Annotated in this window: 52 protein-coding genes, 4 tRNA genes, 1 other RNA gene and 1 pseudogene (2 of these 58 cut by a window edge); 3 read left to right on the top strand and 55 right to left on the bottom strand. The window is 57.3% G+C overall.

Annotation, left to right across the window (positions count from 1 at the left end; translation table 11 throughout):
• The 12 genes from H1B31_RS08885 to mnmA form a co-directional block, all read right to left on the bottom strand.
• A protein-coding gene (locus H1B31_RS08885) for an HAD family hydrolase (protein WP_185980050.1) crosses the window boundary here: on the bottom strand, nt 1-58 show its 5' portion. Its footprint begins 611 nt before the window's first position; the window shows 58 of its 669 coding nt (coding positions 1-58); its start codon is at nt 56-58; its stop codon lies off the left edge, out of view.
• 59 nt (nt 59-117) lie between these two features.
• Nucleotides 118-1,557 carry an Asp-tRNA(Asn)/Glu-tRNA(Gln) amidotransferase subunit GatB gene (gene gatB, locus H1B31_RS08880; protein ID WP_185980049.1) on the bottom strand — a complete coding sequence of 480 codons (1,440 nt, stop codon included), beginning with the start codon at nt 1,555-1,557 and terminating at the stop codon, nt 118-120.
• Nucleotides 1,554-3,020 (bottom strand): Asp-tRNA(Asn)/Glu-tRNA(Gln) amidotransferase subunit GatA, encoded by a 1,467-nt coding sequence (gene gatA, locus H1B31_RS08875; protein ID WP_185980048.1) that lies wholly within the window; start codon nt 3,018-3,020, stop codon nt 1,554-1,556. Before gatA ends, gatB begins: the two co-directional genes overlap by 4 nt.
• A 12-nt stretch (nt 3,021-3,032) precedes the next feature.
• Entirely contained in the window at nt 3,033-3,323 is a 291-nt protein-coding gene (gatC, locus tag H1B31_RS08870) for an Asp-tRNA(Asn)/Glu-tRNA(Gln) amidotransferase subunit GatC (RefSeq protein ID WP_009440218.1), read from the bottom strand.
• Nucleotides 3,324-3,396: 73 nt separating this feature from the next.
• Nucleotides 3,397-4,278: an agmatinase gene (gene speB, locus H1B31_RS08865; protein ID WP_185980047.1), complete on the bottom strand. Its 882-nt coding sequence runs from the start codon at nt 4,276-4,278 to the stop codon at nt 3,397-3,399.
• Nucleotides 4,259-5,119, bottom strand: a complete 861-nt coding sequence (gene speE / locus H1B31_RS08860; RefSeq protein WP_185980046.1) for a polyamine aminopropyltransferase — start codon at nt 5,117-5,119, stop codon at nt 4,259-4,261. Before speE ends, speB begins: the two co-directional genes overlap by 20 nt.
• A gap of 3 nt (nt 5,120-5,122) precedes the next feature.
• Nucleotides 5,123-6,577 (bottom strand): aminotransferase class I/II-fold pyridoxal phosphate-dependent enzyme, encoded by a 1,455-nt coding sequence (locus H1B31_RS08855; RefSeq protein WP_185980045.1) that lies wholly within the window; start codon nt 6,575-6,577, stop codon nt 5,123-5,125.
• Nucleotides 6,577-7,518, bottom strand: a complete 942-nt coding sequence (locus H1B31_RS08850; protein WP_185981273.1) for an ABC transporter substrate-binding protein — start codon at nt 7,516-7,518, stop codon at nt 6,577-6,579. Before H1B31_RS08850 ends, H1B31_RS08855 begins: the two co-directional genes overlap by 1 nt.
• Nucleotides 7,518-7,919, bottom strand: coding sequence for a DUF3783 domain-containing protein (locus H1B31_RS08845; protein ID WP_185980044.1), 402 nt, complete (start codon nt 7,917-7,919; stop codon nt 7,518-7,520). Before H1B31_RS08845 ends, H1B31_RS08850 begins: the two co-directional genes overlap by 1 nt.
• Before the next feature lie 11 nt (nt 7,920-7,930).
• Entirely contained in the window at nt 7,931-8,776 is an 846-nt protein-coding gene (locus H1B31_RS08840; protein WP_009440224.1) for an NYN domain-containing protein, read from the bottom strand.
• 11 nt (nt 8,777-8,787) lie between these two features.
• Nucleotides 8,788-9,837 (bottom strand): hypothetical protein, encoded by a 1,050-nt coding sequence (locus H1B31_RS08835; RefSeq protein WP_009440225.1) that lies wholly within the window; start codon nt 9,835-9,837, stop codon nt 8,788-8,790.
• A 35-nt stretch (nt 9,838-9,872) separates the two neighbouring features.
• Nucleotides 9,873-10,958, bottom strand: coding sequence for a tRNA 2-thiouridine(34) synthase MnmA (mnmA, locus tag H1B31_RS08830; protein WP_185980043.1), 1,086 nt, complete (start codon nt 10,956-10,958; stop codon nt 9,873-9,875).
• Between the two features lie 161 nt (nt 10,959-11,119).
• Between mnmA and H1B31_RS08825 the strand changes: the two genes are divergently transcribed.
• Both H1B31_RS08825 and H1B31_RS08820 read left to right on the top strand, forming a co-directional pair.
• On the top strand, nt 11,120-12,361 hold the full coding sequence (locus H1B31_RS08825; protein WP_185980042.1) for a tRNA(Met) cytidine acetate ligase: 1,242 nt from the start codon (nt 11,120-11,122) through the stop codon (nt 12,359-12,361).
• A gap of 15 nt (nt 12,362-12,376) precedes the next feature.
• Nucleotides 12,377-13,600: an ATP-binding protein gene (locus tag H1B31_RS08820; RefSeq protein WP_185980041.1), complete on the top strand. Its 1,224-nt coding sequence runs from the start codon at nt 12,377-12,379 to the stop codon at nt 13,598-13,600.
• 4 nt (nt 13,601-13,604) lie between these two features.
• On the opposite strand, the gene H1B31_RS08815 is transcribed toward H1B31_RS08820, so the two are convergent.
• From H1B31_RS08815 to H1B31_RS08675, 29 genes are all read right to left on the bottom strand, one after another.
• Complete coding sequence (locus H1B31_RS08815) at nt 13,605-14,489, bottom strand: diacylglycerol/lipid kinase family protein (protein WP_009440229.1); 885 nt, start codon at nt 14,487-14,489, stop codon at nt 13,605-13,607.
• Nucleotides 14,486-16,141, bottom strand: a complete 1,656-nt coding sequence (locus H1B31_RS08810) for a putative polysaccharide biosynthesis protein (protein WP_185980040.1) — start codon at nt 16,139-16,141, stop codon at nt 14,486-14,488. The genes H1B31_RS08815 and H1B31_RS08810 overlap by 4 nt, the downstream gene beginning before the upstream one ends.
• A gap of 131 nt (nt 16,142-16,272) precedes the next feature.
• Nucleotides 16,273-17,592, bottom strand: a complete 1,320-nt coding sequence (hemL, locus tag H1B31_RS08805) for a glutamate-1-semialdehyde 2,1-aminomutase (protein WP_185980039.1) — start codon at nt 17,590-17,592, stop codon at nt 16,273-16,275.
• A 10-nt stretch (nt 17,593-17,602) separates the two neighbouring features.
• On the bottom strand, nt 17,603-18,574 hold the full coding sequence (gene hemB / locus H1B31_RS08800; RefSeq protein WP_185980038.1) for a porphobilinogen synthase: 972 nt from the start codon (nt 18,572-18,574) through the stop codon (nt 17,603-17,605).
• Nucleotides 18,571-20,088 (bottom strand): uroporphyrinogen-III C-methyltransferase, encoded by a 1,518-nt coding sequence (gene cobA / locus H1B31_RS08795; RefSeq protein WP_185980037.1) that lies wholly within the window; start codon nt 20,086-20,088, stop codon nt 18,571-18,573. The genes hemB and cobA overlap by 4 nt, the downstream gene beginning before the upstream one ends.
• Entirely contained in the window at nt 20,085-21,020 is a 936-nt protein-coding gene (gene hemC / locus H1B31_RS08790) for a hydroxymethylbilane synthase (protein ID WP_185980036.1), read from the bottom strand. Before hemC ends, cobA begins: the two co-directional genes overlap by 4 nt.
• Nucleotides 20,980-22,299 carry a glutamyl-tRNA reductase gene (hemA, locus tag H1B31_RS08785; RefSeq protein ID WP_037345826.1) on the bottom strand — a complete coding sequence of 440 codons (1,320 nt, stop codon included), beginning with the start codon at nt 22,297-22,299 and terminating at the stop codon, nt 20,980-20,982. The genes hemC and hemA overlap by 41 nt, the downstream gene beginning before the upstream one ends.
• Nucleotides 22,244-22,915: a precorrin-2 dehydrogenase/sirohydrochlorin ferrochelatase family protein gene (locus tag H1B31_RS08780; protein WP_185980035.1), complete on the bottom strand. Its 672-nt coding sequence runs from the start codon at nt 22,913-22,915 to the stop codon at nt 22,244-22,246. Before H1B31_RS08780 ends, hemA begins: the two co-directional genes overlap by 56 nt.
• 116 nt (nt 22,916-23,031) lie before the next feature.
• A complete protein-coding gene (gene surE, locus H1B31_RS08775; RefSeq protein WP_009656633.1) occupies nt 23,032-23,793 on the bottom strand; it encodes a 5'/3'-nucleotidase SurE in 762 nt (253 codons plus the stop codon).
• A gap of 80 nt (nt 23,794-23,873) precedes the next feature.
• Nucleotides 23,874-23,949: transfer RNA gene (locus H1B31_RS08770), tRNA-Lys, on the bottom strand.
• Nucleotides 23,950-24,102: 153 nt separating this feature from the next.
• The gene (mdh, locus tag H1B31_RS08765; RefSeq protein WP_009440238.1) at nt 24,103-25,053 is read right to left on the bottom strand and encodes a malate dehydrogenase; all 951 of its coding nucleotides are present in this window, start codon (nt 25,051-25,053) and stop codon (nt 24,103-24,105) included.
• A 262-nt stretch (nt 25,054-25,315) separates the two neighbouring features.
• A tRNA-Met gene (locus H1B31_RS08760) sits at nt 25,316-25,392 on the bottom strand.
• A gap of 2 nt (nt 25,393-25,394) precedes the next feature.
• A tRNA-Tyr gene (locus H1B31_RS08755) sits at nt 25,395-25,480 on the bottom strand.
• Nucleotides 25,481-25,536: 56 nt separating this feature from the next.
• Nucleotides 25,537-27,042 carry a lysine--tRNA ligase gene (lysS, locus tag H1B31_RS08750; RefSeq protein WP_185980034.1) on the bottom strand — a complete coding sequence of 502 codons (1,506 nt, stop codon included), beginning with the start codon at nt 27,040-27,042 and terminating at the stop codon, nt 25,537-25,539.
• A gap of 11 nt (nt 27,043-27,053) precedes the next feature.
• Complete coding sequence (gene greA / locus H1B31_RS08745) at nt 27,054-27,524, bottom strand: transcription elongation factor GreA (protein ID WP_009440240.1); 471 nt, start codon at nt 27,522-27,524, stop codon at nt 27,054-27,056.
• A gap of 16 nt (nt 27,525-27,540) precedes the next feature.
• Nucleotides 27,541-27,837, bottom strand: a complete 297-nt coding sequence (locus tag H1B31_RS08740; protein ID WP_009440241.1) for a GIY-YIG nuclease family protein — start codon at nt 27,835-27,837, stop codon at nt 27,541-27,543.
• On the bottom strand, nt 27,834-28,442 hold the full coding sequence (locus H1B31_RS08735; RefSeq protein ID WP_009440242.1) for a peptidylprolyl isomerase: 609 nt from the start codon (nt 28,440-28,442) through the stop codon (nt 27,834-27,836). Before H1B31_RS08735 ends, H1B31_RS08740 begins: the two co-directional genes overlap by 4 nt.
• A 35-nt stretch (nt 28,443-28,477) precedes the next feature.
• A complete protein-coding gene (locus tag H1B31_RS08730; protein WP_185980033.1) occupies nt 28,478-29,182 on the bottom strand; it encodes an MBL fold metallo-hydrolase in 705 nt (234 codons plus the stop codon).
• A gap of 7 nt (nt 29,183-29,189) precedes the next feature.
• Nucleotides 29,190-30,110, bottom strand: a complete 921-nt coding sequence (locus H1B31_RS08725) for a YitT family protein (protein WP_009440244.1) — start codon at nt 30,108-30,110, stop codon at nt 29,190-29,192.
• Nucleotides 30,107-30,751, bottom strand: coding sequence for a hypothetical protein (locus H1B31_RS08720; RefSeq protein WP_185980032.1), 645 nt, complete (start codon nt 30,749-30,751; stop codon nt 30,107-30,109). The genes H1B31_RS08725 and H1B31_RS08720 overlap by 4 nt, the downstream gene beginning before the upstream one ends.
• A gap of 18 nt (nt 30,752-30,769) precedes the next feature.
• Nucleotides 30,770-32,002, bottom strand: coding sequence for an aminopeptidase (locus H1B31_RS08715; RefSeq protein ID WP_185980031.1), 1,233 nt, complete (start codon nt 32,000-32,002; stop codon nt 30,770-30,772).
• A gap of 1 nt (nt 32,003) precedes the next feature.
• On the bottom strand, nt 32,004-32,447 hold the full coding sequence (gene dtd / locus H1B31_RS08710; protein WP_185980030.1) for a D-aminoacyl-tRNA deacylase: 444 nt from the start codon (nt 32,445-32,447) through the stop codon (nt 32,004-32,006).
• Between the two features lie 63 nt (nt 32,448-32,510).
• Nucleotides 32,511-33,791: a M18 family aminopeptidase gene (locus H1B31_RS08705; RefSeq protein ID WP_185980029.1), complete on the bottom strand. Its 1,281-nt coding sequence runs from the start codon at nt 33,789-33,791 to the stop codon at nt 32,511-32,513.
• Between the two features lie 69 nt (nt 33,792-33,860).
• Nucleotides 33,861-33,937, bottom strand: a tRNA-Pro gene (locus H1B31_RS08700).
• Nucleotides 33,938-33,982: 45 nt separating this feature from the next.
• Complete coding sequence (locus H1B31_RS08695; RefSeq protein WP_185980028.1) at nt 33,983-34,696, bottom strand: HAD family hydrolase; 714 nt, start codon at nt 34,694-34,696, stop codon at nt 33,983-33,985.
• A gap of 63 nt (nt 34,697-34,759) precedes the next feature.
• Nucleotides 34,760-37,195, bottom strand: coding sequence for a DNA internalization-related competence protein ComEC/Rec2 (locus H1B31_RS08690; protein ID WP_185980027.1), 2,436 nt, complete (start codon nt 37,193-37,195; stop codon nt 34,760-34,762).
• Nucleotides 37,192-37,758 (bottom strand): helix-hairpin-helix domain-containing protein, encoded by a 567-nt coding sequence (locus tag H1B31_RS08685; protein ID WP_009440252.1) that lies wholly within the window; start codon nt 37,756-37,758, stop codon nt 37,192-37,194. The genes H1B31_RS08690 and H1B31_RS08685 overlap by 4 nt, the downstream gene beginning before the upstream one ends.
• 41 nt (nt 37,759-37,799) lie before the next feature.
• Nucleotides 37,800-38,594 (bottom strand): adenosylmethionine decarboxylase, encoded by a 795-nt coding sequence (speD, locus tag H1B31_RS08680; RefSeq protein ID WP_009440253.1) that lies wholly within the window; start codon nt 38,592-38,594, stop codon nt 37,800-37,802.
• Nucleotides 38,595-38,686: 92 nt separating this feature from the next.
• Nucleotides 38,687-40,027 carry a replication-associated recombination protein A gene (locus H1B31_RS08675; RefSeq protein WP_185980026.1) on the bottom strand — a complete coding sequence of 447 codons (1,341 nt, stop codon included), beginning with the start codon at nt 40,025-40,027 and terminating at the stop codon, nt 38,687-38,689.
• 166 nt (nt 40,028-40,193) lie between these two features.
• Here H1B31_RS08675 and H1B31_RS11485 point away from each other — a divergent pair.
• Nucleotides 40,194-40,298, top strand: a pseudogene (locus tag H1B31_RS11485) (secretion protein HlyD); the annotation flags it as partial.
• A 17-nt stretch (nt 40,299-40,315) separates the two neighbouring features.
• Here the strand turns inward: H1B31_RS11485 and hslU are convergent.
• The 14 genes from hslU to H1B31_RS08605 form a co-directional block, all read right to left on the bottom strand.
• Nucleotides 40,316-41,710 carry an ATP-dependent protease ATPase subunit HslU gene (gene hslU / locus H1B31_RS08670; RefSeq protein WP_185980025.1) on the bottom strand — a complete coding sequence of 465 codons (1,395 nt, stop codon included), beginning with the start codon at nt 41,708-41,710 and terminating at the stop codon, nt 40,316-40,318.
• Nucleotides 41,707-42,246, bottom strand: coding sequence for an ATP-dependent protease subunit HslV (hslV, locus tag H1B31_RS08665; RefSeq protein ID WP_185980024.1), 540 nt, complete (start codon nt 42,244-42,246; stop codon nt 41,707-41,709). The genes hslU and hslV overlap by 4 nt, the downstream gene beginning before the upstream one ends.
• Nucleotides 42,243-43,580 carry a methylenetetrahydrofolate--tRNA-(uracil(54)-C(5))-methyltransferase (FADH(2)-oxidizing) TrmFO gene (gene trmFO, locus H1B31_RS08660; RefSeq protein ID WP_185980023.1) on the bottom strand — a complete coding sequence of 446 codons (1,338 nt, stop codon included), beginning with the start codon at nt 43,578-43,580 and terminating at the stop codon, nt 42,243-42,245. Before trmFO ends, hslV begins: the two co-directional genes overlap by 4 nt.
• Entirely contained in the window at nt 43,577-45,910 is a 2,334-nt protein-coding gene (gene topA / locus H1B31_RS08655; protein ID WP_185980022.1) for a type I DNA topoisomerase, read from the bottom strand. The genes trmFO and topA overlap by 4 nt, the downstream gene beginning before the upstream one ends.
• Nucleotides 45,873-46,964 (bottom strand): DNA-processing protein DprA, encoded by a 1,092-nt coding sequence (gene dprA / locus H1B31_RS08650; RefSeq protein ID WP_185980021.1) that lies wholly within the window; start codon nt 46,962-46,964, stop codon nt 45,873-45,875. The genes topA and dprA overlap by 38 nt, the downstream gene beginning before the upstream one ends.
• Nucleotides 46,965-47,164: 200 nt before the next feature.
• On the bottom strand, nt 47,165-47,827 hold the full coding sequence (locus H1B31_RS08645; protein WP_037345840.1) for a C40 family peptidase: 663 nt from the start codon (nt 47,825-47,827) through the stop codon (nt 47,165-47,167).
• Between the two features lie 68 nt (nt 47,828-47,895).
• Nucleotides 47,896-48,248, bottom strand: an RNA gene (gene rnpB, locus H1B31_RS08640) — RNase P RNA component class A.
• A 134-nt stretch (nt 48,249-48,382) separates the two neighbouring features.
• Complete coding sequence (locus H1B31_RS08635) at nt 48,383-49,321, bottom strand: dihydroorotate dehydrogenase (protein ID WP_185980020.1); 939 nt, start codon at nt 49,319-49,321, stop codon at nt 48,383-48,385.
• The gene (locus H1B31_RS08630; RefSeq protein ID WP_185980019.1) at nt 49,311-50,093 is read right to left on the bottom strand and encodes a dihydroorotate dehydrogenase electron transfer subunit; all 783 of its coding nucleotides are present in this window, start codon (nt 50,091-50,093) and stop codon (nt 49,311-49,313) included. Before H1B31_RS08630 ends, H1B31_RS08635 begins: the two co-directional genes overlap by 11 nt.
• A complete protein-coding gene (gene carB, locus H1B31_RS08625) occupies nt 50,065-53,292 on the bottom strand; it encodes a carbamoyl-phosphate synthase large subunit (protein WP_009440264.1) in 3,228 nt (1,075 codons plus the stop codon). Before carB ends, H1B31_RS08630 begins: the two co-directional genes overlap by 29 nt.
• 3 nt (nt 53,293-53,295) lie before the next feature.
• Entirely contained in the window at nt 53,296-54,369 is a 1,074-nt protein-coding gene (gene carA, locus H1B31_RS08620) for a glutamine-hydrolyzing carbamoyl-phosphate synthase small subunit (protein WP_185980018.1), read from the bottom strand.
• Nucleotides 54,366-55,658 (bottom strand): dihydroorotase, encoded by a 1,293-nt coding sequence (locus H1B31_RS08615; RefSeq protein ID WP_185980017.1) that lies wholly within the window; start codon nt 55,656-55,658, stop codon nt 54,366-54,368. Before H1B31_RS08615 ends, carA begins: the two co-directional genes overlap by 4 nt.
• Nucleotides 55,658-56,605, bottom strand: a complete 948-nt coding sequence (locus H1B31_RS08610) for an aspartate carbamoyltransferase catalytic subunit (protein WP_185980016.1) — start codon at nt 56,603-56,605, stop codon at nt 55,658-55,660. Before H1B31_RS08610 ends, H1B31_RS08615 begins: the two co-directional genes overlap by 1 nt.
• Nucleotides 56,606-57,020: 415 nt before the next feature.
• Nucleotides 57,021-57,671, bottom strand: partial view of a YDG domain-containing protein gene (locus tag H1B31_RS08605; RefSeq protein ID WP_185980015.1) — the end only. Its footprint extends 3,441 nt past the window's final position; 651 of the gene's 4,092 nt are visible here — the last part of the coding sequence; its start codon lies beyond the right edge, outside the window — the gene reads right to left on this strand; its stop codon occupies nt 57,021-57,023.

The raw sequence follows: 57,671 nt of genomic DNA, 5'->3' as shown, positions 1-57,671 counted from the left end.
CATTAAGTGAATCTACTAATGTGCCGTCCAGATCGAATATAGCTGCTTCATACTGCATGGAAATACCCTCCTTTGAAAAAACAGCCTTTCCCCTGCGGAAAGGCTGTTTTCATGCTGTCAGCCGAGTTTTTTTGCCAAGAGTTCGTTGACCATCTGCGGGTTTGCCTTGCCCTTGGACTGCTTCATGACCTGTCCGACAAGTGCCCCGATTGCCTTCTTATTGCCCCCCTTGTAGTCCTCGACCGCCTTCGCATTTGCGGTGATGACCTGATCGACAATATCCTCGATTTCCTTTGTATCCGTGATCTGGACAAGCCCCTTGTCCTTCACGATTTTTTCGGGCGCATCGGGCGATGTCCACATCTCCTTGAACACGGTCTTGCCTATTTTCGAGGAGATTGTACCCTTTGAAATGAGGAGAATCATTTCGCCGAGGCGCTTTGCATCGACAGGAGATTCCTCGATGGTCTTGCCCTCTGCGTTAAGGTTTTTCGCGAGATCGCCCATCAGCCAATTTGCCGCGAGCTTTGCGTCCGCTCCTGTCGCAGTGATGGCATCGTAGTACTCCGCCATTGCGCGCGAACTCGTAATGATCCCTGCGTCATAGGCAGAGAGCCCCGCCTCGTCCATCAGACGTACACGTCTCGCGTCGGGCAGCTCGGGCAGCTCCTTACGGATTGCCTCGATCTCCTCTGCGCTCGTCACGATCGGCGGCAGGTCAGGCTCTGGCATATAGCGGTAGTCGTGCGCCTCTTCTTTGCTGCGCATGGAGAGGGTAATGCCGCGCTCGGGATCCCATGTGCGGGTTTCCTGTATGATATGACCTCCGTCCTCGAGCACCTCAGTCTGACGCTCGATTTCGTAGTTGATTGCATCTTCGAGCGCCTTGAAGGAGTTGATGTTCTTCATCTCCGTGCGCGTGCCAAGTACATCCGAGCCGACGGGACGCAGGGAGACGTTGATGTCTGCACGGAGGTTGCCCTCCTCCATACGGCAGTTGGAGACGTCGATGTACTCCATGATCGTCTTGATCTTCTCCATGTAGGCGCGCGCCTCTTCTGCCGAGGACATATCCGGCTCGGAGACGATCTCGAGCAGGGGGACACCCGTGCGATTGTAGTCCACATTGGACGAGGCGGAGTCCTTGATCGTCGTGCCGGAGTGCACGAGTTTGCCCGCATCCTCCTCCATGTGGATGCGCGTCAGGCGGATGCGCTTCTTCCCCGCCTCCGTGTCGATGTCCACCCAACCATGCTCGGCAATCGGAAGATCGAACTGTGAGGTCTGAAAGTTCTTCGGCAGGTCGGGATAGTAGTAGTTCTTGCGATCAAACTTGCTGTACCCGTTGATCGTGCAGTTTGTCGCAAGCCCCGCTTTGATGGCATAGTTCACGACCTGGCGATTGACAACGGGCAGAACGCCGGGCAGTCCGAGGCAGACGGGACAGACATGCGTATTCTGATCTGCGCCGAATCCCGTGGCACAGCCGCAGAAAATCTTGGTCTTTGTCTTGAGCTCGCAGTGAATCTCAAGGCCGATGACGGTTTCGTATTTCATGCCCTTCCTCCAATCGGCGCCATTTTCGTATGAAAGTCATGTCCCTGCTCATAGGCGTATGCCGCGCGCAGGATCGTCTCCTCGGCAAGCGGCCGCCCGATGATCTGCAGTCCGATGGGAAGTCCGGCAGCAGTGAAGCCGCAGGGTACGGAGATGCCCGGGAGCCCCGCGAGGTTGACCGGAACGGTCGAAATATCCTGCAAGTACATCTGGAGCGGATTCGACATCTCGCCGATTTTATAGGCGGGGGTCGGTGCGGTCGGCGTCATGATAACATCGACCTCCTCAAAGGCGCGCGTGAAGTCCTGCTGAATGAGCGTCCGCACCTTGAGCGCCTTGAGATAGTAGGCGTCGTAATAGCCTGCAGAAAGTGCATAGTTGCCGATGAGAATGCGGCGCTTGACCTCTGCGCCGAATTTCTCCGTGCGCGTGCGTGTCATCATGTCGACGAGATCTTCACCGTCCACGCGGGCGCCGTAGCTGACGCCGTCGTAGCGTTCGAGATTCGTCGCAGCCTCGGCAGGCGCAATCAGATAGTAGGTCGATACGGCATAGTCCGTATGCGGCAGGGAGATCTCTCTGACCTCCGCACCCATCGCTTCAAAGTCGGAAATCGCCTTGCGGACGGACGCCTCTACCTCGCTGTCCATGCCTGCAACAAAATACTCCTTGGGCAGACCGATCTTCAGCCCCTTCACATCTGCACGAAGTGCTTCTGTATAGTCAGGAACCGCCGCCTTGCTTGCGGTCGAATCCATCACATCATGCCCTGCAATCACATTCATGATATGTGCCGCATCCGTGACATCGCGCGTGAGAGGCCCGATCTGATCGAGCGAGGAGGCATATGCCATGAGCCCATAGCGGGAGACTCGCCCATAGGTCGGCTTGAGGCCGACGATGCCGCAGAACGATGCCGGCTGACGGATCGAGCCGCCCGTATCGCTGCCGAGTGCCCAGATTGCCGTGCCCGCCGCGACCGCCGCCGCACTGCCGCCCGAGGAGCCGCCGGGAACGCGCGACGTATCCCACGGATTGTGCGTCGGCTGGAATGCCGAGTTCTCCGTTGAGCCGCCCATTGCAAACTCATCGAGATTCACCTTGCCGAGAATGACGGCATCCTCCGCATGGAGCTTCGTTATGACCGTTGCATCGTAGGGCGGAATGAAGCTCTCCAATATTTTCGATCCTGCCGTCGTCCGTACAGACTTCGTACAGATATTGTCCTTAATTGCGCCCGGAATTCCTGCGAGGAAAGAGATCTCCTCTCCCGCCGCAATCTTGGTATCCACGCGATTCGCTTCGGCAAGGGCTGCTTCGCGCGTATCCAAGAGATATGCACCGACCTCGCCCTCAACGGCATCCATGCGTGCACATACATCCTCGATCAGTTCACGCGCAGAGATCTCCTTGCGCGTCAGCATATCGTGAAGGATATGCGCCGGTTTTTCATATAGACTCAAAACAGATCCTCCTTAGCCTTCGAGTACCTTCGGCACCTTGAAATAGCCGTCCTCCTGCAGCGGGGCATTCGAGAGCGCCGCCTCATTGGAAAGGGACGGGCGCACCTCGTCCGCACGGAAGACATTCTCGATGGGCAGAGCATACGTCGTCGGCTGCACATCGTCTGTATCTACACTTGAGAGATTATCCACATACGAGAGAAAGTCTCCCAGCGATTTCAGCGCCTCTTCCTTTTCCTCCGCAGGAATCGCAAGGCGAGAGAGATGCGCCGTAGTCGTGAGATCCTGTTCCGTTACATTCATTACCTACACCATCTTTCTTAGCAATATCCGCATTATTATACCAAATCGCCCCGCAGGTATCAAATGGAAATCATCATGCGGTCTGTGGTCGTATAAAATCCTCCTCGAGCGCGAGCAGCATCTCACGCAGGAGTTTGAGCGCCGTTGCCGTCGACGTGCCGCTCGGATCGAGCGGCGGCGAGAGTTCCACCATATCACAGGCGACAATATTGCAGCCGTGGATAATGCGCAGCGTCGCTTTCATGAGATCGACAAAGGTCACGCCGCCCGCCTCCGGTGTCCCCGTTCCCGGGAACGCCGAGGGATCGAGTACGTCCAGATCAATGGTGAGATAGACGGGGCGATCCTTGACCGCTTCGATTGCCCCTGCAAGTCCGTCAAAGGTGAAAGGGCGAAGATTCGTATGTCCCTCGCGCGCCCACTCCCACTCCGCACGCTCTCCGCTGCGGATGCCAAACTGATGAATTCGTCCATCTCCCAGAATATCCCAGACACGGCGAATCACAGTTGCGTGGGAGAGACGGTTGCCGAGGTATTCGTCGCGCAGATCCGTATGCGCGTCAAAGTGGATCACGGCGAGATCGGGATGCTTCTCCGCCGCAGCCCGAATCGCAGGAAGGCTGACGAGATGCTCGCCGCCGATGAGCAGAGGAAGTCTGCCGTCCGCAAGCACATTCGCGGCATAGCTGTGTATCATATCGAGTGCACGCGCGGTGTCGCCGAAGGGCAGCTCCAAATCGCCGCCGTCAAAGACGCGCGCATCCTCGAGATCGAGATCCTGATAGGGGCTGTACGTCTCGAGCCCATACGACTCTGCGCGCATCGTACGCGCGGCGAACCGCGTTCCGGGGCGATAGGATGTCGTCGAATCAAACGGCGCGCCGAAGATCACGATATGGCTCTCCTCGTATGTGCCGTCGCAGCCGAGAAAGGTTTCAATGTTCCGGTTCCACATCTTCGAGTATCTCCTCCACATAGTTCGGCAGGGCAAAAGAAGCCGCATGCAGCTGGGTATTATAGTAACGCGTCTTGATGCCAAGTGCCTTCCAGCGTGCAAAGTCCACACCCTCCACGGGACGGCGGCTCTTGGATGAGAAACCAAAGAGCCAGTGCCCTGATGGATAGGTCGGTATATGCACCTGATACACACGACTAAATGGGAATGAATGGACTATGCGCTGATGCATCCGCTGCATTGCATAGGCATCCTGCTCGTAGAATGGGCTCTCATGCTGATTGATCATAATGCCGTCCGCGCGCAGCGCCTTGAAGCAGTTCCCGTAGAACTCCTTCGTGAAAAGCCCCTCCCCCGGCCCGAACGGATCGGTCGAGTCCACGATGATAAGATCATAGGCGTCGATCGGCTTGCGTACGAAGCGCAGACCATCCTCATAGTGAATGCTGACACGCGGGTCAGAAAGTCCCGAAGCTGTAGACGGCAAATATTCCCGACAGACATCGACGACCATTTCATCAATCTCTACAAGGTCAATACGACGTATGGACGGATAGCGCAGAAGCTCACGCACAGTCCCGCCGTCCCCGCCGCCAATGACGAGGATATCCGCAGCCTCTGGATGTACGCACATGGGCACATGCGTAATCATCTCGTGATAGATGAACTCGTCCTTCTCTGTCAGCATCATATAGCCGTCGAGCGTCAAAAATCGCCCGAACTCGGGTGACTCAAACACATCAATGCGCTGAAACTCGCTCTGGCCGCTGTAAAGCTGGCGGTTCACACGAATCGAAAAGCGCACATCGGGCGTATGTTGTTCCGTATACCAAAATTCCATAGTCTAACGCTCCGTCATCACATTGAGCCTCTGTATGCTCATATCCTCGGGCCCCGTGATCTGGCAGCCCTTTTTCTTCGCGTAGCGAATATAGGTCAGGATTTCTTCCGTAATCTGCTCCCCTGGTGCGAGAATCGGAATGCCGGGTGGATAACACATGACAAATTCACTGCATATACGTCCGCAGGTTTCTGCAATCGGAAGTGACTCTTTTTCCGCATAGAAGGCATCCTGTGGTCCGCAGACAACGGTGGGATCGATATACTCCATCCTGAGGGTCTTGGACGAATCCTTGCGGTAGTTGCGCCGAATCTCAGCGAGCGCCGCCACAAGGCGTTCCACATCCTTCGGACGATCCCCGACGGAGACATATGCAAGCAGATTTGCAATATCGCCGAACTCCGTCTGAATGTCATAGTCATCGCGCAGGATGTCATAGACCTCAATGCCGGCAAGCCCCGTCGAGCGTGTAAAGATGGAGAGCTTTGTCATGTCGAAATCGTATACGGCAGACCCGTTGATCAGCTCACGCCCGTAGGCATAATAGTCGCCAATGGCATTGATCTCATCGCGCGCATAAGCGACGAGATCGATGATCTTGTCGATCACCTCCCGACCGCGCAGGGCAAGATTCCGCCGACTGATGTCAAGACTCGCCAGGAGCAGATAGGACGCACTCGTCGTCTGTGTGATGTTGATGATCTGATGAACATAGCCGAGCGGCATACTGTCGGCACAGAGCAGAATCGAACTCTGCGTGAGAGAGCCACCGGATTTATGCATGCTGATCGCAGCCATGTCTGCACCCGCATCCATGGCTGCTGTTGGAAGTCGATCGCTGAAATAGAGATGCGTTCCATGCGCCTCATCTACGAGCAACTTCATTCCGTGATCGTGTGCAAGCTTTGTAATCGCGCGCAGATCGGAGCAGATGCCGTAATACGTCGGATTGTTGACAAATACCGCCTTGGCATCGGGATGGCATGCAATCGCAGCCGCCACATCCTCGACGCGCATACCGAGTGCGATACCAAGCATATCATCGATCCCGGGGTTGACATAGATCGGAATGGCGCCGCAGAGGATGAGTGCGTTGATTGCGCTGCGATGCACATTGCGCGGCATGATGATCTTATCACCCCGCCCCACCGCCGAGAGCACCATCGCCTGTACCGATCCCGTCGTACCGCTCACCATGAAGAATGCGTGCGCAGCGCGAAATGCCTCTGCAGCAAGAATCTCTGCATCCCGAATCACAGAGACGGGATGACAGAGATTGTCCAGCATTTTCATGGAGTTCACATCGACATCGAGACAAGCTGAGCCAAGGAATGCCGCAAGCTCCGGATTCCCACGCCCGCGCTTATGCCCTGGCACGTCGAACGGGACAAGGCGCGCGCGCTTCATGCGCTCCAATGCTTCCTGAATGGGGGCACTCGTCTGGGAGAGATATGGCATTACTTCTCCTCCGCGAGCAGTTTCGATACAAGGTCATCGTAGCTGTAGTCTCCTGCCAGATCCTTGCTCTTGACCCAGTGAACAGCCTCCTCCACATCCTTCTGTGCAGGCATACCAGCAGAGCGATAGGGCTTGAGTTCAAGTGCATCGCGGGCGGGCGCGGGAAAGCCACTCTTTTCCATCACGAGATCAATATACTCTGTACGCGGCGTATTATTGAGATAGTTGACAGCCTTGTTATAGGCACGGTACATCGCACGTATGGACGCCTCCTTTTCCTGAATGGAGGCATCCGAAAACACAATTATGCCTGGATTGATACCAAGCTCACCCGACCCCGTCACATAACGGCTTCCGGACGCAACAGCAACGCTCGCCATCGGCTCGGGCAGGACTGCAGCTGCGAGATTTCCGCTCTGGAGCATCTCGAGGCGCACGGGAATCTGCGGGATGACAACCTTCGAGACATCCTGCTCCTCAATGCCGTTGACCGCAAGGATCTCATCCGTCACATACTCGATGATGGTATTGCGGGAAATGGCGATCTCCTTGCCGCGCAGATTAGCAGATGCAGCAATCCCGGAGTTCCTGCCGGCAACGAGATTATAATTCCCGTCCGTGTAGGATGTCGCATGAACGGCAAAGCCGCCCGAGCGAGCAAAGATGACGGCCAGCAGATCGGAGATTGCACCGTCAAGATTCCCACTCTGCAGTGCCGCATCGCGCTCCATTGCACTCTTAAACGGCACGAGCTCCACCTCGACGCCCTCTTCCGCAAAATAGCCATGTTCTGCGGCGATGATGAACGGAATGGAGTCTGTATCGGGCATGAGCCCGATGGTCAGCTTTGAGAGTTTTTTCTCCTTCTCCTGCGGCTGACTTCCGCAGCCCGCCATAAGGAGCAGCAAGCAGGAAAGTGCTGCTGCAAGAAATCTCTTCATCATATATCTCCCTCCCGGTCTCCTCCGGTCGCCGCGTGCTCCTTCGCCATATGCTCACACAGATAGCGCAGTGTCCACAGCGTATTGTAGGGCGTGATCGCCGATTTATACGTAATGCGTGGGATGCCGGCCTCCTCAAGTGCCAGGAGAACCTTCGTCAGACGCTTCCCCTGAATATGCTCGAGCAGAAGCAGGCGGTGCGAAAAGTCAAAATACGTGTCCTCCTGAGGCAATGCGGCTTTATAGCCCTTATATCCGAGCAGATAGCCGACCTTCTCACGCCACGCATCTGCGGGAAGAATCTGCACGCGAATACCAAGCTCACGAAGCGCATCGTGCGCTGTCACAATCTGCTCCTCAGGGAACTGATAGAGCAGGACACGCTCTTCTTTTTTCATCATTACAGTTCCTGTTACTTTGACGCAAGCCCACGCATAAGGAGATAGGTCACGAGTTCATCGAGAGAGACTTCCTCCTCCAACATCTTCTGCTCGAGCGAGCTACGCAACGTCTTCGGCAGACGTACCGTCAAAAAGCCGTTCATCGCCGGCGTCGGCACAGCGTCAGAAGGAGGCGCTGTCTTCTGCGCCTGCTTTTTCTTTGCCTTGGATGCGGATTTCGTCGACTCTTCTGCGGGCTTTTCGGCCACTGCTTTCTTCTTTGGAGAATTTCCTGTATTTTTTTTCACTTCTGCTGTTTTTGCCGTCTGCTCAGCCGTCGGCTTCTGCTTTGCGTTCTTATCCTCTGATGATTTCTTCTTTGCCACGTTCTTCACCTCTGCACTCTGCACATCCTTTTTCTTTGTCTTTCCCATCGTTTTCGGTTCTGGCGGATAGACGAAAAATTCATTGTAGGCATTGCGTAGATCCTCGCTTGCCTGCTTCGTTCCAACGCCAACGATATAGGACGGATCCTCCGCATTCAGGGACTGTGCAATGTCCACAAAATCCGAGTCCGTTGTAATGATAAAGTATTTGCGCACACCTTCCTGATAGAGCATCTGTGCCGCATCATAGAGCGCGGAATCCAGAGAGTTCTTTCCATAGAAGGTGCGGCTGATCTGCCGAAAGGTCAGATCCGGGTATTCCATGAGCCGATCCCATCGCTTCTGCTCGGGATGCGCCTCCCAGTCCGAGACAACGATCATGCGGCAGGGCTGATAGCGCTGTGCCTGATCGATTGTATATTGAAGCATTTCAATCGGTGCGTTCTCAATATCGTAGAGAATTGCCACCGTATCATTGCTCGAGTCGAGCATACTCTCTCCCCTTACTCCATTTTATCTCCGAATGATCGCTTCGCGCGTTGTACGAGGAACGACGCCTCCACTTCGAGTACCTCCGCCTGACGCAGACTGTTTTCGGCGGCACGAATGGTCGCTGCATTCTTATCCGTCATCCATGTTGCGTAGCCCTGCGCATATGCAATATGCAGATCGCAGATCTTGAGGCGCAGCTGCTGCAGACTCTGCATGCTGCGCGGCACGGAGACAGCAGAGAGCTCGTCTCTCCGCTCCTGCCAGTCCGCGAGGATGTCCTGCTCCATGATCTGACGCGCCATATCGCGCGTTGCCTGACTGCCGAGCGCACCCGCACCAAGGACGGAGTAGAGGCGGAGCTGAGCGGCGCCCACCGTCTGGTCATGACGTGCGATGATGGCATTACTCTCCTCGAGATAGGATTCAATGCGCAGACGGCGCGCCTGCTGCAATACGACGGCATATTCATGCAGATTCTGAATGGATACAACCTGCCAATCCCCCTCTTCGGAGGGGGCGAGCAGGATTTTGAACGTGAAGTCGCTGTCTGCCTCTCCCTGATGTGCGATGACATCCGCCTCGGCGGTCTGCGCCTCATCATTCTGCGTCAGGTTCGCGATCTCGCGGAATGTCAGGTCACGTACGCCGATGCGCGAGAGAATGTTCTCCGTATCTGCAGCCTCATCCGCAGGATTGACAGAAGGCCATTCCCCCGTTGTCAGACGCGTATGTACTGCATCCTTGAGCATGCTGATAAATGCAGGCTTGAGCATTTTGGAAAAATCCTCAAGCGCTGCCGATGCCTCGTGCGAATGACCGAACTCCGCATCCATCGTACCCGTCATAAAGTCATCGTATCCCGTGTCCAACACAGCATCCAATTGGACATGGCGCAGGAAAAGAGCTTCGTCATGCTGATCCAATGCTGATTCAATGGTTCGGAGCGCATATTCCGGCGTCTTCGTATAGATGCGGAAATACCAAAATAGCCCCGATAGCAGCACTGCAACGGCAAGCAGTACAGCACATGCGACCTTTGCTTTCATGGTTCGGCTCATCATCACAATCCCCTCTCCCTATTTACTTTACCGGAAAGTCAGGCAATCACCTCATCGATGACGCCGCCGCCCAGTACGATATCATCCTCGTAAAATACAACTGACTGCCCTGGCGTCACAGCACGCTGCGGCTCTGCAAAACGAACGCATATACTGTCATCCCCGTACGGTGAAACGACTGCCGTCGCCTCCCTTTTCCCGTAGCGGATCTTTGCGTGCACCGTACGCTCTTCGCGAAGCACATCCCACATCGTCCAGAGAGGATGCGATGCAATGAGCTCCTGTGCATATACCTCATCTGCCGCCCCCACAATTACACGGTTCTCGACAGGATCGAGCGCAGTCACATAGAGCGGCTCAGGCGCAGCGATGCCAAGCCCCTTGCGCTGTCCGATGGTGTAAAACGAAACACCTTCATGCATGCCGAGCACATTCCCCGACTGATCGATAATTTCGCCGTGCTGAACAGATGCGGGACGCTTCTTGCGCAGATATGCCTTGTAATCATCATGAGGGACAAAGCAGATCTCCTGACTCTCAGCCTTGTGGGCAACGGGCAGATGATATTCCTCCGCCATACGTCGTGTCTCATCCTTGCTGAAGCTGCCGAGCGGAAACAGGATATGCGCCAGTGTCTCCTGATTCAGATGATAGAGCACATAGGACTGATCCTTTGCATAGTTCTGCGCCTTCCGCAGGCGATATATGCCATCCGCACCGCGTTCAACGCGCGCATAATGCCCCGTCGCAATATATGAGGCACCGAGTTCTGCTGCCTTTTGGAGGAGTGCTCCGAATTTGATATGACGATTGCAGACAACGCATGGATTCGGCGTACGTCCGCGCTGATATTCATCGAGGAAATAGCCGATTACCGTCTGCTCGAACGATGACATAAAATCGACCACATAATGCGGGATGCCAAGCACATCTGCCACGCGCCGCGCGTCGACAATACTGCTCGGCATCTCTCCGTTATTCTCCTCCGACAGAGCCTCACGGCTGTCCTCTGAGAGACGCATGGTCGCACCAATCACATCATAGCCCTGCTCAAGGAGCAGCGCTGCTGTCATCGAACTGTCCACTCCTCCGCTCATTGCAACCAAGACACGTTCCTGCTTCATCTTACGATCCAATATCCCCCTGCTTTCCCATGACTTAAATTTTCGTTTAGTATAGCATTCGCGCCTTGAAAATACAAGAAATTGTATTTCCATTGCAGACCTACCCAAATCTTGTTTTTTTTGTTAGAATATGAGAGAAAATAAATGCGGGGAGGATGGGCATGCAGATCATAGGCATCATTGCCGAATACAATCCCTTCCATCACGGGCATCGCTTCCAGATCGAAACGATACGGAAGCAATATCCCTCCGCCGCAGTTGTCGCTGTGATGAGCGGCAGCTTCACACAGCGCGGTACGCCTTCTGTCCTCGATAAATGGACGCGCGCGCGTCATGCTGTAGAGGGAGGCGCAGATCTCGTGCTCGAGCTTCCCTTTGTCTTTGCTTGCCGCAGTGCACAGGACTTTGCACGAGGCGGCATCTCACTCCTCTCCCGCCTCGGCATTGTCAGTCACCTTGCCTTTGGCATGGAGGCAGCGGAACTCGCGCCACTCGTCAATGCGGCGGCACGAATTGATGCAGAGCCCGTTCAGAGATGCCTGCGCAAGCATATGGACGAGGGTCACTCGTACGCAGGAGCACTCACGCGCGCACTGACGGCAGATGCGATACTCTCCGAAGAAATGCTGCGTGCGCCGAACAACATCCTCGCCATCGAATATCTGCGTGCCTTGCGGCTTCTGGCACCGCAGATTGTTCCCATCGTCATTCGGCGGAGAACGGCGCAGCATCGCGACACACATCTTCATGCCGGCATTACAAGCGCCTCTTCCATCCGTCGGGTGCTCGCCGCATCATCGCCGCCGTGGACAGAGCTCAGCGAGAGCCTCATGCCCTCGGTACTGGACGATCTCCGTGCGGCACATGCGCGAGGACTGCCGCAGGAAAATACACTCCTTGACCTTCTGCGTTACCTCCTCCTCGTGACAGACAGCTCCGTACTGACCGAGATCTATGGCATTGCTGAAGGCATTGAGAATCGCCTCATACAGAGCAGAACAGCGCAGGATTACAGCGATTTCCTCAGAAATGCTGCAACAAAGCGCTATCCGCAGAGCCGCATTGCACGCCTGATCGTCCATCTGCTCCTGCATCTCACCAAAGCGCAGGCGGAGGATTTTGATACGAGCGGTGCCGCAAACATCCACCCCCTTGCGTTCAATACACGCGGGCGCAAACTGCTACGCATGATGAAACAGCAGGGGCAGCTCCCCATTATCACGCGTACGGCGGAGTTCCTGTCGTCCGCGGAGCGCGGTCAGCCGCAAAGAACGCTCTCACCGCTGCAGCGCATGCTCGCCTTTGATACCCGCGCGACCGAGCTACGTCTGCTGACCTGCCCGACTCCTATGAACGGCAGACGGCGCACAGATTTTATCATGTCACCACAATTTCTTACATAAAGAAAGGAATGTATTATGAGCCAGAATGTGAAACTTTCAACGCTGCTCGTACTAAACACCCTGGATCAGGATCCGATTCTCAGCTTCCTTGAGTGGGATGCCGATGATGTGGAAGTTCAGGCAGAATGTGCCGCCCGTCTCATCCGCGCCGCTGAAACGCGCGGGCTCAGCGGCAATCTGCTGCCGCAGTATCTGCTTCATGTATTCACCCATGAGGCGAATCTTGTCTCAGAGACCATGGAGCGGACAGGACTGCCGCCGGGAAGCAGTCTGCGTCAGGCATTCTATCAGGACATCGAGCGCCTCTATCCCCTGCTCACACAGCCGACGAGCAGCTTCCTCGGTGCGCCGTTGTTGGATCATTATGAGCCGACCCAGAACGTATACGACAAGAGCGAGGACTTCCTCCTCCCGTGGATCGAGGCAGCACAGAGCCCGATCGACTATGCCGAGGCACTGCTCACCTACTATGCACGATACGGATATGGCGAGCTGGCGGGACATGTCGTCTTCCATTGGGATGACAAGGCGAATAAGATCCGCGGCATTGCGCATTTTGAGCGTACACAGATGAAGAATCTCATCGGCTACGAGCATCAGAAAGAGCAGCTGCTCCAAAATACGCGTGCCTTTGTTCAAGGGAAGCCCGCCAATCACGTCCTTCTCGTGGGTGCGCGCGGCACGGGCAAATCCTCTGCGGTCAAGGCACTCGTCAGTGAATACGAGGAGAGCGGCCTTCGCCTCGTGCAGGTCACAAAGGAGCAGCTGCGCAAGCTGCCCGAGATTATGACGGCGCTGCGGAACTATGCGGGACGCAAGTTCATCCTCTTTCTCGACGATATTTCATTTGAGGACTCCGATGCAGAATTCAAGGCGGTCAAGTCGGCCATCGAAGGCGGTGTCTCTTCCTGCCCGCCGAATGTGCGTCTCTATGCGACCTCCAACCGCCGCCATCTCGTGCGTGAGACATGGCGTGACCGCGAGCAGGAAGAACTCTATCGCGATGACAGCATCAACGAGACGATCTCGCTCTCGGATCGCTTCGGTCTCGTCATCCACTACCACACGCCAGATCAGGACGAGTATCTGGCGATCATCGACCATATGCTTTCACAAAAGGGAATTCATCTTTCGCCTGAAGAACTCCGTATTGCAGGTCTGCGCTGGGAGATGACGCACAGCGGACGCAGCGGGCGCACGGCACAGCAGTTCGTCGCCCACTATCTCGGCATTCACTAAGGAATCAGCAATAGACCGACAGTGCAAGCGGCAGCGTCCGCACGCGCAGCGGAAGCAGCGGTCCGTACTCCCCATCGATATCACTGCAGAGCTCTTCCTCTGTATGAATTTCAAAGGATTTTGCCCGAACGTGCAGGATGTTCTCGCGTTCCGTTACCGACTTTCCAGAAAACAGGTCTGCCGCAACAGACATAAACTGCGGCAGACCTGTTTTTTTGACGGCGAGAAGGTCGAGCATCCCGTCATCGATGGCAATGTCGTGCCCAATCTGCTTCATGCCTGCAACCACGGGACTGTTGGCAATGACGAAGAGAAATGCCTCCTCTTCGTATTGGACGCCATCTGCTGCAATGCGCAGACTGAACGAGCGCAGCCGCGGAATCTCGCCGATTCCCTTGAGATAGTATGCCACCTTGCCCAGTGCGTTCTTGTAGGTCGACTTCACCTCGTGGGCGATCCCTGTGAGCATGCCGGCACTCACGACATTGATGAAATACTGCCCGTGCCCTTCGAGCAGCCCCAGATCGACGCGGCGGGATTCGTCCGCAGCAATGCGCTCGACATAGGACTCCCAGTCTCCGTGAATGCCGAGATGTGTGGCAAAATCGTTCGATGTACCGCTGCCGAGAATGCCAAGCGGCACATCCGTATCCGATTCGAGCATCGCGTTCACCACGGCGTGCACCGTACCATCCCCGCCCGCAGCAAGCACACCTTCCGGACGGATATCACGAAGGAAGCGCCCGAGGTCGTCCTTCCCGCCTCCGCGCGTGCGGTAGGGCGTAAGGACGATTCCATGACGTTGGAACAGGTCGATGAGGAAGTCAATCTTCCCTTTGAAAAGCGCATGACCCGAAACGGGGTTGTAAATCAGCCCAAGTTTTTTCATGCCTTAAAAACTCCTATCCGCTGCAGGAAACGAATCCCGACCGTGCCGATCATCGGCAGACGGCGCAGATCATCCTCAATCAGTGCACGCAGGAGCAGCATTGCCGCGATATAAACCGCGCAGCCGAAGAAGACTGCGCCAAACGTAGAGATGGCAGCAATCCCCGACCATTCAAGCGTCCATGTGTAGAACAGATAGACTGCGCCCGCCATGATAGCAGCGGCACAGATGGTCTTGATGAGTTGCAGCAACTCAATTTGATAGCCAATGAAACGATAGATGAAGTAGAGGTTGATGAGCGCTGCAACGCCCATATCCGCCGCCGTCGCCCACGCCGCACCCATGATGCCAAGCCACGGGATCGCCGTGAGATGCCAGTTCAGAAAGACCTTTGCCGCAGCTGCAAGCAGCATATTCACCATTGGAATGGTCGGGTGTCCGAGCCCCTGTAGGATGCCTGTTGACACCTGATGCAGCCCGAGCAGGATGATGCTCACCGCCGAGATCATGACGGCGGGACCTGCACCGGGCGCATTGTAGATCAGGCTGGAAATCGGTGTTGCGAGTACGAAGACGATGACAAATGCCGGGAAACAGACAAAGTTCGAAATGCGCACAGATGCCGCCGTCTGATCGTAGACGCGCGCCCGATCGCCGAGCACGCGTGACTCGGAGATCGCGGGTACAATGCTCATCGCCATGGAGGCGGTCAGGATGGTTGCGAGATTGACGAGCGGCACCGCCATGCCGTTCAGATAGCCGAAGAGCTCCGTTGCCTCGCTGATGCTGTAGCCCGCTGCTTCGAGACGCTGTGGGACGATCATGAGGTCGAGATTCGATACGACGGGCAGCATGATGCTCGCCGCCGAAACGGGCAGGGACAGCTTGAAGATCCGCTTGATGATGGAGATGCGCGACTCGTATGCTGCCCCCGGCAGGGGCTTCAGCTCCGTGCCGTAGTCACGCGCAATATCGCGCTCGAGCTTGATGTGGAAGTAGACGAGTACAATGAGCCCCGTCACGGCTCCTGCAAGTGCACCAAGCGATGCACCCGCCGCTGCGTAGTCAAGACCCCACGGCATGAAAAGGCTCGCAAGGACAATCATCGTTACCACGCGGAAGATCTGCTCCACAATCTGCGACACCGCTGTCGGTGTCATGCGCTGCCAGCCTTGTAGATAGCCGCGTGAGCTCGCGAGCAGAGTCACGAAAAAGACCGTTGGTGCGAGTACCACCACAGCCTTATAGGCGCGCGCGTCACGAATCAGCTGCCAATCGATCAGCCAGTCCGCAGCCAGATAGGTCAGAATCGAAAAAAGAAGACCCGTCATGAGCATGAGCGCCATCGAGATGCGAAATACGCGCTTCGCGCCGTATATATCGTTCAGAGCCACGCGTTCCGCCGTAATGATGGAGATGGCAACAGGCACACCTGCCTGCGAAACTGTCATGGCAAAAAAATAAATGGGAAAAGCCATCTGATATAGACCTATTCCCTCACCGCCGAGGATGCGGGAAACGAAGATCCAGTTGAGTGAGCCGATGACCTTGACGACGAAACCTGCAATCGTCAGGACAAAGGTTCCCTTGAGGAAGGATTCTCCCTTGCTGCTTTTCCCTTCAGCAACATCTATCTCACGAATGAGAAACACCGCCTCAATACGATATTTTGAACAATAAACTACGATTGAATTATACCATATGCAACCCCATGGAGCAATCGGACTTTTCTCAAAACAAAACCTCCTGCACGTGTATAACGCACAGAAGGCTGATCGAAAAATTATCCACGCATTTTCTTTACCGCCACGAAACCTTTCTCAGCAGCAGCGATCGTCTGCGCAATATCCGCGTCCGTATGCGCGCCCGAGAGGAAGAGTGTCTCAAATTGTGAGGGCGCAAGGTAGATCCCCTCGTCCAGCATCGTCTCGAACCAGATGCGGAACGCCTCTTGGTCTGCCGCCTCCGCGTCTGCGTAGTCATAGACCTCGCGGTCGATGAAGAAGATGCCGAACATCGAACCCGCCTGATGCGCACAGATCGGCACGCCCGCATCCTTCGCCGCACGCTGCCATCCGAGCAGCAGCTCCTTCGTCTTGATCGTCAGCTCGCGGCTGTAGTCCGCCTTCCCCTCTTCCGGTTCTGCCGTGAGGATCTTCAGCGTCTCGATGCCCGCCGTCATTGCGAGCGGATTGCCCGAGAGTGTGCCCGCCTGATAGACGGGACCCGCCGGAGAAATGCGCTCCATAATCTCACGCCGCCCGCCGTATGCCGCAACGGGCAGTCCCCCGCCGATGATCTTGCCAAGGCAGGTGAGGTCGGGGCGGATGCCGTAGGCTGCCTGTGCACCGCCGAGGGATGCACGGAAGCCGCACATGACCTCATCGAAGATGAGCAGTGTGCCGTGCTTTTGCGTGAGTTCACGAAGCAGGGCAAGATAGCCCTGACGTGGCAGCACGAGTCCCATGTTGCCCGCAACCGGTTCGACGATGACTGCGGCGATGTGCTCACCTTCACGCTCCATGACGGAACGAATGGCATCTTCGTCATTGTACGGCACGGCAATCGTATCCGCCGCCGTGCCCGCCGTCACCCCAGGCGAACTCGGCACGCCGAACGTCGCCATCCCCGAGCCGGCGCTGACGAGCAGGCTGTCGCTGTGTCCGTGATAACATCCGATAAATTTTACAATCTTGTCGCGCCCCGTATAGCCGCGCGCAAGACGGAGCGCGCTCATCGTCGCCTCCGTCCCCGAGTTCACCATGCGGATGACCTCGATGGTTGGGTAGACTGACTGTACGAGCTTCGCCAGCTCCGTTTCGAGGAGGGTCGGCGCGCCGTAGCTTGTGCCGCGCGTCACAGCCTCCTGCAAGGCGCTCACCACCTGCGGATGTGCGTGACCGACGATCATCGGCCCCCATGACCCAACGTAGTCAATGTATTCGTTCCCGTCGATGTCGTGGATATGAGAACCCTCTGCGCGTGCGATAAAGAGCGGATTTCCGCCCACGTTCGCAAAGGAACGCACGGGGCTGTTCACCCCGCCCGGCATATATTCCTTTGCCTCGGCAAAGGCGGCCTTCGACTGCTTCGTATTCCGCATAAATATCTCCTTACGCACTCAGCCATGCGGCAGCGTCCATCGCATGATAGGTAATGATGATCTTCGCCCCCGCACGCTTCATACTCGTGAGCGTCTCCAGGACAATGCGCTGCTCATCAATCCAGCCGTTTGCTGCTGCGGCCTTCACCATCGCATACTCTCCGCTCACATTGTAGACCGCAATGGGACGATCCGTTACCTCGTAGACCTGACGCACAACATCGAGATAGGCGAGCGCAGGCTTCACCATGATGATGTCCGCCCCCTCCGCCATGTCCAGCGCAGCCTCCTTTAGCGCTTCACGCACATTCGCGGGATCCATCTGATACTGCCGCCGATCGCCAAAGGCGGGCGTGCTGTCCGCTGCATCACGGAAGGGTCCGTAGTAGCCGGAGGCGTACTTCACGGCATAGCTCATAATGCTCGTGTTGACATAGCCCTCTGCATCGAGTCCCGCGCGGATTGCCGCAACGCGCCCGTCCATCATGTCCGAGGGCGCAACGATGTCCGCGCCCGCACGCGCCTGACTGACTGCCGTCTTGACGAGGTGCGGCAGGGTTGCGTCATTATCTACATAGTGATCGTGCAGCTCACCGCAATGTCCGTGACTCGTATACTGGCAAAGACAGACATCCCCGACCACAAGCAGCTCCGGCACCGCCCCTTTGATCGCTGTGATTGCGCGCTGGACAGGGCTCGTCATATCCCATGCACTCGAGCCGATTTCATCCTTATATGCGGGCAGACCGAAGACCTCGACCGCAGGAATGCCGCGCGCCGCAATCTCACGCGCGAGACCTGCGACCTGATCCACGGAATAGTGGAAGCACCCCGGCATACTCGGAATCTCTTCCTTGATCTGCTCCCCCGGCACGACGAAGATCGGATAGACAAAATCGCGCGGCGAGAGCTCGGTTTCACGCACGAGATCACGCATCGCAGATGAGATACGCAAACGCCGCGGGCGCTGAGTCAGATTCATTGCACATACTCCTTTATCGCATTCACCAATCCGTCAATCGTATAGGCCTCTGCCACAATGTCAGGTTCGAGTGCAAAATTCCGCGCTGTATCCGCTGTAACAGGGCCGATGCAGGCAATCTTCACCTGCTGCAGGGGCGTGATATTGCCGAGCTGCTGTACGAGATTCTTGACTGTAGAGGAACTAGTAAAGGTGACAATGTCAATCTCGCTGCGCATCAGTCGCTCGGCGAGTTCCGAACCGCCGTCCAGTTCAGGCACTGTCTCATAGGCAGAGGCGACATCGACTGTCGCCCCATGCGCACGCAGCGACTCCGGCAGTACATCGCGCGCCTCCTGTGCGCGCGGCAAAAGGATGCGGGCACGCGGCGGCAGGATGTCCTTCAGTCCGTCCACGACCGCCTCCGCACGGAACTCGGCGGGCACGAGGTCGGCATGAATGCCATAGGAGCGCAGTGCCTCAGCCGTCGCCGAGCCAATGGCGGCGACCTTTGCATAGCCGAGCGCACGCGTGTCCTTTTCCGCATGAGCGAGCCGCGCAAAAAAATGCTCCACACCATTGACACTCGTAAAAATCACCCAATGATAGGAATGCAGTTCACCGATTGCATGATCGAGTGCTGCATAGGCATTGGCGGGCGGTGTAATGCGGATCACGGGCGTCTCGATGCAGGAAGCCCCAAGCGCCGTCAGCTTCTCTGTCAGCGCCGATGCCTGCGCGCGCGCACGCGTGACAAGGATGCGCTTCCCGTGGAGGGGGCGTATATCTGCACGATCAAACCAGCGCAGCTGCTCGCGGAGCCTTACCACATCGCCCACAATGAAGATCGCGGGCGGACGAATGCCGTCACGCTGCACCATTTCGGCAGCCTCTCCGACCGTCGTGACGAATGTCTCCTGATCTGCACGCGTCCCCCAGCGGATGATTGCCGCAGGGGTGTCGGCAGGACGGCCGTTGTTGATGAGATTCTTCGTGATGACGGGAAGGTTTGCAACCCCCATCAGAAAGACGAGGGTATCGACGCCTGTCGCAAGATGTTCCCAGCGAATATGGGATTCGGATTTGGTTGGATCTTCATGTCCTGTGATGACGGCAAAGGAGACGGCAACACCGCGATGCGTCACGGGAATCCCGGCATAGGCGGGGACGCTGATCGCGGAGGTCACGCCCGGCAACACTTCAAAGGGCACGCCGCGTTCCAAAAGCACGAGCGCCTCCTCGCCGCCCCGCCCGAACACAAATGGATCGCCACCCTTGAGACGCACGACCGTCTTACCCTCATCTGCCTTGTCGGCAAGCAGGACGTTGATGTCCTCCTGCCGCATCGTGTGCTTGCAGGACTGCTTCCCGACGTAGATGCGCTCTGCCCCATGTGGCACATGGGCAAGAATGCTCTCATCTGCCAGATGGTCATAGACCACAACATCCGCCTCTCTCAGGCAGTTCATTGCACCAACCGTCAAAAGGCGCGGATCGCCCGGACCCGCGCCGACAAGAAATACTTTTCCGCTCATACCGTAATACCTATCTCTTTCAAAATATCCCGACCGCCAACATCGAGCAGCTCCTCCGCCAGAGCAATGCCCAGCTTCTCCGCCGTATCTGTCGCCCCCATTGTGCGCGAACGGCAGACGCGCATGCCGTCCACCGATGCAATCATCGCCTCGACGTGGAGCATACTGCCCTCACCGACCTCGGCGTAGACACCAACGGGAATCTGACAGCCGCCCTCGACGCGCCGCAGGAAGGCACGTTCTGCCGTCGCCGCCGCCGTCATATGGGGGTCGCACAGGAAGTCGATGAGCTCCCGAACCTGCAGATCATCTGCGCGGCACTCGATTGCAAGCGCGCCCTGCCCGACAGCAGGGAGGATCATCGCACGCGGCAGGATTGTACGGATGCGCTCACCCAACCCGAGGCGTTTCAGCCCTGCCGCAGCAAGTACGATGGCATCGAACTCGCCTGCATCCAGCTTCGCCAGACGCGTATTGACGTTGCCGCGCAGATCGAGGATCGTGAGATCGGGGCGCACAGCGAGCAGCTGTGCCCGCCGGCGAAGGCTCGATGTGCCGACCCGCGCACCCTGTGGCAGCTCCTCAATTGCCTTGTAGCGCACGCTGACAAATGCGTCGCCCGCATCCAGACGTGCCGTAATCGCGCCGATCATGAGTCCCTCTGGAACCTCCGTTGGCATATCCTTGAGGCTGTGCACCGCGAGATCGATTTCCCCCGCGAGCATTGCCTGCTCAAGCTCCTTCGTAAAGAGTCCCTTGCCGCCGATCTTTGCGAGCGGTGCATCGAGAATGCGGTCGCCCTTTGTCGTCATCTTTTTGAGTTCGACGCGGCAGTCAGGATGCCGCTTTTCGATTTCTCCCGCAATGTATTCCGCCTGCCACAGTGCCAGCTTACTTGCCCGCGTACCGATAGTGATTGTGCCGCTGTTCACTTGTTCCCGTCTCTCCTATCGCATCCAATTTAAAGAGGGCGCGCATTGCCTCGATGTAGAACGCCTCATCCGCCGTGCCCGCCGAGGCGCGCAGCTTCATCATGGGAATGCGCAGAATCTTTCGGACAATCATGCGGCTCATATGCTCCACCTGCCGCCCCTCCTCCTCCGAAAGCTCGGGCAGCTTCGCACTCACGCGCTTGATCTCGCGCTCACGGATGCGTTCACAGCGTCCCGAGAGGAGTGCCATGAGCGGCTGGAAGGACAGATATTTGAAGCGTTCGAGAAGTGAGTCAACCTCCTCCTCCACGATTTTCTCCGCCTTGACCGCCTCTGCCTGACGCTCGCTGAGATGTTCGTCCACCACGGCTTCGAGTGCGTCGATATTATAGAGCTCGATGCCCTTGATGCCCGCAACATCGGGATCGACATCGCGCGGAACGGCAATGTCGATGAGAAAGATCTTGCGCCCCTGCCGCCGTGCCATCAGGCGGCGTGCCTCCCACGCCTTGATGACATAGTGCGGCGCGCCCGTCGAGGTGACCACCACGTCGACGCAGGTCGCATATTCCATCGCGCGATCGAAGGGAATTGCCTCCCCACCGATCCGCTCTGCAAGCTTTTCGGCGCGCTCAATGTGGCGGTTCGCAACGTAAATCAGCTCAATGCCGTGTGCGCGCAGATGCTCTGCCGTCAGCTCCGCCATCTTGCCCGCGCCGAAGATCAGCGCGGCACAGCCGCCAAGGCCGCCGAGAGAGGCGGCCGCCAGCTCCACCGCCGCATAGCTCACGGATACGGAGCGATACGCAATGCGCGTCTCCGTCCGCACGCGCTTGCCCGCTGCAATGGCGCGGTGAAAGAGCAGGTTCAGCACAGTGCTCGTCGCACCTGCCTCGCGGGCAATCGCATAGGCCTCCTTGACCTGCGAGAGGATCTGCCCCTCGCCGAGCACGAGCGAATCAAGGCTCGAGGCGACTCGGAACAGATGCCGAATCGCCTCTTCATCTGCGTAGTTGTAGAGATACTCGTCCAGATCATCCCCACCCTGCGCCAGATCGTTGAGGAACTGCCGCAGCGCCTGTCCGCCGCGCTCATGATCGTCCACGGAAGCATAGAGCTCCGTTCGGTTACACGTCGACAGGACGACCAGTCCGCTCAGACCGTCGTATTCGCCCAGACTCAGAAGTCCCGAACGCAGTTCCTCACGGGAAAATGATACACGCTCACGCACGTCTACCGGAGCCGTGCGATGATTTAGCCCCAATGTCAAGAGCTGCATGCCGTAACTCAACCTCCGCTTTCTCTAACTCTCCACAGCGAATCATATTCAAAATATCGGGACGCAGTGCCGTCCGCCAGAACTCCGTGCGCGCACTGCTCGTCGGAAGCTCCTCCTGCAACTTTGCGCGCAGAATCGCAGCACGCTCCAACCACATGCCAAACGAAGGCGGATAGAATTGCTCAAGCTCCATCCGTATCGCCCGCGCAAGCGCGGGACTCCCACCACCCGTCGATGCCGTCAGCAGGAAATCCCCGCGCCGCAGCATTGAGGGAACCTGGAACGACGAGGCATGCGGATCGTCGATGATATTCACGAGGCTTCCGCATGCGTTTGCCTCGGCGGCAATCTCCGCATTGATCGCGGGAGAATCCGTCGCCGCATAGACGAGGAATGCCCCTTCCAAGGAACCGCGTATATAGCGTTCATTTCTCCAATCAATGCGCTCATCTGCTGCGAACGCATGCAGTCGCTCTGTCATCTGCGGTGCAATCACGCGCACAGAGACGGAGGCGTCCGCAGCGAGCAGCCCCGCGACCTTGCGCTCGGCCACTGTGCCGCCTCCCACAACAATGATGAGCCGACCGCTTAGATCGAGATTCACGGGGTACAGCAAAGAGACACCTCCGAAATATGAATCCTATTCACGTTCGCTATTATACCGCAAATGGGCGCAAAAAAAAAGAGGAGAAGACGGAATCCCCTCTCTTTATAGTGATTATCAACGGGCAGTCAGCGCGTCTCGATAAGCCTGCCGCATTCCTCAAGCAACGGATAGTCCGTCATATCCATGCCGACGGGCGTTACGGAGATCAGCCCGTGCTCCACGGCATAGATGTCCGTGCCCGCGCCCTTATCCGTATCGGACACCTCGCCCGCCACCCGGTAGTGCACGCGTCCGTTCTCCTCAATGCGCTCGAACGCATTAATATAGTCACGCCCACCCTGCCTGCAGAAGACGAAATGAGGCTGTCCGTCCGCAAGTTCCTTCGGAAAATTGATATTGAGCAGAAACGGCTTTTCCATCACTGCCAGCACATCTTCCATAAAGCCTTCAAAATATGCCGCCGCTTCCGCATAGGAAATGCTGCTCCCCTCGACCAAGGAGAGTGCAAAGGACGGAATGCCGTGAAAAAGCCCCTCGAAAGCGGCGCCGACCGTGCCCGAGTAGATCACATCGGTGCCGAGGTTCGAGCCGTGGTTGATCCCGGAGAGCACGACGTCCGGCGTTTCCTCCGCAATCGCGTCCAGATAGAGCTTTGCACAGTCCGTCGGCGTCCCATCGATCGCCCATGCCCGAATGTCATGCGTGCAATCGAAGCGCTCATCGGCGCGCACCTCGATTGCACGCCCGATCGTCAGTGCGTGAGATGTCCCGCTCTGCTGATGCATCGGTGCGGCAACGGTCACAGTATGACGCTGCGCCAGATGACGCGCGAGCGTCCGTATCCCCTCCGCCGCAATGCCGTCGTCATTCAGTATCAGGATATTCACAAGCACGCCTCCTATACACGAAAAGCAGGTTGGCATACCAACCTGCTTTTCCAAAAACCGCCAAGCGGATGAAATACACATGGTGACCCACCACGGAATCGAACCGTGAACCTACTGATTAAGAGTCAGTTGCTCTGCCAGTTGAGCTAGTGAGTCATATACGCTCCATGAGCGCATAGCCATTATAGTGGAAATATACAGGGAATGTCAAGGGGCAATATCGTATTTGTGCAGAAACAAGCCTTTCATAGGAAAAAGGTCTTTGCAGACCGGCTGCAAAGACCTTTTATGGATTTGTTCAAAAGCGATTTACTTCAGCGCATCGCCGAGCTGTGCGTTGACCTCGCGTGCTGCCTGGACGCTCTCCTCGAACTTCGCCTTCTCCTCGCCCTCGAGCTTGACATCGACGACCTTCTCAAAGCCGCCCTTGCCGAGCACGATGGGAACGCCGACGCAGAGTTCCTTCTCGCCGTACTCGCCCTCGAGGTAGACACAGCAGGGGATGACCTTCTTCGCATCCAGCGCGATCGCCTCGACGAGCGTTGCTGCCGATGCACCCGGTGCATACCATGCGGACGTACCGAGGAGACCCGTCAGCGTTGCGCCGCCGACCTTCGTCTTCTGGACGACGTCTGCGAGCACTTCCTTCGAGAGGAGCTGGGTCACAGGGATACCGCGGAGCGTTGCAATGCTGACGAGAGGAACCATCGTCTTGTCATTGTGCCCGCCGATGACCATGCCGTCCACATCGCTCGGGGTTGCGGGATGTCCTGCGGCGTTGAGCGCCTCGGAGAGATAGTAACGGAAACGGCTGCTGTCGAGCATGCCGCCCATGCCGATGACGCGGTTGCGCGGCAGTCCCGTCGACTTCAGCGCGAGATAGGTCATCGCATCCATCGGGTTGGAAATGATGATGAAGATTGCGTTCGGGGAGTGCTTGAGCGCCTGCTCCACGACGCTCTTGACGATCTTTGCGTTGACGCCGACGAGTTCCTCGCGTGTCATGCCCGGCTTACGCGGCAGACCGGAGGTAACAACCACAACGTCGGAGTTCGCCGTAGCAGCATAGTCGTTCGTAACACCCTTGACCGTCGTGTCAAAGTTCAGGGCATGCGAGCACTGCATCATGTCCATCGCCTTGCCCTCGGAGACGCCCTCTTTGATATCGATGAGGACGACTTCCTGTGCAAACTTCTTGAGCGCGACGACGTTTGCTACGGTTGCGCCTACGTTACCTGCACCAACAACAGTTACCTTCATAGTATTTCCTCCTTAAAAACTCTCCTGTCACCCATCCCTAGCAATAAGTGACACGATTCGGAACAGGGTATACCAATAGTTCATAACTATGGAATCATTATAACATTCTCGTTCAGAAAAATCAATTACTTATTTAGGAGAATTATTCAAACTTTCGTGGAAAAAGACATTCTTTTCACCCAGCATACATTTCTCCCGAATTCTCTCGTACACACGAAAAAACTCAGCCGATTATTTTCATCGACTGAGTTCGATTGTCATATGGTGGCGGCACAGAGATTTGAACTCCGGACACTGCGGGTATGAACCGCATGCTCTAGCCAACTGAGCTATGCCGCCGGTGGTGGGCAGGGATGGATTCGAACCATCGTAATCCGAAGATGACAGATTTACAGTCTGTTGCCTTTAACCACTCGGCCACCTACCCATGAACCTTGACAAGTATATGCGATGATGCGCTCGCTTGTCAAGGTGTTTTGCAAATTATTCTGCGAGCGGCTTCATCGTCGGGAAGAGCAGGACATCGCGGATCGATGCGCTGTCCGTCAGAAGCATGACGAGGCGGTCGACACCGATGCCGAGTCCGCCTGTCGGCGGGAGTCCGTACTCGAGTGCCGTGATGAAATCCCGATCCATGACATGCGCCTCGGCATCCCCTGCCTCACGCTGCTCGAGCTGCTCCATGAAGCGCTGCTCCTGATCGATCGGATCGTTCAGCTCCGTGAAGCCGTTCGCGAGTTCGCGGCCGTAGACGAAGAACTCGAAGCGATCCGTGATGCGCGGATCGTCGGCATTGCGCTTTGCCAGCGGCGAGATCTCGGTCGGATGCCCCGTGATGAAGGTCGGCTGCATCAGCGACTCCTCCACCTTTTCCTCAAATGCGGCGTTGAGAATGCCGCCAATGCCGTGCCGCTCCTCGAAGGGAACGCCAATCTCACGCGCCATTGCACGCGCCTCCTCGACGGTCTCACAGGAGAGGAAGTCCTTCCCCGTCGCCTCGCGGACTGCATCGTTCATGCTAATCGTGCGGACGTTGTTCAGGTCGATATCGACGCCCTGATACGTGATCTGCGTGGTGCCGAGCACATCCTCTGCCGCCTGACGAACAATCCCCTCCGTGATTGCCATGAGGTCGCGGTGGTCGGCAAATGCCTGATAGATCTCGATGGAGGTGAACTCCGGATTGTGCCGTACGTCCATGCCCTCGTTGCGGAAGATCCGCCCCATCTCATAGACGCGGTCGAGCCCCCCGACAATGAGCCGCTTGAGACTCAGTTCAGTTGCGATGCGGAGATAGAGGTCGATGTCGAGAGCGTTGTGATGCGTGATGAAGGGACGTGCCGCAGCGCCGCCCGCGAGCGTTGAGAGTACGGGCGTCTCAACCTCGAGATAGTCCCGCTCGTCCAGATAGCGGCGGATGGACTGAATGATCTTCGTGCGCTTGCGGAAGGTCTCACGCACCTCATGATTGACCATGAGATCGAGATAGCGCTGACGATAGCGCGTATCCACGTCCTTGAGGCCGTGGAACTTCTCGGGCAGGGGGCGCAGCGACTTCGAGAGTAGGTCAAAGTCCTCGACGCGCACGGTAATCTCACCGCGCCGCGTCTTGAAGACCACGCCGCGAATCCCGATGATGTCGCCGATGTCAAGACGCTTGAACTCCTCTTTGTACTTGCGTTCGCCGAGGACATCCATCTTGAAATACACCTGTATGTTCCCCGTGCGGTCATTGAGGGTCGAGAAGGAAGCCTTGCCATGTCCGCGTATCGCCATCAGACGTCCCGCAATGCGAACTTCCTTCCCCTCTTCGTCTTCCGCCAGATAGTCATAGCGCTCCTTGAGATCGGCAGCATAGTCCGTGACCTCGAAGCGATGACCAAATGGAGCAACCCCCATCGCGCGGAATGCGTCCATCTTTTCACGGCGGACGCGCATCATCTCATTGAGATCCTGCTCTGTCGCCTGATTTTCTCTTTCTTCAGCCATCCTTGCCTCTCTTACTTCTTAATGTCCATGATCTTGTACTGAATGATGCCCGCCGGTGCATTGACACTGACCACATGGTCGATGTTCTGCCCAAGCAGCGCCATGCCGAGCGGAGACTCGTTCGAGATCTTCCCCTCGTCGGGATCCGCCTCCGTCGAGCCGACGATGAGGAAGGTCTCCTCCTCATCGAATTCCAGATCCTTCACAGTCACGCGGCTGCCCATCGTAACAGTCTTGCCGTCGCCCGCCTGGATGATGTCGGAGTTGCGGATCTTCGTCTCGAGCTCCTGAATCTCGCCCTCGAGAAATGCCTGCTCATTCTTTGCGTCATCGTATTCCGAGTTCTCGGAGAGATCGCCGAGGGCAATCGCCGCCTTGAGGCGTTCGGCGACCTCGATCCGACGGACGCTCTTGAGATAGTTGAGCTTTTCAACGAGCTTGTTGTAGCCGTCCTCGGTCAGCATGACCTTCTTCTCTGTCATGAAATAATCCCCTTTATTATAGTTTTCCTGTATTGACCGCTTCGATCAGCGCTCTTGTCTGCGCATCGTCCTGTCCTGCACGAATGAGCGAGAGGCGCTCCGTTCGGCGCAGCTTCTTGAACTGACACTCCCTGCTCTGCGCTTCCTCTTTCGTGGCAAATGCCTCGGCGTAGGCGAGGCGGACAGGTCTGCGCCCGCGCGTGTACTTCGCACCATGCCCTTCATTGTGTGCGTGCAGACGCTTCTGCAGGTCGTTCGTCCAACCTGCATAGATGCTGTCATCCGCACACAATAAAAGATATGCGTAGTTCATTTCGCGTCTTTGATCGTAATCTTCTCAATCACGACATCGTGCACGGGACGATCGCCATAACCGGTCTGCGTGTGGCCGATGTCGCGCACGACGTCCATGCCCTCGACGACCTTGCCGAAGACAGCATGATGGTTGTCGAGCCACGGCGTTGCGGCAAGCGTGATGAAGAACTGACTGCCGCCCGTATTCGGACCTGCATTTGCCATCGAGAGAATACCCTCGTCGTCATGCTTCAGCGCGGGATCGAACTCATCGGGAATCGTGTAGCCGGGGCCGCCCGTCCCGTTGCCCTTCGGATCGCCGCCCTGAATCATAAAGCCGTCAATGACGCGGTGGAAGATCAGTCCGTCATAGAAGCCCTTTTCCACGAGGTCGATGAAGTTCTTCGTCGTAATGGGTGCCTTGTCCTCGAAGAGCTCCACCTCGAAGGTCCCCTTGTTTGTCGTAAATTCTGCAATGCGATTTGCCACAGCTCTGTTCTCTCCTTTATTCTGATCCAAAAGCATATTGAATGACATCCCTGCACTCCCGCTGTGCGCCGCAAACAATACAGCGATGACCGCGACGGCAATGCCGAGTGTCAAGAGATAAAATTTCTTCCCCATTCTACCGAAAGCCCTCCTATATTTCAATACATATTTCAAAAAGAATGCCGCTCGCCCGCCGTCTGCGGTGACCAGACGGGAATCCCACGCCCCTCCTCGAAGAAATCCGCAGATGGCTGCCACGCAGGATAGCCGACGGAGTGCATCGTGACGAGCGCCTTCGGATGCGTCTCGGCGCAGAATACCTTTGCACCGCGCTCCATCGAGGGACCGAGACGCCCGTCCACGGGGAAGAAGGCAAGGTCGAAGGAGCGGCCTGCAAGGCGCTTCATCTGCTTGCGAAATGCATTCTCTGCGAGTTTTCGGTTCTCGCTCGTGTCCCCCGTCCAATCCCACCAGTTGAAGTCACCGGCGTGGAAGAGCGCCTTTCCATTCACCTCGACGAGGAAAGATGTCCCCTCGTCCGTCGAGGAAAAGGATGTGACTGCAATACGGTCGTCCTTCCACGTATCATAGACGCCGATCCAGCTCGTCAGTTCCGGCGGCATGAGTGCAGCGCCCCCGTGGGCACGAATATCCTTGCTCAAGAGATAACGCGTCGCCTTGGCAGAAAAGCGTGTGATATTCGGATTGAAGTGGTCAAAATGCGCATGAGAGGCGAAGAAGTACAGCCGCTCGTAGCGTTCGTGTTCCAAGGCCTGCGGCAGCACGCCTGCAGGATCGTCAAATGCGTCGAAGACCAGCAGCACATCGTCCACGCGGACAAGAAATCCGCTGTTCAGCAAATAAGTTACTTCCATATAAATATCATCTCCTCTCCTTCTCGTCCTCATAATTATTATCCGATGCCGAGGCATCGTTCTGATTGATGCGCCCGAAGCCGCGACCCATAACCTCGTTTGCAGACATGATGATGACGAAGGCATGGGGATCGACATTGTGCACGATAAACTTCAGCTTGCCGACCTGCGTCGTACCGACTGCAACGAAGACGACGTTACGCTCACGGCGTGTGTACGCTCCCTGTCCATGCAGGAACGTGACACCGCGATGCATTTGGTCGATGATGCTCTCTGCAATCTCCCTGTGCTTATCCGAGATGATGAGCACCGCCTTGCGGTGGTTGAAGCCCGCGACGATCTTATCCACAACTGTCGCATTGATGAACATATAGATGAGCGTAAACATCGCGGGTGCCATGCCGAACAGGAACGCTGCAATGAGCATAATCAGGCAGTTCATCGAGAAGAGGACGCCGCCCATATGCAGATCATAGTATTTCCGCACGATGGCGGCAAGGATGTCGAAACCGCCCGTGCTGCCGTTCATACGGAAGACAAGACCGTAACCGAGCCCCGCAAACACACCGCCGTAGACGGTTGTGAGCATCATGTCGGTCACAGGCGCGTAAGCATTGAGCGGCCGTGTAAAGTCGAGAAAGAAGGAGAAGATCGCTGTGCCGATGATGATGTCGATCGTATATGCCTTTCCCATCAGCTTCCACGCCATGAAGAGCAGCGGGATATTATAAAGGAAGGTCTGCAGTCCGATCGGCAGCCCGAAGAGGTAGTAGACGATCATCGCGATACCCGTCGCACCGCCCGTCAGGAGATGCGCCGGAATCAGGAAGAGGTTGATTGCACAGCTTGCGATCAGGCAGCCGAGCGTAATTCCGGCATAGCGCATGACGCGGTGCCCGAGTACGCGCATGTGCAGATCATGTGTCATTTGACATATCCTCCGAGCTTCACACGATCATTGTTCGGCAGCTCCGACACGTCGATCTCCTTGGAGGCAATGAACGCATGGTTCTGATCGAACTCCGTAAGGGATTCATCGTCCAAGAGCGCCAACGCATCGGCTTCCTCCTCGCTGATGGGGAGCATGGTTATGCGCGCCGAGAGCAGCGCCTTGTTCTCCGCATCCAGATTCAGGATCAGACGCGTATGCGCCTGTGTCGGGTGGGAGAAGATATAGCAGGTGTAGCCGTCCAGAAATTGGCGCTGTGCCTTTCCATAGACCTTCACAAGATAGCTGCTCGTCGAGCCGTAGTGCACATCCTTGCGCAGACGATATTTCTCGCCGATCAAATTGATGTCCACAATCTTGCCGTTCACCGCCGAGGTGGACACAACAAGGTCTCCGTAGGTGAGCGTCCTGAGCGGAATCCCCCAGACGGCGAGCACATTCTCGTCATCGGGCGCGCCCCATTTGCTGCGCAGCGCTTCCTCGGAATCCCCCAGCGCAATCCCCTGATAGGAAAAGTCCTCCGTCGTGATTTTCCCCGCCGCCTCTCCATATGAGAGGCTCGCGAGAACGAAGAAGAGACTCATAAAGAAAAGTGTACTGTAGCGAAAATATCTCTGCATATGCTCCATCTCACAAAATCAAAAGGCAAAGTTGCCGTGCTCCATGATCGTGACCGTCTCACCGGAGCGTTTTCGACCGACGACTGTAAGATCAGCTGTGCCGATCATAAAGTCCTCATGCACGAGGGAGTGATTTACATCGTGTTTACGCAGTTCATCTTCTGTCATGTTTTCGCCGTTCTCAATGCAGGTTGGATATGCCTTCCCAAGTGCAAGGTGGCAAGAGGCGTTCTCATCGAACAGCGTATTGTAGAAGAGAATCCCGCTCTGCGAGATCGGCGAATCATGCGGCACCAGTGCCACTTCACCCAGATAGGAAGCTCCCTCGTCCGTTTCCAAGAGCTCCTTTAGATGTTCACGCCCCCGCTGCGCACGATAATCGACAACCCTCCCGTCACGGAACGTGAGGCTGAAATCCTCAATCAGGTTGCCGTTGTAGTGGAGCGGCTTCGATGCAAATACAGTGCCGTTGACACCCGTGCGCTTTGGCATTGTATATACTTCCTCCGTCGGTATGTTTGCCGCAAAGAGTGTCCCCGCCGCCGAGCGCTCCGCACCGCCCATCCAGATATGCCCCTCGGGCAGGGCAATGCGCAGATCCGTGCCGAGTCCATTGCGATAGTGAAGTTCCGTGAAGGCGTGTGCATTGAGAAAGGCCGTCCGCTGCTGCAGGCGCTCGATATGCGCATGCCACGCAGATATCGGGTTCTCCGTCTCGGAAATGCGCGCGGCGCTCAGAATCGCCGCCCAGAGTTTTTCGACCGCCTCCTCGGGGGAACAGTCGGGGAACACCTTGCGCGCCCATGCCGTTGTAGGTACAGAGGCCACACACCACGTGTTTTTATTGCTCATCAGGCGCGCACGGTAGTCCATGAGTGCCTTTCCCGCAGCCATGCTCGCATCTGTGAGGCGCTTCGGATCAACATCCGAAAAGATATCGGGATTCGACGCCGCAATCGAGATGAATGCGGCATTGCGCTCGGCATGATCCTCATAGAACGCCTTGCGCCATGCGGGGAATTCACGGAACCGCTCCGCCTTCGCCTGTCGGAAGCGGATGTGGGCGAATTCTTCGTCGTTCCAGTTGACGGCAACATCATATGCCCCGGCCGCATAGGCTTCCTCCGCCAGTGCGTGCACGAAGTCCGCGCAGGAGATCGGCGCATGGATGACAAGCGGCTGATCTTCCTGTAGGTTGACGCCGACGCGAATGACGAGTGCAGCGTATTTTTGGAGTATCTCTGTATTCATCCTATACCTCATTCGTATCGAAGAGGAGTGTCACGGGACCGTCGTTGAGCGAATACACCTGCATATCCGCGCCGAACTCCCCGCGCTCAACATGCACATCACGCGCTTCGAGCTGCGCCATGAACTCCTCATACAGAGGGATGGCGATCTCTGGCTTTGCCGCCTTCGAGAACCCCGGCCGTCGCTTTTTGAGATCGGCAAACAGCGTGAACTGCGAGATGACAAGAACGGAGCCGTTTACCTCGGCAAGCGCGCGGTTCATCTTCCCCGCCTCATCGGAAAACACGCGCAGATGCACGATTTTCTCCGCGAGATGTGTTGCATCCTCCGCTGTATCCTCCGGCGCTATGCCGAGTAGGATCAGATAGCCCGTCTCGATCTGACCGCAGATTTTTCCCTCGATTTTAACAGACGCTTCTTTGACTCGTGTGACTACAGCGCGCAAGAAATCCTCTCCTTCTATGTTCAATGTGCCCTATTATAGCACGCTTCTGCACAGATGTCTTTCCTAGACAGAGAAAAAAGAGCGAATCAGACGTGTGAGCGCCATCTGGTCTGTCGTCCCCATCGTCTCGCGTGCGGAGTGCATGCCGAGGATCGGTGCGCCGATGTCCATCGTGCGCATCGGGATCTGCGTTGACAGAATCGAGCCAAGCGTCGCACCGCCCGGCGCATCCGAATGATTTGTAAAGACCTGATACGGGATATCATCCCGCTCACAGAGTCCTGCGACAACGGCAAACGCCTCGGGATCTCCGGCATAGGACTGATTGGATGCGACCTTTAGGACAACACCGCCGCCGAGCAGGGGGTGATTCGTCGGATCGGCTTTTTCGGGCGCATTCGGATGAAGTGCGTGGGCAACGTCTACCGACAGACAGAAGCCTTCGAGAATCTTTGCAAGATATTCCCTGCGCTCAAGTCCGATCACATCGTAGACATGCTCCAATATCATGGCGAGTGCCGTCGATCCCGCTCCCTGCTTCGTGCGGCTCCCCACCTCCTCATTATCGAAGAATGCCGCGACGCGTATGCCGTCCCCGTCAAAATCTCGGAGAGCATCAAGGCACGCCTTGACCGAGGAGAGATTGTCCAGACGCGGCGATGAGAGGAAGACATCCTCACAGCCCAGAAGACACCCCTGCTCATACGGATAGGCATTCAGGTCATAGGAGAGGATATTCTCTGCCTGAACATCCAGCTCCTCAGCGAGCAGATTCAGCAGTTTTTGCGCATCATCCTCGCCCTCTCCATCACTTTGGAAAAGGAGCGGCAGCAGATCCTTCTGCGGTTTCAGCTCAACGCCCTCGTTCACCTTTCGGTTCATGTGAATCGCGAGATTCGGCACAATCATGAGCGGACGGCGAAAATCCACGAGCCGCAGCGTTGGCGCGAATACGTCATTGCTGCGCAGGGCGACCGCGCCCGCCAGAGAGAGCGGGCGATCCATCCACGTATTGCGGATCATCCCACCGTATACCTCGGCGTTCAGCTTGCCGTAACCATGCTCCTTGAGCACGGGATTCGGCTTCACGCGCAGACAAGGAAAGTCCGTATGCGCGCACGCAATGCGCAGAGGTCCGCGCGGGTTCTCACCGATCGAGATGATGAGCGTGCCCGTGTTATAGAGCGGGAAATAATAGCACTGCCGCGCGCGTATGCCCTCTGCTCCAAACAGGGGTACAGCCGGCAACGCACCGTTGCTCTGCTCTACCACATGATACGGGGATGTCGACCGATTGATAAATGAAATCAAATCCTCGGCACAGCTTTTTTCCTCAAATGTCATGGCTTCCTCACAATCCGTCATAAATAGAAAAAGACCCGCCCATCGGCTGGTCTTTATATGTTGCATAGATGGTCGGGATGACAGGATTCGAACCTGCGGCCTCATCGTCCCGAACGATGCGCGCTACCAAACTGTGCCACATCCCGACAACGATATGTATTCTATCAATTTTTCACGCAAAAAGCAAGCATTTATTTTCTAAGATATTCCTTGAGCACGGCGGCGAGTTCCTCCTCCGTATGCACCTCGGCATTCGGACGGATATTACTGTTCTCAGGAATGGAACGACGACGGTGGTTGAACCAGACGGACTGCCAGCCCGCCTGCTGTGCGCCGACCATGTCCAGATCGAAGGCATCGCCCACATAGATCAGATGCTCCGGTGCGAGGTGCAGACGGTGCTCCATCTCGCGGAAGATGCGCACGTCCGGCTTGCGGAACGGAAGGTCGCCCGAGACAATGATATGCTCCTCCGGCACCCATGGAGAGACGTTGAGGGAGCGCAGCTTATTCCGCTGATGGCGGGATTCCCCGTTCGTAATGATGCCGATGGCGGCGCGGCTGTGCAGCGCATCAAGCAGATCCTGCATCACGGGCGAGAGACAGATGCGGTACTGCAGATCCATATAGAGCCGCTGAAACGCCAATGCCTCTTCATCCGTCACATCGATGTCATAATCGCGCAACATCATGCGCACGCGATAGATATAGAGCTCCTCCATCGTCATTTTGCCGGTCTGCGAATCCACAAAGCGATCATCGCTGTGTCGGCGAAACGCCAAAAAGAGTTCCTGCACGGGCAAATCATACCGCTCCCCGCAGAGTTCCCGATAGGCACCGAGGAATGGTTGTAACATATCATAGAGTGTGTCATCGACATCAAATACTACACCGCGTATATCCATAATATCCTCATTCCGTATACATAACATCGCTTTTATTATAAAGGAAAGAAAAGACCGGCGCAATCAGTCGCGCAAAAATTTCTCTGCCGCATATGTGCTGACCGATAGGTGCGTCCCGTCCGTGCGAAAGACAATGGCACCGTCCCGATCGGTACGCAATGTCTTTGCCCCCATCCGCTCATATCGCTCCACAACAGAGGGACGCGGATGCCCGAAGGAATTATCTGCGCCCACACAGTAAACAGCATAGAGAGGATGTGATGCCTCCACAAAATCTGCGCAGCTGGATGTATCAGAGCCGTGATGCGGCACCTTGAGCACCGTCGTATGCAGATCAATGCCGCGCGCAATCATTTTCTCCTCGTGCTCCGCGACAAGGTCACCCGTGAAGAGAAAGCTCGCATTCCCGTAGCGGACGCGGTAGACATTTGAGACCTCATTGCCTGTTGCGTGCTCCACCGTCTCGTATGCTGGCGCATAGAGAACATCAACCGTCACCCCATCCACGGTGATGGACTGCCCTTCCTCTGCCCTGCTCAGCTTCATGAGCAGAGGACTGCCGTCGCCGACCCGCATGCTGCGCGCATATGCCGCTGTTCCCTCATCGGCAGTGTAGACATGTTTGACCGGCATACGAGTGAGAATGGCACCGGCACCCGCCGCATGATCCTCATGTGCGTGCGAGAGGAAGATATAGTCGAGCGCATGGATGCCATAATGGCGCAGATACGGCAGATCGACGCGCGCGCCGATGTCAAATGCTCCGTCACGCGTCCCGCCCGTATCAAAGAGCATCGCATGACCGTGCGGGGTCACAACGAGGGCGGCATCCCCCTGCCCGACATCGATAAAATGAACCTCCACCTCGTCGGGACGCATCATCTGCCACGAAAATAAAGCAGCAACAGTAAAAATCGAAACAATTATAAAAAATCTTCGAAACGGTTGAATCAATAAAACGAAACAACCCCGTTTTTCCTTTGGGAGAACCAACATCACGAGAAGCAGATAGTAGAAAAGTGCAGCCAACACCCCCATCGAGGGCAGCCAAATTTGCGAAAGCGGCAGAACCGCAAGCATCCGCGTCATCTCAAAGGTAATCCCAAGGAGCAGACTGTCCAAGGCAAAGACGATCTTGCCGAGAACGGGCACAAGAACCGCTGCAATGCCGCCGCCAAGACCGAGGATGATGATGAGATCGACAATAGGAACGACAACGAGATTGGAGAGCAAAGCGGACAGAGAAATTTGGTTGAAGTGCCACGCGAGAATCGGCAGGGTTGCCAGCTGTGCCCCCATCGTGATGGAGAAGCTTGCTGCAATCAGGCGCGGCAGCCGTTCCATCTTCTCCATCAGAAGAGGCGCGAGAAAGAGCAGCCCCGCCGTCGCCAAGAAGGACAGCTGAAAGCTGATGTGAAAGACGAGGAGCGGAGAGACGAGCAGCATGAGAAGCCCTGTCAATACGAGCAGGTATTGTGCATCGCGCTCCCGACCGAGAATGAGTCCGAGAAAGGCAACACCTCCCATGATGCCGGAACGCACAGCTGGCGGGACAAGTCCCGCGAGAACCACATATACGAGAATGGCAAGGATGACTGCCACCGCAGAAATCCCGCGCGGCAGACGAAGGAAGAGTGCCAGCCACGCAATGACGGCTGCAAGCAGGCTGATATGCGAGCCGGAGACGGAGAGGATGTGTACGATGCCTGTGACGGTAAACACCTCGAGCAGCTCAGTCCGTATCCCCTCATAGCCGCCGAAGAGCATCGCAAAGATCGCGGCGGCATCCGTGCGCGGCATCACCTCCGTCATGCGGTCGAGATAATGTGCGCGCACATTTGCAGCCCAGCGCATAAATGCCTGCGCATAGGTCGGATTTTCATTGTTTTCAACGGAGAGATCACCTTTTTTTGCAAAGAGGGTCGCCGTAATCCCGTCGACGTGCAGCAAAAAGCGCGTATCGAGCTGCCCCGGATTCTGATAGCTCTGCGGGCGGTGAACTTTTCCCTCTGCTGCAATGCGGTCACCGATTTGCCCGAGATGTTCCTCCTCCACGCCGTCACTGCGCATATAGACATAGAGCTTCCCGCTGATTGGCTCTTCCATTTCCCCCTGCACAATGCTTTCTGCGGCAACCGTATATCGTATATGCTGAATTCCGTCCGCATCCGTCCGAATGCGCGGTGCATCTGTGATCGTCCCCCTGACGCGCACGCTCTCCCCCGCCCTGTGTGAAATATCCTGCGACGGAAGCTCGTACGCGGCGGCAAAGCGAAAGATGCCCAACATGAAAAAAAGCCCCACAAAGGCAATCCATGTTCTCTCACTTTGTTTCAGAACAAGGATGCCGGAGGCTAGAGCAGCAGCCAGTAAAAGCGCTGCCATATATGAAAAATATGCGGTGAACGAAATATGCATCCACGCACTGCATACACTTCCGAGGATGTATGACGCAAGGAGCCCACAGAGGAACGAGAGCTGATACTGCCCCGTCTTCATATCGTTACCTTATCTTTCAGCTTTTCAAATTTGGCATTGCCAATGCCGCGCACCTGCTTTACATCTTCGATATTTTGAAAGTCGCCGTGCTCCTCACGATATTCGATGATGCGTGCGGACATGGCGGGACCGATGCCGGGGAGTTCCTGCAGCTCCTTTTCCGTCGCCGTATTGAGATTGATCTGCCCCTCTGCATTTTTTCCTGTACCTGCGGATTTGGAACGCTCCTCCGCGCCCCCGATGCGCAGTGGAACGCGCACCTGCATGCCGTCCTCCAAGAGCGCAGCCATATTGATGTGGTCGATGTCTGCCGTCTCGATCACGCCGCCGACCGCATTCACGGCGTCGGCAACGCGCTGTCCCTCGGTCAGTGTCACCAGACCCGGCTTTTTTACCTCACCGCACACATATACGGTGACGGTGCGCTTTGCCTCGGCCTGCTCGATCACCGCCGGATCGAGGGCTATTGTCTGCTGCTCCCGATAGTATCCGTACATTGTTCCCCCAAGTACCGCAAGTGCGAGAACAAGGAGAATGAGGAGAGACTTCTTGAACATGGGCATATGACCAGCTCCCTCAAAACACGGTCAATACGAGCGAAACATCAATAGACATTCCGACCGCTGAAGATCTCGATCATCTCACGGCGCAGACTCGTGCTGATGAGCAGGCGTGTCTTCGGCGGAATCTCATCGACATCCGTATTGAAGAGATAGTTCTGCAGCTGCGGCTCCTTGATGAGCATGCGCGTGTGAAACAGGCTTGCCTGATAGAGGTTGATATCCACGGCGTCGTACTCGTCGAGCGTCTCCTGCTTGATAAACTCCTGAATGGAGGTCATCTTGCTGTCCACAAAGAGCTTGCGCCCCTGCAGATCACGCGTAAAGCCGCGCACACGGTAATCCATCGTAATGATATCCGAGTCGAACTGACTGATGAGATAGTCGAGCGTTTGCAGCGGCGTGATCTCCCCGCAGGTCGCCACATCGATATCCACGCGAAAGGTAGCAATACTGGTGTCGGGATGGAACTCGGGATAGGTGTGCACCGTCACATGACTCTTGTCGAGATGTGCAAGGATGGTCTCCGGCACAGGCTCCTTTGCATTCACGGGCTTCTTGCTGCCGGAGACAACGGCTGCCTCCTCTGCAATCAGCATCGTGACGCTTGCCCCCTGCGGATCGTAGTCCTGCTTGGCAATGTTGAGAATCCGTGCGCCGATCATATCTGTGACCTGCGATAGAATCTTCGTGAGACGATCGGAGTTATATTGCTCGTCAATGTATTTGATATAATCCCGCTGTTCACGCGCAGATTTCGCATAGCAAATATCATAGATATTGAAGCTCAACGCCTTGGTGAGGTTGTTAAACCCGTATAATTTCAGCTTCCCATCCAACGCCGGAGTTCCTTCCTTTCTCTCAGAGACGAAATATATTCGTCAGACGAACTATTTATTATTATTTATTACATATTTTTGGCTATTTTTATTTATTTATCCGATTTGTTTCTTGGTGGATGATTTTTCTTCCAGTTTTTGATCCAATCCAACCGCTCGCGAAAGCGCCCCTCCATCCCCTGCTCCGTCGGATGATAGTAGGCCTTTCCGACGAGCGCATCCGGCAGGCACTGCATATTCGTAATATGCTCCTCCGTGTCATGTGCGTACTGATAGCCCTTGCCATAGTCGAGCTCCTTCATGAGCTTGGTCGGCGCATTCCGAATAACGAGCGGTACAGGCTCTGCGAGCATTGTACGCGCGTCTGCGGCGGCGGCGAGATACGCTGTTTCCATCGCGTTCGATTTCGGCGCGAGCGAGAGGTAGATGACAGCCTCCGTCAGATGGACGTTGCACTCGGGAAAACCGATGTAGTGGCACGCCTGATAGGCTGCAACAGCGATCTCGAGTGCGCGTGGATCGGCAAGCCCCACGTCCTCTGCGGCAAAGCGCGTCACGCGCCGTGCGACGTAGAGCGGATCCTCCCCCGCCTCGAGCATGCGCGCGAGCCAGTAGACGGCTGCATCCGGATCGGAGTTGCGCATGGACTTGTGCAGGGCGGAGATAAGGTTGTAATGCTCCTCCCCGCTCTTATCGTAGAGGAGGGATTTCCGCGAAATGCACTGTGCGAGGTTCTCCTCGGTCACATAGATCTCGCCGTCCCGCTCATCCGCATTCATCACGAGCATCTCAAGCGTCGAGAGCGCACTCCGTGCATCGCCGTTTGCAAAGGCAGCAACAGCCGCGAGACCTTCCTCTGATAGATGGACGTGCAGATCGCGCAGCCCGCGCTCCGCGGAGAGGGCGTGACGGAGGAGGCGCGCGATGTCATCCATCGTCAGACCTTGCAGGACAAAGACGCGACAGCGCGACAGGAGAGCACTGTTGATCTCGAACGAGGGATTCTCTGTTGTCGCCCCTATCAGGACGATGCTCCCCTTCTCCACAAACGGGAGAAATGCATCCTGTTGTGCCTTGTTGAAGCGATGGATCTCATCGACAAAGACGATGATGCGCTCCCCGTAGATGCGGCGGCGATCCGCCTCCTGCATGACTGTGCGGATGTCCTTGATACCGCTCGTCACGGCAGAGAAGTTGATGAATTTCGCCTGCGTCCGAGCGGCGATGATGCGGGCAAGCGTCGTCTTGCCAACGCCGGGCGGCCCCCAGAAGATCATGGAGGTGATATGGTCGCTCTCGATGAGGCGGCGCAGTATTTTCCCCTTGCCGAGGAGGTGTTCCTGCCCGACGAATTCTTCGAGTGTCTGCGGACGCAGACGCTCGGCAAGCGGTTGGTATGCGGCGCGCTCAAAGAGACCGCCCTGCCCATCCATGCTGATGCTCACCTCCCATGTGCAGATTATGTCACAATGGATTATCTCATAAAATGCAAACTTAGGCAATAGAAAAAACGGCTTGGAAAGATTCCAAACCGTTCTTATGGAATCGCTGATAAAATGAAGTCCGTCAGATTGGCGTAGATTTTTTCGTCCGAACTAGGAGGCAAACCGGACGCATAGCAGAGGCTATGTGGAGGATTTGCCGACGAAGTGCGGGCAAAAAAGATGCGTCAAGATGGCGTGGCTGAATTTATCAGTGCTTCCTTATGCATCGAAATCGTATTACAGAATAAAACGCGATACGTCGTGATCGCCCGCGATGTCGGCAAGGCAGCGATCCACATAGGCGGTATCGATGACAACATCCTTTTCCGTAAGATTGGGTGCCTCAAAGGACAGGTTCTCGAGGAGCTTTTCAAGGAGAGTATAGAGGCGTCGTGCCCCGATGTCCTCCGTCTGCTCGTTGACCGTCTCCGCCAGCTCCGCAATGCGTCCGATAGCATCCTCCTGAAAGGTCAGGGATACGCCCTCAACGCCGAGCAATGCGCGATACTGCTTGATGAGCGCGTTCTTCGGCTCCGTGAGGATGCGCTCAAAGTCCTCCTTGACGAGCGACTTGAGCTCGACGCGAATTGGGAAGCGCCCCTGCAGCTCCGGAATGAGATCGGATGGCTTCGCCGTATGGAATGCCCCCGCCGCGATGAAGAGAATATGATCTGTCTTGACAGGGCCATACTTCGTCATTACCGTAGAACCCTCGACAATGGGCAGGATGTCACGCTGCACGCCCTCACGCGAGATATCCGCACCCGCGCTGCGCCCGTTGCTGACTGCCACCTTGTCGATCTCATCGAGGAAGACAATGCCGCTGTACTCGGCGGTGTGCACCGCCTCCTCGGCAACAACATCCATATCAATGAGTTTGTCTGCTTCCTCTGCCGTGAAGATCTTGCGCGCCTGATCGACCGTGACCTTGCGCTTGCGACGATTCTTCGGCACGAGCTTGCCAATCATGGACTGCAAGTTGTCGCTCATGCTCTCCAGAGACGAACCTGCAAACATGCTGCCCATCGGCCGCGCGGATTCCTCCACATCGATCTCGATCACATCGTTCTCAAGTTCCCCCTTGTTGAGGCGTTTGCGCACCCATTCGCGCCCCGCCTGATACTTCGGCGGCTCCTCCTGCTCCTGCTTTTCCTCCTGCTCGGATGAAAACAGATTGCTGAGCGGATTCGCGGTTTTTTTCGCGGGCGGAACGAATACGTCGATCAGACGCTCCTCGGCGTTCTCCTTCGCCTTTTCCTGCACCTCATTGATCTTCTGCTGACGCACCATGCGCACAGAGGTTTCAACAAGATCGCGCACAATGGACTCGACATCGCGCCCCACATAGCCGACCTCCGTGAACTTCGTCGCCTCTACCTTGAGGAACGGGGCGCGCACGAGGCGTGCGAGACGGCGCGCAATCTCGGTCTTGCCGACGCCGGTCGAGCCGATCATCAGGATGTTCTTCGGCACGACATCCTCGCGCATATCATCATCCAGCTGCCGACTGCGCCAGCGGTTGCGGAGTGCGATGGCGACGGAGCGCTTTGCCTCGTGCTGGCCGACGATGTATTTGTCGAGCTCGGCAACGATCTCGCGCGGCGTCTGTTCGTTGACCCCGATCTGACTCATGATTCCAGTACCTCCACCGTAATATTATGATTCGTATAGACGCAGATGTCCGCCGCAATCGACAGCGATTCCTGCGCAATCGCGGGTGCGTCCATCGTACTGTGCGCAACGAGGGCACGCGCGGCAGCGAGTGCAAAAAAGCCGCCCGAGCCGATTGCCGTACAGTCCCCGTCCGGCTCAATGACCTCACCATTGCCGGAGATCATGAGAATGCCGTCCTTATCCGCCACGAGCAGCAGCGCTTCGAGCTTGCGCAGCACCTTGTCCGTGCGCCAGTCCTTCGCAAGCTCCACGGCGGCGCGCTGCAGGTTGCCGCTGTAGGATTCGAGCTTGACCTCGAATTTCTCAAACAGGGTAAACGCATCCGCGACCGATCCCGCAAATCCCGCGAGAATCTTTCCGTGATAGAGGCGGCGCACCTTGCGCGCATTTGCCTTCATAATGGCACGCTCGCCGAAGGTCACCTGCCCGTCGCCCGCAATGGCAACCTTATTGTCCTTCTTGACGGCGACAATGGTTGTTGCATGAAATATCATACGCTGTATAGTCCTTTCATATGCTCCGCATGAAACTTTGTGAGTTCCTCTAAGGCACGTTCTGCAAGCATAAGTTTTTTCTGAGGCTTGCGCGTGCGCCGCGGCAGATTCTCGAGGCGCGGAAGCAGCCCGAAGTTGATGTTCATCGGCTGAAAGTGATCGGGATCGCAGGTCGTGATGTAGTGTGCAAGCGCGCCGTGACAGGTCGTCTGCGGAAAGACAAGAGGTTCCTTATCTGCCGCAAGGCGCGCGGCATTGACACCCGCCGTAAGCCCCGAGGCTGCGGACTCGACATAACCCTCCACGCCCGTCATCTGCCCCGCAAAGAAAAGGCGTTCATTGATGCGGAGCTGAAAGGTCGGGCACAGATGGCGCGGTGCGTTGATAAAGCTGTTGCGGTGCATCACGCCGTAGCGCAGAAACTCGGCATTCGTCAGCCCCGGGATCATCTGAAAGACACGCCGCTGCTCCGGCCATTTGAGCCGCGTCTGAAATCCGACGATGTTGTAGATCGTCCCCTCCGCATTGTCCTGACGCAGCTGCACCACAGCATGAGGACGCATGCCCGTCTCGGGATGCTCGAGCCCGACAGGCTTGAGTGGTCCGTAGAGGAGAGTGTCCTTGCCGCGCGCTGCCATGACCTCAACGGGCATGCATCCCTCGAAGAATATTTCCTTTTCAAAATCATGCGCCTTTGCCGTCTCTGCTGTCGTCAGCGCCGTCCAGAACGCATCGTACTGCGCCTCATCCATCGGGCAGTTGATGTATGCCGCCTCCCCTTTCCCATAGCGGGAGGCACGATACGCCGCCGTCATATCAATGCTCGCAAAGCTGACGAGCGGAGCAGCGGCATCGTAGAAATAGAGTGCATCGTCGCCGAGCAGCGCACGGATCTGATCAGCGAGTGCGCCGTCCGTGAGCGGCCCCGAGGCACAGACAACAATCGCCTCATCAGTTGAGGGAAGCTCCGTGATCTCCTCATGACGCACGCTGATGTTCGGATGTGCTTCAATGCGCCGCGTAACATAGTCGCTGAATGCCGTGCGGTCGACCGCGAGCGCCCCGCCGGCAGGAACGGCGGTTGCATCCGCCGCCTCCATGATGAGCGCGTGTAGGCGGCGCATCTCCTCCTTGAGGACGCCGACGGCGTTTTCGAGTCCTGCGCCGCGCAGGGAATTGCTGCAGACGAGCTCGGCAAAGCCGTCCGTCTTGTGTGCGGGCGATCTGCGCAGCGGGCGCATTTCATAGAGTTCGACCCGTGTGCCCGCCTCCGCTGCCTGCCATGCTGCCTCGCTTCCCGCGAGCCCTGCGCCTATGACAATGACCTTCTTCATGCGCGCGTACCCTTGCGGCGTGGCGCAGACTTCTTCACAGCTTTGCCCTTCGTCTCTCCCTTGGGTGCACCGTCCGCCTTTGCTGCCGCACGCTCCTTCTGGCGTGCGAGCTCCTTCTCGATCGGGCTGCCGACCCGCGAACTGCACGCCTCGTTGCTGCAATAGAGGATGCTGCGCCCCGTGCGGTAGCGATGCTTCTGCATGAACGAGCCGCAGACCTTGCATTTCTCCTGCTGCGGTTCGTCCCACGTTGTATAGTCACAGTCCGGATAATGATCGCAACCGAAGAACGCACGCCCGCGCCGACTCTTGCGCTCGACGATCTTACCGCCGCATTTCGGACACGCAACCCCCGTATCGCGCAGCAGCGGCTTGGCATTGCGGCAGTCCGGAAACCCGGGGCAGGCGAGGAACTTGCCGAAGCGCCCCTGCTTGACCACCATCATGCGGCCGCATTTGTCGCAGGGAATGTCCGTGACCTCGTCGGGAATCTCGACCTCCCCGATGACCTCCTCCGCCTGCTTCAGCGTTTCGTCGAACGGATCGTAGAATTTGCGGAGCAGATCGTTCTTGTCGAGCGTGCCGTCCGCAACCTCGTCCAGCTCTCCCTCGAGATTCGCCGTGAACTTCACGTCCACAATGTCCTTGAAGTATTCCTCGAGCATATCGGTGACGATGAAACCGAGCTCTGTCGGGCGAAACTGCTTCTCGCGACGCTCAACATAGCCGCGCTTCTGAATCGTCTCGATGATCGGCGCATAGGTGCTCGGACGCCCAATCCCCATCTCCTCGAGCGTCTTGACAATCGACGCGTCGTTGTAGCGCGGCGGCGGCTCGGTGAAATGCTGCTCGGGTTTCAGATCGGAGAGCGCAAGTGCATCGCCCGCCTCAAGCTCCGGCAGCAGTGTATCCTTTTCCTTCTTTGCAATCTCCGCGCCCACATAGACGGCGGTATAGCCCTTGAACTTCAGCTTCGAGCCATGTGCGCGCAGCTGGTAGTCCCCCGCCGCAATCTGTGCTGCAATCGTATCGTAGACGGCGGCAGACATCTGACTCGCGGCAAAGCGCTGCCAGATGAGCGTGTAGAGGCGCAGCTGGTCACGGTTCAGATACGGTTCGACATCCGCCGGCGTACGCACGATGCTCGTCGGGCGGATGCCCTCATGCGCGTCCTGCGCCTTTTTGCCCATCGCATAGATATTCGGACGCGGGGGAACATAGTCCCTCCCGTATGTCTCACTGAGATAGCTGCGCGCCTCATCCACAGCGAGGTTCGAGATGCGCGTCGAATCCGTTCTCATGTACGTGATGAGACCCGTTGCGCCCTGTCTGCCGAGTACAACGCCCTCGTAGAGCTGCTGGGCAATCATCATCGTGCGCCCCGAGGTAAAGCCGAGCTTGCGCGCGGCATCCTGCTGCAGAGAGCTCGTCGTAAAGGGCGGCGCCGCCTTCTTGCGGCGCTCGCTGCGCTTGACCTCCTTCACGGTAAAGTCCTGCCCTGCGAGATCGTCCGTCAGCGCCTTCGTCTCCGCCTCGCTGTGCAGCACGAGCTTCTTTCCGCGCACATGCGTGACATCCGCCGTAAAGGCATTCTTCCCCTTTTTCAGCTTTGCCTCGACCGTCCAATACTCCTCGGACTGGAACGCCTCGATCTCGCGCTCCCGATCACAGATGAGACGCACGGTCACGGACTGCACGCGCCCGGCGGACAGTCCCTTGCGTACCTTGCGCCAGAGCAGCGGCGAGAGCTTATAGCCGACAATGCGGTCGAGCATACGGCGCGCCTGCTGCGCATCCACCTGCTCCATGTGAATCGGGCGCGGATGCTGCACCGCCTCCTCGATCGCGGGCTTTGTGATCTCGTGGAACACAATGCGGCAGTCCTTCTCGGGGTCTACGCCGAGGATGAACGCCAGATGCCACGCGATTGCCTCGCCCTCGCGGTCAGGATCGCTTGCGAGATAGATCTTGTCCGCGTTCTTCGCCTCTTTTTTGAGCGCGCGGATGAGCTCACCCTTGCCGCGCACATTGATATACTTCGGTGCAAATTCATTCTCGACATCAATGCCGAACTGGCTCTTCGGCAGATCGCGCAGATGCCCCATCGACGCTCTCACGATGTAGTTCTTCCCAAGGTGACGCTCGATGGTCTTTGCCTTCGCGGGAGACTCGACGATCACAAGGATTTTTTTGGATGATTTCTTCCCCGACGCACTCGTGTTTTTTGTAGTTTTTGCGCCTTTCGATTTGGATGTTTTCGTTTTCGATGCAGATGTCAGCGTAGCCAATCCGTCAGTTCCTTTCAACGCGCCGATAGGCGTGCATTTCATTCTCTGTAATAATTCCCTTCAGCTGCATTTGGAGCAGGAGCAGCGGAATATTTGCCGTAACATGCTCCGGCATACTGTCCACGATCTCATCCATCGTGAGTGCGTGCTCGAAGGACAGTACCTGATAGATGCGAGCTTCCTCCGGTGTCAGTTGATCGCGTGCGGGGCGGCGCGGCGGTTCTGCGAGGTGCATTTCCTCAAGGATCTCCTGCGGTGACTCCACGAGGCGCGCACCCGCGCGGATGAGATTGTGACATCCGTTGCTCTGCGGCGAGTATATGCTGCCCGGAATCGCATACACGTCCCGCCCTTCGCTCAGCGCCATCTCCGCCGTGATGAGCGATCCGCTGCGCTTTGCAGCCTCGACGACGAGCGCCCCCTCGGACAGCCCGCTGATGATGCGGTTGCGCGCAGGGAAAAAGGCGGGCAGCGGCTGCGTCCCCGGTGCATACTCGGAGATCACTGCGCCTCCCGTCTCGATGATCTGCGCGAGCAGACGGCGGTTCTCCGGCGGGTACGCAATATCCACGCCGCAGCCGAGCACCGCGACCGTCCTGCCGCCGCGCAGTGCCCCGCGATGCGCACGTGTATCAATGCCGCGCGCTGCTCCGCTCACGACAGTCACACCCGCCGCCGCAAGCCTCTCGGCAAACTCCATCGCTGCCGCCTCACCATAGGCGGTGAATTTGCGTGCGCCGACCATGCCAATCCGACGCGCATCCGGTACGAGCGTACCACGATAGTAGAGGACGAGCGGCGGATCGAAGATCTCGCGCAGCACAACGGGATAGAGTTCGTCATCAATACTGATGATGGACACGTCCGTGCGTGCGCAGTCCGCCGCAATCCGCTCCGGCAGATCGGGATGCGCCTGCATATGACGTGCCAGATCATCTGCCAGTGCATCGGACAGAATGCCCGTCGCACACAGGGCTGCAGCGGACATCGCCCAGATCTCCCGCGCCTCGGGCACAACTGCACACAGACGGCGCATACGCACGCTACCGATCTGGCGGCACTGCAGCAGCGCCGCTAAATACCATCGATCCTCCATGGCGGTACGCTCCCCATATTACATAAAATCATACAATAATGCAACCGATAGGAATAATAATGTAGAAAGTTCATCGCGGGAACAGCTCATCACCGAAAACATAGTATAGCATGAGGAAAACAAGAAGGCAAAGAAATAGATCGGACATTGTTTTCTCCTATGAAAAAAGAGGGGCAGCGCCCCTCTCCTGATTCCGCATATCACATGATGCGTCGCGCTCCAATGTAGCACGCGCCCCAGTAGCCGCCGTACAGATTGTCGATCGCAACGCCGCGGCTCGACGAAGCATTGATAAAGTTGCCGTTGCCGAGATAGATGCCGACATGCGACGGACCGTACTCATACGTCGAGAAGAATACGAGATCGCCGGGCACCATCTCCGACGAGGAGACAGGATAGCCGACATCATACTGTGCGTCTGCCGTGCGCGGGAGATAGATGCCCGCATTGGCAAATACGTAGCGCACAAAGCCGGAGCAGTCAAATCCTGCGGGCGTCGTGCCGCCAAAGGAATACGGAACTCCAATGTACTGCATGGAGTCAGAGATCACGCGGCGAACGATGTAGTTCGAACCGCGGCTGACCTGCGGCATGGATTTTCCAAGAAGTGCCTGATACGTGGAAGGCCCTACCATCCCGTCGACATCAAGTCCCTGTGCTGATTGGAATTCCTTCACTGCCTCTGCCGTTGCAGGGCCAAAATCTCCATCTGCAACAACGTCATAACCAAAGCTGGACAGCTGTCCCTGAATCTCGGCTACGTCAGTTCCCTGATCGCCGAGCTGGAATGACTCTGCACTCGCAACTGCTGCGGAGCAGAGAAGCATCGCGGATAACGCAAGAATCTTGATTTTCTTTCGCAAGCAAACACTTCCTTCCACCGATACCCAAGACAAACCTGAGTACATTAAATGCGTCTTCGATAGCATTGGCTGTGAGAAACCAATAAGCCGAGTTCTGTTCCGCCACACGGGCGGCGACAATCATTTATCTGGGACGCCCGTTGCCGAACGCCTCTAGCGACACTACCCGGAAGGTCGACGAGCCGCCTTAACCCTTCCCTATTTGGTCTTGCTCCATGTGGGGTTTACCCAAGCCAGCCGGTCACCCGACTGCTGGTGCGCTCTTACCGCACCTTTCCACCCTTACCGATCAGATCGGCGGTCTAAATTTCTATGGCACTGTCCCTGAGGTCACCCTCGCTGGACGTTATCCAGCACACTGCCCTATGGAGCTCGGACTTTCCTCGCCCATCGAGATGGACGCGATTGTCTCGGTTTCTCATACCAACGGGAAGATTATACCACATGTGGGGCTCAGGTGTCAAAAGTCCCCCTAGCCCTTGTGCGATACGGGAGGAGAGCCAACCTTACGAACAGAAAATCCCTTTTGCGTGAAATTCTTTCGAAAAAATATGTTTATTCCCATGCCTGTCCAATGAGATCCCGTATGCTCGACATCTGATTCTCATGCAGATAACCCCCCAGACCGTCGCAGATCTTCATTGTAATTGCAGGGTCGATAAAGTTCGCCGTCCCGACCGCCACGGCGGACGCGCCCGCGAGGAAGAACTCAACGGCATCCTGCCATGAGGAAATGCCGCCCATCCCGATGACGGGCACGTGAACCACGTGTGCCACATCCCAGACCATGCGCACGGCGACGGGCTTCACGGCAGGTCCCGAGAGACCGCCCGTGCGGTTGCCGAGCACGGGACGCCGACGCACGATGTCGATCTGCATGCCGATGAGCGTGTTAATGAGCGAAATCACATCCGCGCCCGCCTCCTCGACGGCAAGCGCCATCTCCGTAATGCTCGTGACATTCGGCGAGAGCTTTGCGATGACGGGCTTCTCAGATGCAGCTTTGACGGCACACACGACTGCCGCCGCAGCGTGCGGGTCGGTGCCGAAGACAATGCCGCCCTCCTTGACATTCGGGCAGGAGATATTGATCTCGAGCGCCGCAACACCCGCGACGTTGAGCCGTGCGGCGAGCGCCGCATAGTCCTCGACCGAGCTGCCCGAGATGTTGACGATGACGTTCATCCCATAGGGCTGAATGCGCGGCAGAATCTCCGTCAGGAAGACATCGACGCCCGGATTTTCCAACCCGATACAGTTCAACATACCCTGCGGCGTCTCCGCAATGCGCACGCCGTCATTGCCGCGCCGTGGTGCGAGCGTTGTGCCCTTCACCATGACGCCGCCGAGGCGCGCGAGATCGACGAAGTCCGCGAACTCCTCACCAAAGCCGAACGTGCCCGACGCCGTGAGGACGGGCGTCCGCATGTCGATCCCAGCGATATTCGTACGCAGAAGTTCGTCATAGGGATAGCTCTGTGCATTATGAGGCATAGTACACCTCTCCCGCAGGAAAGACGGGGCCGTCCTTGCAGACCTTGCGCCGCCCGCTGCGCGTGTCCACGGCGCAGGAGAGGCAGGCGCCGAGACCGCACGCCATGCGCTTTTCAAGTGAGACCTCACAGGGAATGCCATGTTCCGCCGCAATCGCGGCAACGCGCTCCATCATCACGGGCGGGCCGCAGACGGCAACGCCGTCATAGTCCCCACCCCGCAGCAGTTTCGGCAGGAGCGTCGTCACAAAGCCCTGCGTGCCATACGAACCGTCATCTGTCGTGACAAAGCATTCACGCACATGAGGGCGGTAGATCTCCTCCCAGAAGACCTCCTCCTTCGTGCGCCCGCCCATCAGCACGGAGACGTTCGAATGCTCCGCGGCAAAGAAGAGGAGTGGCGTAAGCCCCATACCGCCGCCGACGAGAAGCGGATGCCGCAGCTCGGTCGTAAAGCCGCGTCCCAGAGAGCCAAGTACAGAAACAGTGGCACCCGTCTCCGCATGCGCCAACGCCTCGGTACCGCTGCCCACCTGCCGATAGATGAGACGAATCCACCCATCTGTACGCGAGACCTCTGCAATGCCGAGCGGACGGCGCAGATATCCGCCGTCTGCCGGCACAGAGACCTGCACGAACTGCCCCGGTAGAGACGTTCGTGCGATCACGGGGGAATCGAGCGTCAGGATGTCGACGCCTGCAATCGGGGCTTCATGCGAAAGGATGCGTGCCTCTTCGATTACCTTAGGCAAGATCATCCCCTCCGCCGACATAGTCCTGTATTGCCAACGCATAGACGAGGCGGCGATTCCGCATGAACTCGAGCACGCGCAGCACCTCCCACGCCGTATCGAGCGATGTGAGACAGGCAATGCCGTGCTCCACCGTTGCGCGGCGGATCTTGAAGCCGTCGCGCGCGGAGTGCTTGCCCTGCGTCAGCGTATTGATGACCATATTGATCTTGCCGCTCTTAATCATCTCGATGATGTCCGAGCTGCGCTCATGCACCTTGCCGACGACCTCGACATCGATTCCGAGAGAGGCAATCGCCTTTGCCGTGCCCTCCGTCGCCACAATGTCGAAGTTGAACTCGGAGAACGCCTTTGCAAGTTGCTTGAGCTCCTCCTTATCCTTGTTCGCAACCGTGAAGAGCAGACAGCCCTTCGTCGGGATGTTTAGCCCCGAGCCGACGATTGCCTTGTAGAGGGCGCGCGCATAGTGGTAGTCTAGCCCCATGACCTCGCCCGTCGACTTCATCTCAGGGCCGAGGGAGATGTCGACATCCGTCATCTTTGCAAACGAGAAGACGGGCGCTTTGACGGCGACATAGGGACGCGGTGGAATCAGCCCCGAGTGGAAGCCGAGCTCCTTCAGCGTCGCTCCCATGGCAACCTGCGTCGCAACGCCGACCATGTTGACGTTCGTGATCTTCGAGAGGAACGGCACCGTGCGGCTCGAGCGCGGATTGACCTCGATGATGAAGACCTCATCGCGCGCAACAACGAACTGGATGTTGAGCAGCCCCTTCACATGGAGAGCAACGGCAAGCCGCTTCGTGTAGTCGATGATGGTATAGATCACGCGCGCGGGAAGCGTCTGCGGCGGATAGACCGCAATGCTGTCCCCCGAGTGGATGCCCGCACGCTCGATATGCTCCATGATGCCGGGGATAACGACATCCACGCCATCCGAGATGGCGTCGACCTCGACCTCTGTGCCCTGCATATAGCGGTCGACGAGCACGGGGTGATCCGGCGTCACCTTGACCGCGCGGCTCATATAGTCGCGCAGTTCCTCCTCGTTGTAGACGATCTCCATTGCACGCCCGCCGAGGACGTACGAGGGGCGCACCATCACGGGGTAGCCGATGCGCGCCGCCCCCGCCACGGCATCCGCGAGATTCGTCACGCTGATACCCTCGGGGCGCGAGATGCCCGTCTGCGTGAGTACCTCGTCAAAGCGCTCGCGATCCTCGGAGCGGTCAATGTCGTTGACGGACGTGCCATAGACGCGCAGGCCTGCGCGCTCAAGTTCCGCTGCGAGGTTGATCGCAGTCTGCCCGCCGAACTGGACAATGACGCCGTCCGGCTTCTCCTTGTCCACGATGTTCAGCACGTCCTCAACCGTCAGCGGCTCGAAGTAGAGGCGATCGGAGATGTCAAAGTCCGTGCTGACTGTCTCCGGATTGTTGTTGATGATGATTGCTTCAATCCCCATCTCGCGCAGCGCCCACACGGAGTGCACGGAGCAGTAATCGAACTCGACGCCCTGCCCGATGCGGATCGGCCCTGAGCCGAGCACGATCACCTTTTTGCGGTTGGAGACGGCGACCTCGTCCTCACTGCCGCGGAACGTGGAGTAATAGTACGGCGTCATCGCCTCGAACTCTGCCGCGCAGGTATCGACCATCTTGTAGCACGGCAGTATATTGTGACTGCGGCGCATCGTGCGAATCTCATCGCGCGTCTTATGCGTCAGCTCGGCGATGGAGGTGTCGGCAAGCCCCACCCACTTCGCCGCTGCGAGCAGCTTCGGCGTGAGCGGCGATGCGGCAAGCTCGTTCTCCACATCCGTGATATGTTTGAGCTTATGGATGAACCACTTGTCCACCTTCGTGATGTCCGAGATCTCATCGACGCTGAGCTTCCCGCGACGAAGCGCCTCGGCAATGACGAAGATGCGCTCGTCGTTCACAGCGGAGAGCTGCTTTTCGATCCGCTCGTCATCCCAGTCCGCAAAGCGCTCCATATAGAGGCGGTTCACGCCGATTTCGAGTGAGCGCACCGCCTTGAGGATTGCCCCCTCAAAGCTGCGATCGATGGACATAACCTCGCCTGTTGCCTTCATTTGTGTGCCGATTGTATGGTCAGCGTAGATAAATTTATCGAACGGCCAGCGCGGGAACTTCACAACGCAGTAGTCGATTGTCGGCTCAAAGCACGCCTTTGTCTTCTTCGTCACGGAGTTGACAATCTCGTCGAGCGTGTAGCCGATTGCAATCTTCGAGGACACCTTTGCAATCGGATAGCCTGTCGCCTTCGACGCGAGCGCCGAGGAGCGGCTGACGCGCGGATTGACCTCGATGACATAGTATCTGTTGCTCTTCGTATCGAGTGCATACTGCGCGTTGCATCCGCCCTCGATGCCCAGCTCGCGGATGATGCGGAGGCTCGCGCTGCGCAGCATCTGATACTCGTGATCCGTGAGTGTCTGCGCAGGAGCAACAACAATACTGTCTCCCGTATGAACACCGACAGGATCAAAGTTCTCCATGCTGCAAACAGTGATGCAGTTGTCATTGCCGTCGCGGATGACCTCGAACTCGATTTCCTTCCATCCGGCAACGCTGCGCTCGATGAGCACCTGACCGATCATCGAGTAGTTCAGCCCCTTGATGACGGTTGCAATGAGCTCTTCCTCATTCTCCGCAATGCCGCCGCCCGTGCCGCCCATCGTATACGCAGGGCGTACAATGACAGGATATCCAATCTCGTTTGCAAATGCAACAGCCGCATGAACATCCTCGACAATCGTGCTCTCGGGGATCGGCTCCCCGAGCTTTTCCATCGTCTCCTTGAAGCGCTCGCGATCCTCCGCCTTCTCAATCGCCTCGAGCGACGTGCCGAGGAGCTCCACGCCGTGCTGTGCCAGAATGCCCTTCTCGGCAAGCTGGACGGCGAGGTTCAGCCCCGCCTGTCCGCCGAGCGTTGCAAGCAGTCCGTCCGGCTTCTCCTTGGAGATGATCTCCTCCAAGAAGTCCACCGTCAGCGGCTCGATATAGACGCGGTCAGCGATATTCGTGTCCGTCATGATGGTCGCAGGGTTGCTGTTGACGAGCACGACCTCCAGACCGTCCTCCTTCAGCGCGCGGCACGCCTGTGAGCCGGCGTAGTCAAACTCCGCCGCCTGACCGATGATGATGGGGCCGGAGCCGATGACCATGACCTTCTTTAGATTTTCCTTGCGCGGCATACGTCACTCCCCCTTCATCAGATCCCAGAACTCATCAAAGAGATACATATTATCGTCGGGTCCCGGCGCAGCCTCGGGATGATACTGCACCGAGAAGATCGGCAGCTCTGTGTGGCGCAGCCCCTCGATCGTATCGTCGTTCACATTAGTATGCGTCACAACGAGCGGCGTCCCCGCGAGCGATGCGGGATCGACGGCATAGCCGTGGTTCTGCGCGGAGATGTGCACCTTACCCATCTTCAGATTCTTCACGGGCTGATTACCGCCGCGATGCCCGAACTTCATCTTGTACGTCTTCGCGCCAAACGCGAGCGCGAGCAGCTGATGCCCAAGGCAGATGCCGAAGATCGGCTTCTTCCCCGCGAGTTTTCGCACCTCCTCGACAATCTTCGGCACATCCGTCGGATCGCCGGGGCCGTTCGAGAGGAATATGCCATCGGGGTTCAGCGCAAGCACCTCCTCGGCGCTCGTATGCGCGGGCACAACCGTCACCTTTGCCCCGATGCGGTTGATGTTCTGCAGGATGCTGCGCTTGACGCCGAAATCCATTGCGACAATATGCGGCGCGTTGGGCGTCTCCGTCTCGAGCGTATAGACCTCGGGCGTCGTGACGATCTCCACGACATTGCGCGGGAGTTCTTCACCTTGCAGTGCTGCAATCTCGGACTCCGACATATTCTCGGGAACAATCACGCCCTTCATTGCACCTGCAGAGCGGATATGACGTGTCACAGCCCTTGTATCGACGTGGTAAAGGCACGGAATATTGTTTTCCCGCAAAAATTCCGTCAGACTTTCCTCCGCCTGCCAGTTGTTCGGCGCGTCGCAGAGCTCCCCGATGACAAATCCGCGCACAAAGGAGCGGCGGGACTGCATGAATTTCTCAGCCGAGCCGTAGTTCCCGATGAGCGGATAGGTCATCGTGAGGATCTGCCCGCAGAAGGAGGGATCGGTCAGACTCTCCTGATATCCTGTCATCGTCGTGGTGAATACCACTTCACCAACTGTTCTTGTTTCGCTGTCGAGCAGTTCGCCCGTATAGACCGAACCGTCCTCCAGAATCAGTTTTCCTTTCATATGATAATGACCCCATCCTTCATAACAATCTGCCCATCCACAACAGTCAGCACAGCCCTTCCCTTGAGCTCGCGCCCAGCAAATGGCGAGTGCCTGCCGCGCGTATAGAACGCCTTCGGATCGACCGTCCAAATGAGCTCCGGATCAATCACCGTGACATCTGCAGGCGCGCCCTCGGCGAGCGTCCCCGCATTCAGTTTGAACACGCGTGCGGGCGCGCAGGTCATGCGCTCGATCAGCGTCTCCATCGGAATCTTCCCCGTGTGCACGAGGTCGGTCAGCAGGACGCCGAGCGCCGTCTCAAGCCCCGGGAATCCGCTCGGTGCGTAGATGTACTCGCGATCCTTCTCCTCGGGTGCGTGCGGCGAATGATCCGTGACCACCATGTCGATTGTGCCATCGAGCAGCCCTGCGACCATCGCCTCGACATCCTTTGCCGTGCGCAGCGGCGGGTTGACCTTCGTCGAGCTGTCGCGCGGGTCGACGCACTCGTCCGTCATCGTGAGATGATGCGGCGTGACCTCCGTCGTCACGCGCACGCCGCGCGCCTTCGCCTCGCGCACAAGCTGCACGGCGCGCCCCGAGCTGATATGTGCGACATGCACATGTGCGCCCGCATACTCGGCAAGCATGATGTCGCGCGCGACGGCAATATCCTCCGCCACAATCGGACGCCCCTTGATGCCGAGCATCGCACTCCTGTGCCCCTCATTCATCGCGCCGTCTTCGACGAGGGAGGGATCTTCCTCGTGATTGATGATCGCCTTGTCAAACGGGACGAGATAGTCGTACGCACTGAGCAGCACCTTTGCCGACGGGTCGAAATGCCCGTCGTCGGAGAACGCCACCGCGCCCGCCTCGACCATGTCGCCGAGCTCCGCGAGCTCCTTGCCCTCCTGATTCTTCGTCACCGCACCGATGATCTCGATGTGGATGACGGCGACATCCTCTGCACGCTTCTTGAGGCTCGTGACAAGCGCCGCATCGTCCACCACGGGGCGCGTATTCGGCATTGTCGCAATCGTCGTATAGCCGCCCGCAGCACCCGCACGTGAGCCGGAGGCAAAGTCCTCCTTCGCCTCCTGCCCCGGCTCACGGAAATGCGTGTGCATATCGATGAATCCGGGCGAGACAATCTTGCCGGACGCGTCATACACCTCCGCTCCATCGGCGCTCAGATTCGCTCCAACCGCGCGAATCACACCGTCCTCGATGAGAACGTCACAGATTTCATTTTGCTTGGCGGCGGGATTGATCACCCGCCCGCCTTTCAGCAGCAATGCCCCCATCAGGCCTTCCCTCCCATCAGAATCAATGTGAAGAGCGCCATGCGGATGGCGACCCCATTTTTCACTTCCTCCTGAATGCGCGACTGCACACCGTAGGCGACGGACTCAGAGATTTCCCAGCCCTTGTTCATCGGCCCCGGGTGCAGCACGAGCGCGTCCTTGTTTGCCAGTGCAAGACGCTCGTCGTTCAGTCCGTAAATGCGCGCATACTCGCGTGTCGACGGGAAGAGCCCGCCCTTCATGCGCTCGAGCTGGATGCGCAGCACCTCGACCACATCCGCACCCTCGACGGCATCCTCGATGCGGTCATGAATCGTAATGCCCTCCTCCTCGTCGAGAAAGCGCGGCAGCAGTGGGCGCGGTCCAGCGATGTGCACGTCCATGCCCATCTTGCGCATGCCCTGAATGTCCGAACGTGCCACGCGGCTGTGCAGCACATCGCCGAGAATGGCGACCTTCAGCCCCGCGAGTCTCCCCTTGTTCTCCTCGATCGTATAGAGGTTCAGCAGCCCCTGTGACGGATGCGCGTGCGCGCCGTCCCCCGCATTGACGATCACGGGCGACACCGCATCGGCAGCGTATGCGGCAGAGCCCTCCGCCTTGTGGCGCATGACGATTGCATCCACGCCCATCGCTTCGATTGTATAGAGCGTATCGCGCAGACTCTCCCCCTTGACAATGCTCGACGCGCTCGCCGTGATATTCACGACATCCGCGCCGAGATACTTCCCCGCGAGCTCGAACGACGTGCGCGTGCGCGTACTCGGCTCGTAGAACAGCGTGACGATCGCCTTTCCCCTGAGCGCCGGCACCTTCTTAATGTCACGGCCGACGATGTTCTTCATCTCGCGCGCCGTGTTCAGGATCAGACGAATCTCCTCCGCCGAAAAATCCTCGAGCGCCAGAACATCGCGTCCCTTGAGTGATAACTCCTGACTCATGTGCATCCCCTTTCAATAAAAAAGCTTTCTCATGCCCAAAGAAAGGCATAAGAAAGCTTTGCATTCTAAAATTGGATAGACTGACTGCACAGTATATTTCATTGAAAACTCCCTTAAGGCCTCACAGGACCTCTTAAAAGGTGGTCTATGCGGAAGGTTCGGCGTGCCGCCCCTTCACTTTATTTTCCCCATTATAGCGTTTTCGCGCCGAAAAATCAACCGTGCAGCTTCATTTTGTTGTATGTTTCACAACATGGTTTTGTTCGTTTTGCCCCTCAAGGCGCCCCTACCATCACGCTCCGCGTGTCACCTCTCCCGCTGTGGCAGGGGAGGCTTCTTCATTACGGTATATGAGCCTCCCCCGTGCGACACGGGGGAGTGGGACCGCTTGCGGTGGAAGGGGCGCCCCAAGAACAGTCCCTTAGTCTAAACGCACGCCCTCGATATTGACATCGCGTGCCGTCGCGAAGCGATAGAGCCCGAGCGTTGCTGTCCGGATGGGACGCGGCGTACCGAAGAGGTAGACGCTGTCGCCGAAGCCCATATCAAACCGCGGCGCGGCATCCTGTACGAGCGAGGCGAGAAGTCCGCCCGGCAGTGCTGCGGCATTGACGGTGAACGCAGTCGCGTTGCCCGCCGCCTGCCGGATGCGGTAGTTGCCGAAAACACCGTCACTGACGCCGCCAATGCGTCCCGTAACGCCATAGCTGCCAGGCGTATCGGTATTCGTCACCGTCGTGCCAAATGTGATGCCGTCCGCACCGAATACGCGCTCGTCCTCACCGTCAGCAAAGCCGTCCGCGCGTCCCGTAAAGGAGGGAAGTGCCTCGCCCTGCACGATGCTGCGCGGTGCGGCGGTCAGCGTGAGGTCGCGGTGCGTGATTGTACCCGTCCCCTGCGCGGTGCTCGCGATGCTGTAGTTCCCCGCATCCGCACCACGGAGGGCGACGCCCGTGTAGTCGATGCGATTTGCCGCAGCGACGTTCTTGTCGTTGTAGGTCGCGCCTGTGGCGGCTGCCGTGACATTGTCACCCGTGACGACACCCGCGAGTGCCGCGCTGAACTTCGATGC

The sequence above is a fragment of the Selenomonas timonae genome (assembly GCF_014250475.1).
Classification (GTDB): domain Bacteria; phylum Bacillota; class Negativicutes; order Selenomonadales; family Selenomonadaceae; genus Centipeda; species Centipeda timonae.
The sequence above is the reverse complement of the archived record's forward strand: the minus strand, read 5'-3'. Positions and strand labels throughout refer to the sequence as shown.

Bases quoted from the DNA above. Each gene is read 5' to 3' on its own strand.
- gatB (WP_185980049.1), bottom strand. From the start codon at position 1,557: ATGAAATACGAAACCGTCATCGGCCTTGAGATTCACTGCGAGCTCAAG.
- gatC (WP_009440218.1), bottom strand. From the start codon at position 3,323: ATGAATGTAACGGAACAGGATCTCACGACTACGGCGCATCTCTCTCGC.
- speB (WP_185980047.1), bottom strand. From the start codon at position 4,278: ATGTGGAACCGGAACATTGAAACCTTTCTCGGCTGCGACGGCACATAC.
- speE (WP_185980046.1), bottom strand. From the start codon at position 5,119: ATGGAATTTTGGTATACGGAACAACATACGCCCGATGTGCGCTTTTCG.
- H1B31_RS08855 (WP_185980045.1), bottom strand. From the start codon at position 6,577: ATGCCATATCTCTCCCAGACGAGTGCCCCCATTCAGGAAGCATTGGAG.
- H1B31_RS08850 (WP_185981273.1), bottom strand. From the start codon at position 7,518: ATGAAGAGATTTCTTGCAGCAGCACTTTCCTGCTTGCTGCTCCTTATG.
- H1B31_RS08845 (WP_185980044.1), bottom strand. From the start codon at position 7,919: ATGATGAAAAAAGAAGAGCGTGTCCTGCTCTATCAGTTCCCTGAGGAG.
- H1B31_RS08840 (WP_009440224.1), bottom strand. From the start codon at position 8,776: ATGCTCGACTCGAGCAATGATACGGTGGCAATTCTCTACGATATTGAG.
- H1B31_RS08835 (WP_009440225.1), bottom strand. From the start codon at position 9,837: ATGATGAGCCGAACCATGAAAGCAAAGGTCGCATGTGCTGTACTGCTT.
- mnmA (WP_185980043.1), bottom strand. From the start codon at position 10,958: ATGAAGCAGGAACGTGTCTTGGTTGCAATGAGCGGAGGAGTGGACAGT.
- H1B31_RS08825 (WP_185980042.1), top strand. From the start codon at position 11,120: ATGCAGATCATAGGCATCATTGCCGAATACAATCCCTTCCATCACGGG.
- H1B31_RS08820 (WP_185980041.1), top strand. From the start codon at position 12,377: ATGAGCCAGAATGTGAAACTTTCAACGCTGCTCGTACTAAACACCCTG.
- H1B31_RS08815 (WP_009440229.1), bottom strand. From the start codon at position 14,489: ATGAAAAAACTTGGGCTGATTTACAACCCCGTTTCGGGTCATGCGCTT.
- hemL (WP_185980039.1), bottom strand. From the start codon at position 17,592: ATGCGGAATACGAAGCAGTCGAAGGCCGCCTTTGCCGAGGCAAAGGAA.
- hemB (WP_185980038.1), bottom strand. From the start codon at position 18,574: ATGAATCTGACTCAGCGCCCGCGGCGTTTGCGTATCTCATCTGCGATG.
- cobA (WP_185980037.1), bottom strand. From the start codon at position 20,088: ATGAGCGGAAAAGTATTTCTTGTCGGCGCGGGTCCGGGCGATCCGCGC.
- hemA (WP_037345826.1), bottom strand. From the start codon at position 22,299: ATGCAGCTCTTGACATTGGGGCTAAATCATCGCACGGCTCCGGTAGAC.
- mdh (WP_009440238.1), bottom strand. From the start codon at position 25,053: ATGAAGGTAACTGTTGTTGGTGCAGGTAACGTAGGCGCAACCGTAGCA.
- lysS (WP_185980034.1), bottom strand. From the start codon at position 27,042: ATGGCTGAAGAAAGAGAAAATCAGGCGACAGAGCAGGATCTCAATGAG.
- greA (WP_009440240.1), bottom strand. From the start codon at position 27,524: ATGACAGAGAAGAAGGTCATGCTGACCGAGGACGGCTACAACAAGCTC.
- H1B31_RS08740 (WP_009440241.1), bottom strand. From the start codon at position 27,837: ATGAACTACGCATATCTTTTATTGTGTGCGGATGACAGCATCTATGCA.
- H1B31_RS08735 (WP_009440242.1), bottom strand. From the start codon at position 28,442: ATGGGGAAGAAATTTTATCTCTTGACACTCGGCATTGCCGTCGCGGTC.
- H1B31_RS08730 (WP_185980033.1), bottom strand. From the start codon at position 29,182: ATGGAAGTAACTTATTTGCTGAACAGCGGATTTCTTGTCCGCGTGGAC.
- H1B31_RS08725 (WP_009440244.1), bottom strand. From the start codon at position 30,110: ATGACACATGATCTGCACATGCGCGTACTCGGGCACCGCGTCATGCGC.
- H1B31_RS08720 (WP_185980032.1), bottom strand. From the start codon at position 30,751: ATGCAGAGATATTTTCGCTACAGTACACTTTTCTTTATGAGTCTCTTC.
- H1B31_RS08715 (WP_185980031.1), bottom strand. From the start codon at position 32,002: ATGAATACAGAGATACTCCAAAAATACGCTGCACTCGTCATTCGCGTC.
- H1B31_RS08705 (WP_185980029.1), bottom strand. From the start codon at position 33,791: ATGACATTTGAGGAAAAAAGCTGTGCCGAGGATTTGATTTCATTTATC.
- H1B31_RS08695 (WP_185980028.1), bottom strand. From the start codon at position 34,696: ATGGATATACGCGGTGTAGTATTTGATGTCGATGACACACTCTATGAT.
- H1B31_RS08690 (WP_185980027.1), bottom strand. From the start codon at position 37,195: ATGAAGACGGGGCAGTATCAGCTCTCGTTCCTCTGTGGGCTCCTTGCG.
- H1B31_RS08685 (WP_009440252.1), bottom strand. From the start codon at position 37,758: ATGCCCATGTTCAAGAAGTCTCTCCTCATTCTCCTTGTTCTCGCACTT.
- H1B31_RS08675 (WP_185980026.1), bottom strand. From the start codon at position 40,027: ATGGATGGGCAGGGCGGTCTCTTTGAGCGCGCCGCATACCAACCGCTT.
- hslU (WP_185980025.1), bottom strand. From the start codon at position 41,710: ATGAGTCAGATCGGGGTCAACGAACAGACGCCGCGCGAGATCGTTGCC.
- hslV (WP_185980024.1), bottom strand. From the start codon at position 42,246: ATGATATTTCATGCAACAACCATTGTCGCCGTCAAGAAGGACAATAAG.
- trmFO (WP_185980023.1), bottom strand. From the start codon at position 43,580: ATGAAGAAGGTCATTGTCATAGGCGCAGGGCTCGCGGGAAGCGAGGCA.
- topA (WP_185980022.1), bottom strand. From the start codon at position 45,910: ATGAAATGCACGCCTATCGGCGCGTTGAAAGGAACTGACGGATTGGCT.
- dprA (WP_185980021.1), bottom strand. From the start codon at position 46,964: ATGGAGGATCGATGGTATTTAGCGGCGCTGCTGCAGTGCCGCCAGATC.
- H1B31_RS08635 (WP_185980020.1), bottom strand. From the start codon at position 49,321: ATGCCTCATAATGCACAGAGCTATCCCTATGACGAACTTCTGCGTACG.
- H1B31_RS08630 (WP_185980019.1), bottom strand. From the start codon at position 50,093: ATGTCGGCGGAGGGGATGATCTTGCCTAAGGTAATCGAAGAGGCACGC.
- carB (WP_009440264.1), bottom strand. From the start codon at position 53,292: ATGCCGCGCAAGGAAAATCTAAAGAAGGTCATGGTCATCGGCTCCGGC.
- carA (WP_185980018.1), bottom strand. From the start codon at position 54,369: ATGAAAGGAAAACTGATTCTGGAGGACGGTTCGGTCTATACGGGCGAA.
- H1B31_RS08615 (WP_185980017.1), bottom strand. From the start codon at position 55,658: ATGGGGGCATTGCTGCTGAAAGGCGGGCGGGTGATCAATCCCGCCGCC.
- H1B31_RS08610 (WP_185980016.1), bottom strand. From the start codon at position 56,605: ATGCACATGAGTCAGGAGTTATCACTCAAGGGACGCGATGTTCTGGCG.